This is a genomic window from Streptomyces aculeolatus (genome assembly GCF_020400605.1).
Classification (GTDB): Bacteria; Actinomycetota; Actinomycetes; order Streptomycetales; family Streptomycetaceae; genus Streptomyces; species Streptomyces aculeolatus.
The window spans coordinates 1-57,671 of record NZ_JAINRD010000023.1; the positions used below are offsets into that span (position 1 = coordinate 1).

Genomic DNA, 57,671 nt, shown 5'->3' on the forward strand with positions numbered 1-57,671 from the left:
TCAGGTCGGTGTCGGGGTCGGCCTCGAAGGCTTCGAGCGCGTCGATGTGGGTGGTGCCGATCACCGGGTCGCCGCCGATGCCGACGCAGGTGGAGAAGCCGATGTCCCGCAGCTCGTACATCATCTGGTACGTCAGCGTGCCGGACTTCGACACCAGGCCGATCCGGCCGGGCTTGGTGATGTCCGCGGGGATGATGCCGGCGTTGGACTGCCCGGGGGTGATCAGACCGGGGCAGTTGGGGCCGATGATGCGCGTCTTGTTGCCCTTCGCGCCCGCGTACGCCCAGAACGCGGCGGTGTCGTGGACCGCGATGCCCTCGGTGATGACGACCGCGAGCGGGATCTCGGCGTCGATGGCCTCGATCACGGCGGACTTGGTGAACTTCTCCGGCACGAAGATGACGGTGACGTCGGCGCCGGTGGTGTCGATGGCCTCCTGGACGGAGCCGAAGACCGGGATCTCGACTGTGCTCGATTCGCGCGTCTCCGACACGACGTCGAAGTCGACCTTCTGGCCTGCCTTGCGGGGGTTGACCCCGCCGACGACGTTGGCGCCGGACGCGAGCATCCGCCGCGTGTGCTTCTGGCCCTCCGAGCCGGTCATGCCCTGGACGATGACCTTGGAGTCCTTGGTGAGGAAGATAGCCATGGTTTTCTTCTGTCCTCTGTCCTTACTTGGCGGCCAGCTCGGCGGCGCGGTCGGCGGCGCCGTCCATCGTGTCGACCTGCTCGACGAGCGGGTGGTTGGCGTCGCTGAGGATCTTCCGGCCCAGCTCGGCGTTGTTGCCGTCGAGCCGCACGACCAGCGGCTTGGTGACGTCCTCGCCCTTGCTCCTGAGCAGTTCGAGGGCCTGCACGATGCCGTTGGCGACCGCGTCGCACGCGGTGATGCCGCCGAAGACGTTGACGAAGACGGACCGGACGTCCGGGTCGCCGAGGATGATCTCCAGGCCGTTGGCCATCACGTCGGCGGAGGCGCCGCCGCCGATGTCGAGGAAGTTGGCGGGCTTGACGCCGCTGTGCTTCTCGCCCGCGTACGCGACGACGTCGAGCGTCGACATGACCAGACCCGCGCCGTTGCCGATGATGCCGACCTGGCCGTCGAGCTTCACGTAGTTGAGGCCCTTGGCCTTGGCCGCGGCCTCCAGCGGGTTGGCGGCGGCCTTGTCCTCGAACGCGACGTGGTCGGGCTGGCGGAACTCGGCGTTCTCGTCCAGCGACACCTTGCCGTCCAGCGCCAGGACCTTGCCGTCGGCGGTCTTGACCAGCGGGTTGACCTCGACGAGGAGGGCGTCCTCCTTGACGAAGACCGTCCACAGCGTCTGCAGGACCTCGACGGCCTGGTCGGCGATCTCGGCGGGGAAGCGCGCGGCTTCGACGATCTCGCGGGCCTTGGCCTCGGTCACGCCCTCGTTGGCGTCGACGGGGATCTTCGCCAGCGCCTCCGGCTTGGTGGCGGCGACCTCCTCGATGTCCATGCCGCCCTCGACGGACGCCATGGCGAGGAAGGTGCGGTTGGCGCGGTCGAGGAGGTACGACACGTAGTACTCGTCGGCGATGTCCGCGGTCTGGGCGAGCATCACCTTGTGGACCGTGTGGCCCTTGATGTCCATGCCCAGGATCTGGCCGGCCTTCTCGACGGCGTCGTCGGGGTCGGACGCGAGCTTCACGCCGCCCGCCTTGCCCCGGCCGCCGGTCTTGACCTGGGCCTTGACGACGGCGCGACCGCCGAGCTCCGCGGTCACCTGGCGCGCCGCCTCGGGCGTGTCGATGACTTCGCCGGCCAGCACCGGTACACCATGCTTGGCGAAGAGATCCCTCGCCTGGTACTCGAACAGATCCACGCGCGTCCGTCCCTTGTGATTCAGTCGTGTCGCGTTGTAATGGCAGGGTCGTCTTGCAGGTTAGCCCTGCCTGACAGCGCGGCATAAATCCGGGGTCACACCGGCGCGGTGAGAACGGTCACAAGTGCGGTTCCCGCGTGCACGGGGTACGGATGGGCCACGGGGGACTGCTCTCGGCCGGGTCCGCGCCGCGCATGTGGCGCGGCTCACGTCGCGCGCACGGCGCGGCTCCCGTTCCCTCTCACGTCGCCGCCGGGACGGGCAGCGGGCGGCCTTCGAGCGCCGCCGCCATCACCTCCGGGAACAGCTCCGGTGTACAGGCGAACGCGGGCGCGCCGAGCGCGGCGAGCGCGGCCGCGTGCTCACGGTCGTACGCCGGCGCCCCCTCGTCGGAGAGCGCCAGCAGCGCGACGAACTGCACACCGGACGCCTTCATCGCGGCGACCCGCTTCAGCATCTCCTGGCGTATGCCGCCCTCGTACAGGTCGCTGATGAGCACCACCACGGTGTCCGCGGGACGCGTGATGCGCTGCTGGCAGTACGCGAGCGCCCTGTTGATGTCCGTACCGCCGCCGAGTTGGGTGCCGAAGAGCACGTCGACGGGGTCGCTGAGCTGGTCGGTGAGGTCGACGACGGCGGTGTCGAAGGCGACGAGGCGGGTGGCGAGGGAGCGCATGGAGGCGAGGACCGCGCCGAAGACGGAGGCGTAGACGACGGACGCGGCCATGGAGCCGGACTGGTCGATGGCCAGGACGACTTCCTTGCGGACGGAGCGCGCGGCGCGCGCGTAGCCGACGAGGCGCTCGGGGACGACGGTGCGGTGCTCGGGGACGTAGTGCTTGAGGTTGGCGCGGATCGTGCGGTCCCAGTCGATGTCGCGGTGCCGGGGCCGCTGCACGCGGGCGGCCCGGTCGAGGGCGCCGGTGAGGGTGGCGCGGGTGCGGGCGGCGAGCTTGCGCTCGAGGTCGTCGGTGACCTGGCGGACGACCGTGCGGGCGGTCTCGCGGGCCTCGTCGGGCATGGCCTTGGCGAGGGAGAGCAGCGTGCCGACGAGATGCACGTCGGGCTCGACGGCGGCGAGCATCTCGGGCTCGAGGAGGAGGGAGGCGATGCCGAGGCGGTCGATGGCGTCGCGCTGCATGACCTGGACGACGGTGGTGGGGAAGTACGTCCGCACGTCTCCGAGCCACCGGGCCACCTGCGGTGCGGACCCGCCGAGCCCGGCCTTCCGCCGGGTGCCGCGGCCGGGTTCCTCGGACCGCCCGTAGAGCGCGGCGAGCGCCCGGTCCATCCCGGCGTCGTCCCCGCCGAGCGCCTGCCCGGTCCCGTCCCCGCCGCCTTCGCCCCCGAGCACGAGCCGCCACCGCCGAAGCCGCTCCCCTCCGGGGGAGGCGGGATCGGTGCCGGGATCGGGGGCGCCGGGGCGGGGGGCGGGAGTCGGGGCCGGGGAGGCGGACCGCGTGGGGGCGCCGATGCGCGGGCCCTCCGCGGTGGCTGCGGGGCCTTGCTTGTCCGGGGTTGGCCCGGGGGCGGGGTGGGGTTCGGGCATCGGGGGCTCCTCGTGTGGCGTGCGGGGGTGCGGTCGACTGGGCGCGGGGTTCCCTCCGTCGGGGTCGCCCGGGGCGGGGTGCCTGGTCACTGCCGTCCCTCCTCGGTCCCGAGCAGCGCGCGGAGCGTCGGCAGGACGGCCGCCGCGCGGGCGGCGTCGACCTCGTCCGCGAAGCCGGGCAGGCCGTCCGGCTCCGCCGGGCCCGCGGCGGCGGCGCCGCGGCGCACCAACTCGCCGATGGCGCGCCGGGCTCCCGGCTCGTACTCCGCGAACGTCCGCCGCAGCAGCGGCAGCACGTCCGTGAAGGCATCGCCGGACAGCCCTGTCAGCCAGCCGTCGACGAGCGCGAGGAGCCGGTCGTCGTGCACGAGGAGCATGCCGCCGTCGCCGCCGAGGAAGCCCTCGACCCACGCCGCGGCGTCCGCGGGCGGCACGGCGTGCGACAGGGCGAGGCCCATGACCCGCTCCGCCTCGGCGGCCGGCATCCGGCCCCCGTCGAGGAGCAGCCGCACGGCCCGGCCCCGGATGAGCCCCGGCACCGCGTCCCGGCTGCCCAGCACCCGCAACGCAGCGGCCCACCGCCCCCGCAGCCCACCGGCCCCCGGCTTCGCACCGCCACCGGCACCGGCACCTTCCGCCGCGGGCCCCGGGTCCAGCAGTGCCACCGCCGCGTGCACCGCGTCGACGTGCGTGCGCATCTCCTGGGCGCCGTCCGCGTCGAGCCCCGCGCACGCGGCCGGGAGGCCGACGCAGATGCGGTCGGCCAGGCCCGTGGCGACCTCCGCGAGCGCCGCGGTCTCCGTGCCGCGGACGTCGCCGTAGCGGACGGAGCGGGCCAGCGCCGGGAGCGCCTGCGCCAGGTGGCCGACGTCCGTGTCGAGCGCGGCGCGGTCGGCGAGCGCCTGCATGGCGACCGGCAGCGCGTCGGTCAGCTCGGCGAGCAGGCACTGCTCGGCCAGCGCCGTCACCTGCGCCAGCGAACCGGCCTGCGCCGCCTCGTACTCGGCCTTCGCCGTGGCCGCCGCGAGCACCGTCGTGCCCCAGAGCGCCGCCTCCACGACCCGCACGGACAGGTCCGGCTCCCACCGCAGGCTCCACGTCTCGCGGAACGTGCCGGTGCTCGCCCGTGAGGCCGCGGGCACGCCCCAGTCGACGCCGAGGAGCCGCAGCCGGTGCAGCAGACGGCTGCGTCCCGCGTCGGTCTCCTTGCGCAGGTCGAGCTGCAACTCGCGCTCCTCGGCCGCCGGCTTCAGCCGCAACGCCCGCTGCGTACGCGCCAGATCCCGCTGGAGCGGCACCGCGGGGGCCGACTCCGGCACCTCCCCGAGCGCGTCGCCCACGACGAGCCGGTCGGCGACGAGCGCGAGCGGCACCTCGGAGCCGTCGCACATCACGGCCCGTACGGCGTCCAGCGTCTCGGCGAGCCCGGCGAGCGGGCGGCCCCGCATCGTCGCCAGCGCGGTGGCGAGCCGCACGGCCTCGATGACGTGCGCCGACGACACCGTCCTGCCCTCGCCGCGCAGCAGGTCGGCGACCTTGATGAGCCAGCGCTCGATGGGCCGGTCCGGGGCCTCGAAGAGGTGCGCGTACCAGCCCGGGGAGTCGATACCCGCCCCGTAGCCGCTCTGCCGCGCGAGCCGCCGGTGGGTCCACGGCACCCACGCCACCTCGGTCTTGACCTTGGGCAGGCCCTTGAGCAGGCGGCGGTCCGCGGTGACGGCGGCACGGGCCCGCAGCGCGGGCACGTGCCAGGCACCGCAGACGACGGCGACCTGCCCGTCGAACTCGCGCCGCGCCTCGCGCAACCGCAGCCGCATGTGCGCTTCGCGCACGAGGTCCCGGTCGTGTCCGCCGTCGCCGTACCGCTCGCGCAGCGCGCCCATCGCCTCGCCCAGCGCAGCGAACGGCGCTGCCGCGTCGCCGCCGTCGGGGACTTCCCCGGCGGCGGGGCGGCGCGGCATGCGGTGCTCTATCGCGTCCTCCCACCACCTCTCGGGGTCGTCGTAGCCGGCGGCGTCCGCGAGGACCGCGAGCGGATCGATGCGCAGCGCCTCGGGGTCGGGAGCCGCCCGCCCCGCTCCCTCCGGCCCGTCCCCGCCGCCGGGACCGGCCGCCTCCTCGCCCGGCGCCGCCGAGCCCGGGTCCGGATCGCCGTCCGCCCCCGGCCCGCCCGGAGCGGGCAGTTCGGCGCCCGCCATCGCGAGGGTGTGGGCGGCGGGGAGGTCGATGAAGCGGACCGGGACGCCGTGGCTCAGCGCCCAGCGGATCGCGACCCACTCGGGCGAGAAGTGCGCCAGCGGCCAGAACCCCGCCCGCGCCGGCTCGTCCACGGCGTGGGCCAGCAGCGCGACGGGGGGCCGCATGTCCTCGTCGCCGGCCAGCCCGACGATGGCGTCCGCCTCCGGCGGCCCCTCGATGAGCACGACCCGCGGCCGGTACGCGGCCAGCGCCGCCGCGACCCCGCGGGCGGACCCCGGGCCGTGGTGCCGCACGCCGAGCAGCAGCGGCTCGACGGCCGCAGCCGCCTGGGCACCGCCCGGCCCGCGCTCCTCCGCCGCACCGACCACAGCCCGCTCCCCCTCCACGACGCCGGCTCTCCCGCCCACGTGCTCCGCCCCTCTTCCCGCGGCACCCCCCGCGGCTCCCCCGGCCCCGTGCCCCGCCGCCTCCTGCTCCACGCCCGCGGCCCCCTCGCCCGCGAACCCCTCGCTCGCGTACGCCTCTTCCGTCACCCTCACCCCCGCTCCTCCTCCCTCTCCCGCCGCTCCCCTATTCCTCTTTTCTTTACGGTCCGCACCCCTCACCCGCCCCTCCGGCCACCCGCGCCACCGTCACGCCGAGATCTCGCGGCACGCGCGGTAGAGGTCCTTCCAGCCGTCGCGCTCGCGTACGACCGTTTCCAGGTACTCCTGCCACACCACGCCGTCGGCCGCCGGGTCGCGGACCACCGCGCTCTGGATGCCCGCCGCCACGTCGCTCGCGCGCAGCACCCCGTCGCCGAAGTGCGCCGCCAGCGCGAGGCCGCCGGTGACGACGGATATCGCCTCGGCCGTCGACAGCGTCCCGGACGGGGACTTGACCTTCGTCCGGCCGTCGGCCGTCTGCCCGTCGCGCAGTTCGCGGAAGACCGTGACGACCCGGCGGATCTCGTCCACCGCCTCCGGGACCGGCGGCAGCCGGAGGGAGGCGCCGATCTGCGCGACGCGCTGCGTGACGATCCCGACCTCGTCCTCGGGGGACGCCGGCAGCGGCAGCACCACCGTGTTGAAGCGGCGGCGCAGCGCGCTGGACAGCTCGTTGACCCCGCGGTCGCGGTCGTTGGCCGTCGCGATGACGTTGAACCCGCGGACCGCCTGGACCTCTTCGCCCAGCTCCGCGATCGGCAGGGTCTTCTCCGACAGGACCGTGATGAGCGAGTCCTGCACGTCGGCCGGGATACGGGTCAGCTCCTCGACCCGCGCCGTCATGCCCTCCGCCATCGCCCGCATCACCGGGCTGGGCACCAGGGCCTTCCGGCTGGGGCCCGCCGCGAGCAGCTGCGCGTAGTTCCACCCGTAGCGGATCGCCTCCTCCGGCGTGCCCGCCGTGCCCTGGACGAGCAGCGTGGAGTCGCCGCTGACGGCGGCGGCCAGGTGCTCCGAGACCCAGGTCTTCGCGGTGCCGGGCACGCCGAGGAGCAGCAGGGCCCGGTCCGTCGCCAGCGTGGCGACCGCCACCTCCACGATCCGGCGCGGGCCGACGTACTTGGGCGTGATGGCCGTGCCGTCCGGGAGCGTGCCGCCCAGCAGATACGTGGACACCGCCCACGGCGAGAGCCGCCAGCGCTCCGGCCGGGGCCGGTCGTCCGCGGCGGCGAGGGCCGCCAGTTCATGCGCGAAGGCGTCCTCGGCGTGCGGCCGCAGCGCGGCGTCCGCGGCCTCGGCCCCCTCGGCGCCCGCCGGCCCTCCGGCCCCTCCGGCACCCGCGGACAGGCCCGCCGAAGCGGTGCCCCCGATGGCCGCGTCCGCCCCTGTCGTGGTCGTCATCGTCCCCTCCTCGCCGACTCGGTCGCAGCCGCCGCCCGCTACCGCCGCGGCGCCTGCGGAAACCACCATGCCGCACGGCACTGACACCGCTCCCACGCCTGTGGACAACGCAGGTCAGGACCGTTGTCAGTGGCGGGCCGTAGCGTCGTGGGCATGGACGGGCTGAGCGAACGGTGGAGCGTGGATCAGGTGTGGGGGCTGGCTCCTGACGCCTCGTCACGCACGGCGGCCGGCAAGCTCGCCGCGGCCGGGCCGTGGGTGGAGTCCGGTGCGGCGGGCGGGGCGGTCTGGGGGCTGTGCCGCGGGAGCGGGAGCAGGCCGTATCAGGCGGTGGTGGATCTGCGGGGCCCGGCGTACAAGTGCAGTTGTCCCAGCCGGAAGTTCCCGTGCAAGCACGCGCTGGGGCTGCTGCTGCGCTGGGCGCAGGGCGAGGTGGCCGACGCCCCGGCGGAAGCCGCAGTTCCGCAGTGGGCGGCCGAGTGGCTGGCCGGGAGGCGGGAGAAGGCGGAGCAGAAGGCGGCGGCCCGGCCCGCGGCGGAGCGGGCCCCGGATCCCGCCGCGGCGGCCGAGGCCGAGCGGCGGGCGGAGCAGCGGCGGCAGCGGATCGCCGCGGGGGCCGCGGAGTTGGAGCAGCGGCTGACGGACCTGCTGCGCGACGGGCTGGCGGCGGCGCCGCGGGGCGCGGTGTGGGAGGAGACGGCGGCGCGCATGGTCGACGCGCAGGCGCCCGGGCTCGCGGCGCGGGTGCGCGAGTTGGGGGCGCTGCCGGCCTCGGGACCGGGGTGGCCGGCGCGGCTGCTCGCCGAGTGCAGCTTGACGCACCTGCTGGACCAGGGCTTCCTACGGCTGGACGAGCTGCCCGAGCCGCTGGCCGCGACGGTGCGCTCGCGGGTGGGTCTCACGGTCGACGCAGCGGGGCTGCTGCGCGGGAGCACGCTGCGGGACGAGTGGCTGGTGCTGGCCCAGGAGGACGCCGACGACGGCAAGTTGGTCACGCGCCGCATCTGGCTGCACGGCGCGGGCACGGAGCGCATGGCGCTGCTGCTGGCGTACGGGGCGGCCGGCCGGGCGCCGGAGCAGTCGCTGCCGACGGGTCTGGTGCTGGACGCGGAGTTGGCGTACTACCCGGGCGCGTACCCGCTGCGCGCGGCGCTGGGCACGGTCCACGCGGGCCCGCGGACCCCGGCGGGTGAGGGCGGCCGGCAGCGGACCGTGCCGCCGGGGGCCGGGATCGCGGAGGCGGCCGCGGCGTACGGGGCCGCGTTGGCGGCCGACCCGTGGCTGGAGGGGATACCGGTGGTCCTCACGGACGTGGTCCCGGTCCCGGAAGAGGGCGACGAGGGCTGGCAGTTGGCAGAGCGCACGGGCGGGCGCGCGCTGCCGCTCCACCCGGCCGCGGGACGCGGCGCGGGCGTGTGGCAGCTCCTCGCGGTGTCGGGGGGCGGCCCGGTGACGGTCTTCGGCGAGTTCGGCCACGCGGGCTTCCGCCCGCTGACGACGTTCTCCGCGGGCACGACCGTCCCGCTGACGGGCACGGCGGCGGGCGCGGGGGCGGGCGCGCCGATCGCGGCCCCGAAGGGAGGGGGCGCGTGGCGCTGACGACGAGCGGTGTACGCGTGCGAAGGCGGCCTGCGGGGGCGGCGCCCGAAGCAGCGCGCACCCGCGGGGAACGGCCGGTGCAGGACAGGCACCCGACGTCCCACCGTGCGGTGCTACGTACCCGTACGGGCGCGCCCGGGCCGGATGGCGGCTGGGGCGCGGAAGCCGGTGGCGTGGTGGAGCGGGGCACGGAGGCGATGAGCGCGGAGGGGGCGGAATGACTGCCGGCACGCAGGATCTCGCGGGGAGTCCGGCCGGGGGCTGGGGGGAGTTGGTCGCGGCTGCCGTCGTCGGGGCCGGGCGGCGCGGTGTCGACGAGGGGGCGCTGCTCGACGCCGCCGCCGCGGCGACCGTGCGGCGGCGGGCCGGGCTCGTGCCGGGCCCGGCACGGCGGCTGCCCGAGCCCGCGGCGCACGATCCGCGGCCCCGGCTGCCCGCCGCCGCGCGGCGGCGGCTCGCCGCGCTGCTCGCGGACCGCTCCGGCGCGGGCGGCGGAGGCCGCCGCGGGCCCACCCCCGACCTCGCCGAACTGATCCCGGAGTGGCTGCGCCACGCCGTCGAGTGCGGCTATCAGGCGCCGCCCGAGTTGCTGCCCCCGCTGCTCGACGCCGCCCGGGCCCGTATCGACCTGCGGCCCCACGCGCTGGCCCTCGCCGGGCCGCGCGGGCTGTGGCTGGCCGAGCGGGCGCCGCAGTGGGCGCCGTTGCTGCGCGACGGCGCTGCCGGGCCCGCGCTGCCCGACCCCCGCGACGCGGCGGCCGTCCGCGCCCTGTGGGAGGAGGGCCCACGGGCCGGCGGGCCCGGGACCAGCCAGGTGCGCAGCGCGCTCTTCGCCGAGGTGCGCCGGGCCGACCCCGCGGGCGCCGTCGAACTGCTCGCCTCGACATGGCCGGCGGAGAAGGCCGAGGACCGGCTCGCGTTCGTGGAGCTGCTGCGCACGGGGCTGTCCCTCGCCGACGAGCCGTTCCTCGAAGGCGCCCTCGGCGATCGCAGCCGCGGCGTCCGGACGGCGGCGGCCGAACTCCTCGCCGGGCTCCCCGGATCCGCGCTCGCCGGGCGGATGGCCGCGCGGGTCCGGTCGCTGGTGGTGCTCGACCGCAGCGAGGAGCCGCCGGTGATCGCGGTGGAGGCGCCGTACGAGTGCGACGCCGCCATGGAGCGGGACGGCCTGGTGGCCACGCCGCCGGCGGGCATGGGCGAGCGGTCCTGGTGGTTCGGGCAGTTGGTCGCGGCCGCGCCGCTGGCCGTGTGGCAGGAGGTCTTCGACGGCCGTACGGCGGAGGAGGTCGTCGCGCTGCCCGTCGCCGACGGCTGGCGGCCCGACCTGCTCGCCGCCTGGAGCCGCGCCGCCGCCCGGCAGCACGACTCCGCCTGGGCCCGTGCCCTCCTCGGCACCGCCCCGACCTCGCCGCCCGGCGAGCCGCCCGCGTTCACCGCCGGCGGGCCGGGGGCCTCGCGCCCGCCCGCGCCCTCGGGCCCCGGCCGCACGGCCGGCGGCGGCGAGAACGTACCCGGCAGGGACCCCGCCCGGCTGCTCACCGCGCTGCCCGAGGCGGAACGGGCCGCGTGGGTCGCGGAGTTCATCTCGGCGCACGGGCTGTCGGAGGCGTTCCGCCTCCTCGGCGCCTGTGCCGTGCCATGGCCGGAGGAGCTGGGCCGGGCCGTGGTCGACGCCCTGGAGATCGCGCGCGACGGCGGCAGTTACCCGTGGAGCTTCAGCGGCGTGATGGGCCTCGCGGAGCGCTGCCTCGACCCCTCGTACGCCGTCCGCCTCGAACCGCTCGCCGCGACGCACGAGGAGGCGGAGGAGAGTTCGCCGGGCGCCGCCGGCTACTGGTCGGAGGCGTTCCAGCGGCTGGTGGCCACGCTGCGGATACGCGCCGCGATGCGCGACGAGCTGACCACGCCCGCCGCCCTGCGGCCCTGAGGGCCACGGGGGGCGTAAGGGGTACGGGACGGGGCCGTTCCCGGTGGCGCCGCGCGCCACCGGGAGCGCGCCACCGGGAGCGCGCCTCAGGCGTACGCCCTCACGCGCCCGCCGGCTCGCGGACGTTCGTCCGCACCCACTCCACCACTTCGGTCGTCGCCGCGCCCGGGGTGAAGATCTCCGCGACACCCAGCCCCTTCAACTGCGGGATGTCGTCGTCCGGGATGATGCCGCCGCCGAACAGCTTGATGTCCAGCGCGTCACGCTCCCGCAGCAGCTCCACGACCTTGCCGAAGAGCGTCATGTGCGCGCCGGAGAGGATGGAGAGGCCGATCGCCTCGGCGTCCTCCTGGATCGCGGTGTCGACGATCTGCTCCGGCGTCTGGTGCAGGCCCGTGTAGATGACCTCCATGCCGGCGTCGCGCAGCGCCCGCGCGATGACCTTGGCCCCGCGGTCGTGGCCGTCGAGTCCCGGCTTGGCCACCACCACGCGGATCGGACCGGTGCCACTCATCGCTGCCTCCATCGCGCGGTGCCGCGCGTTCGTGAATCCTTCGAGGGTGTGAACGAACGTTATCCCCAGCATCGCGCACCCCGGTCGACCGCAACATCCCGGGAGGGGGAAATCACACGGCCGGCCACCGGCAAATCGGACAGCCGTGGCCCCGGTCTTACCCTCGGGTACTCGAAAAATCGGGCAAGTGCCCCGAACGCGCCCCGGCGAAACCAAGGAAAGATTGTCGAGCCGTGGGACGCCCGGTACAGTCGCGGCAGTCTCCTGCTCCCGAGGCGAAAGAGAAGTGGTGAACGACCGTCCCCCGTCGGGCTTCCCCACCCCGACCTCTCCCGCCGACGACGCATCCGCGTTCGGAAGCCTCGACGGCTACGGGTACGGCTACGACACCTCCGGCCACGGCGGCGGTTCCGGTGAAGAGCCTCTCCATCACGGCTATCAGGGCTACGACCAGAGCTACGACGGCTACGACGTGAGCCACACGGGCGCGTACGCCACCACCGGCTACGAGGCCGGCGGCTATCTGACGCCCGACCTCGCCCCCTCGTGGGACGCCGGCACGCAGTCCGCCGACTTCGGCGCGTACGGCGCCAACGGCCTGTACGGCACGGCCGATCCCTACGCCGCCGACCCGCAGGCCTCCGGCGGCTACGACGTCTCCGCGCTCTGGTCCGAAGGCGCCGCCGACACCCCGGCCGCCGGCGTTCCGACCGGCGGCATCCCGCGGCAGGCGGGCCCGGCCGACGACTACGACTACGGCTACCCCTCGGCGAGCGCCCCGACCGCGCAGTGGAACACCACCGGCGAATGGTCCGGCTGGGACACCGGCACGCAGTACGAGGCAGCGCAGTACGAGACCGCGCAGCACGAGACGGCGCTGCACGACGGCACGCAGTACGAGGCCGTGCAGCACGAGGCCGCCCAGCACGCCGCCGCGCAGTACGACTCGGCCGGCGGCTGGGACACCGGCCACTACGACCCCGCGGTGTACGCGGAGGCGGTCGCGGACACCACCGGGTACCCGGACGCCACGGCATACGCCGAAGCCGCCGCGTACCCCGAGTCGTTCGCCGAGACGTTCGCCGAGACGGCCGCCGCCACCGCCGCGTACGACGAGCACGCGGCCTACGCCACGGCCGCCGGGCACGCCGACCCCGACGCGACCGCCGCCTGGGACTTCACCGCCCTCGCCGAGCACGACGGCCCCGACGCACCCGGCGGGCTCGACGGACTCGACGGGCTCGACCACCCCGGCGGCATCGACGCGCCCGACACTCCCGCGGCCCTCGACGCCGACCCCGCCCCCGGCGGTGGCGGCGCGCGCAAGCCGGTCGGCGTCCCCGTCGGCCGCGCCGTACGCAGCAGCCGGCGCCGCTGTCCCAAGCGCTCCGCGCTGCTCACCGTGGCCGTGCCGTCCATCGCCGTCGTCGGCGTGGCCGGCGTCGCCGCCGCGAGCGTCACCGGCACGGGCTCCGGCAGCGGCGAGGACGACGGCAAGACGACGCAGGCGGCCCCGGACACGGCTTCTGCCAAGACCTCGAAGGCCAACGCCGCGCTCGACACGCAGCTTCGCGGCGTCACCGAGGACGCCGAGGGCTTCGCCGACCGCGCCAGCCGCACCCAGGAGCGCATCGACCTCAAGGAGAAGCAGGAGGCCGAGCGGAAGCGGGAGGCGGAGGAGGCCGCGCGCAAGGAGGCGCTGCGCCCGAAGTTCGCGGTCCCCGTCGACAACCCGGGACTCAGCGCGTACTACGGCCAGGCCGGCGTCAACTGGATGTCCGTGCACACCGGCATCGACTTCCCCGTGTCGTACGGCAGCGAGGTCAAGGCCGCCACCGACGGCACGGTCACCACCCGCTACGACTACTCGTACGGGAACATGCTCGTCCTCACCGCCCCGGACGGCACCGAGACGTGGTACGCCCACCTCGACAGCTACGCCGTCACCACCGGCCCCGTACAGGCAGGCGACGTCGTCGCGTACTCGGGCAACTCCGGCAACTCCACCGGCCCGCACCTGCACTTCGAGGTGCACCCCTACGGCGGCTCCGCCATCGACCCGCTCGCCTGGCTCCAGGACAAGGGCCTCGACCCGCAGTAGGCCCCGCGCGGCAGGCCCCTCAGGACACGGCAGGACAACGCCGGCCGGGCTCCGACCCGGCCGGCCACGGCCCGCCCCGAACCGGCGCTAGAGCCGCTCCACCGGCGCGTACCGCAGGAGGAGCTTCTTCGCCCGACCGCCGTCGCCGAAGTCGATCGTCGCCTGCGCGTTCGCGCCCGAGCCGGACACCTCGACCACCGTGCCCATCCCGAACTGGTCGTGCGTCACCCGGTCCCCCACCGACAGCGCGATCACCGGCCGCTCCGTCGCCCGCCCGGTGGCGAAGCCCGAAGGGCCCTGCCGCGTACGGGCCGACGTGGAAGACGACGCGAGCGCCGCCGCCGCGGACTCCATCGGCGACCGCCCCCCGCCGCCGCCCCGGGTCGCCGAGGCGCCCGTGCGCCGCCAGTCCAGATACGCCGGCGGGATCTCGTCCAGGAAGCGCGAGGGCGGGTTGTACGACGGCTGGCCCCACGAGCTGCGCATCACCGAGCGCGTCAGATAGAGCCGCTCCTGCGCGCGCGTGATGCCGACGTACGCCAGCCGGCGCTCCTCCTCCAGCTCCTTGACGTCGCCGAGGGCGCGCATGTGGGGGAAGACGCCGTCCTCCATGCCGGTGAGGAACACCACCGGGAACTCCAGCCCCTTGGCGGTGTGCAGGGTCATCAGCGTTATGACACCGGAGCCGTCCGTCTCCTCCTCCGGGATCTCGTCGCTGTCGGCGACCAGCGCGACGCGCTCCAGGAAGTCGGCGAGCGTCCCCGGGCCCTCCTCGCCGCGGTCCTGCTCGAACTCCAGCGCCACGGCGGCCAGCTCCTGGAGGTTCTCGATCCGGGTCTCGTCCTGCGGGTCGGTCGACGCCTGCAACTCGGCGAGGTAGCCCGTCCGCTCCAGCACCGCCTCCAGCACCGTGGCCGGCCCGGCGCCGGACTCCACGACCGTGCGCAGCTCCTCCATCAGCGTGTTGAACCGCTTGACCGCGTTGACCGAACGGGACGCCATCCCGTACGCCTCGTCCACGCGGACCAGCGCCTGCGGGAAGGAGATCCGCTCGCGCTGCGCCAGCGCCTCGATCATCGCCTCGGCGCGGTCGCCGATGCCGCGCTTGGGCACGTTCATGATGCGGCGCAGCGGCACGGAGTCCTCGGGGTTGGCGAGCACGCGCAGGTACGCGAGGACGTCGCGGACCTCCCGGCGCTCGTAGAAGCGGACGCCGCCGACGACCTTGTACGGCAGGCCGACGCGGATGAAGACTTCCTCGAAGACACGGGACTGCGCGTTCGTCCGGTAGAAGACGGCGACGTCGCCGGCGCGGGCGTCGCCGGCGTCCGAGAGCCGGTCGATCTCGTCGGCGACGAACTGCGCCTCGTCGTGCTCGGTGTCCGCGACGTAGCCGACGATGCGGGCGCCGGCGCCGGCGTCGGTCCACAGGTTCTTGGGGCGGCGGGAGGCGTTGCGCTCGATGACGGCGTTCGCGGCGTTGAGGATCGTCTGCGTGGAGCGGTAGTTCTGCTCCAGCAGGATCGTGCGCGCGTCGGGGTAGTCCTCTTCGAACTGCAGGATGTTGCGGATGGTGGCGCCGCGGAAGGCGTAGATCGACTGGTCGGCGTCGCCGACGACGCACAGCTCCGCGGGGCCCTCCGGCCCCGGCGTACGCTCCGCGCCCCCGTCCTCCGGCCCGCCCCCGTCCTCCGCCGCGGTCCCGTGCTCCGCGGCGGCCGCGGAGCCGCCCTCCTCCGCCGGCGGGCCGACCAGCTCGCGCACCAGCATGTACTGCGCCTTGTTCGTGTCCTGGTACTCGTCGACCAGCACGTGCCGGAACCGGCGGCGGTAGTGCTCGGCGACGTCCGGGAAGGCCTGCAGCAGGTTCACGGTCGTCATGATCAGGTCGTCGAAGTCCAGCGCGTTGGCCTCGCGCAGCCGCGACTGGTACAGCGCGTACGCCTCGGCGAGCGTCTTCTCGTACCCGTCGGTGGCCTGGGCGGCCCAGCTCTCCTCGTCGATCAGCTCGTTCTTCAGGCTGGAGACCTTGGCGCTGAGCGCCTTGGGCGGGTAGCGCTTGGGGTCGAGGTCAAGGTCCCGGCAGACCAGGCCCATCAGCCGGCGCGAGTCGGCCGCGTCGTAGATCGAGAACGAGGACGTGAAGCCCAGCTTCTTCGACTCGCGGCGCAGGATGCGCACGCAGGCGCTGTGGAACGTGGAGACCCACATGGCGTTCGCGCGCGCGCCGACCAGCTCCTCGACGCGCTCCTTCATCTCCCCGGCCGCCTTGTTCGTGAACGTGATGGCGAGGATCTGGCCGGGGTGGGCGCGGCGCCTGGCGAGCAGGTACGCGATGCGGTGGGTCAGCACGCGGGTCTTGCCGGAGCCGGCGCCGGCGACGATCAGCAGGGGCGAGCCGGCGTGCTCCACGGCGGCCCGCTGCTGCTCGTTCAACCCGGTGAGCAGCGCTTCCGGGTCCGTGACGGGCCGGGGCGCGCCATCGCGGTAGTACGGCTCCGGGGTGCTCGCGGCGAGGGCGAGATGACTGTCGTCGAAGAGGCTGCTCATCGTCTCCAGAGTCTAGGCCGCCCCACCGACAACCCACGCGGGATGTCCGAATTGGCCGCAACGGCGCCTCGGATCACGAAACGGTTTCGGGCAAATCGAACATCAGACTTCACAGCAGTCCCACCGAGTGGCTACCGTGCTCGGCACTGCCCGGACGGAAGGAGTGGCCTGCCTTGGCTTCCCACCGAAAGCCGCGGACCCGGATCCTGGAGTCGCCGGCGGGGCGTCGTACCGCCGTCGGCGTCGGCTCCGCGGCCCTGGCCTCCGCGACGCTTCTCACCCAGGAAGCCGGCGCGACCCCGGCCGAGCGGTCGATCGAGGACGTGCAGAAGGAAGTCGACCACCTCTACCACGAGGCGGAGCGGGCCACCGAGCGCTACAACGGCGCCAAGGAGCAGACCTCGCAGCAGCGCGGCCGCGTCGAGCAGCAGCTCGACGAGGTGGCCAAGGAGACCGCGCGGCTCAACGAGTCGCGGCGCGAGCTGGGCCGCCTCGCCGCCGCCCAGTACCGCACCGGCGGCATCACGCCCACCGCGACCTTCATGCTCGCGCCGGACCCGCAGACCTACTTCGACCAGGCGCACCTCATGGAGCGGCTGACGAACCGCGAGCAGGCCGCGGTCGACCAGTTCCAGGTGCGCCAGGCCAAGGCCAACACGAAGCGCGCGGCGGCGCAGGAGAGCCTGAAGGACCTCACCGAGTCGCAGGAGCAGCTCCGGGACTCCAAGAAGGAGGTCCAGACGAAGCTGTCCGACGCGCGCAAGGTGCTGGACCGGCTCACCGAGGAGGAGAAGCAGCGCCTCGCCGAGCTGGAGCGCAAGCGCGAGGAGGAGGCGCGGCGCAAGGCCGAGGAGGCCGCGCGCCAGGCGGAGTTGGAGCGGCAGCAGCAGGCGGAGCAGGAGCGCCGCGAGCAGGAGCAGCGCGAGCAGGAGCAGGCCCAGGAGGAAGAGCAGCAGGAGGAGCCGCCGCCCGCGGACACCGGCGCCACGAAGTCGGAGAAGGTGCTGGCGTTCGCCGAGGCGCAGCTGGGCAAGCCGTACGTGTGGGGGGCCACCGGCCCGGACTCGTACGACTGCTCGGGCCTGACCCAGGCCGCCTGGCGCGAGGCGGGCATCTCCCTGCCGCGGACGACCTACGACCAGGTCAACGCGGGCACGCAGGTGGCCAAGGCGGATCTGCAGCCCGGCGACCTGGTCTTCTTCTACGACGACATCAGCCACGTCGGGATCTACGTGGGCAACGGGCAGATGATCCACGCCTCCAAGCCGGGCGACGACGTGAAGTACGAGTCGATCGACTACATGCCGTTCCACAGCGGCGTGCGCCCGGCCTGACGGCAGGGCGCACGGGGGGACAGAGGGCCGGAGTGCCGGGCCGGCCTCAGGTCCAGGTGGTGGCGATGAAGATGTTGGCCATGGTCAGGAGCCCGATCGCGAGGAAGTAGCCCTTCGCGACGCGCTCTTCCGCCCGCTTGAGGTAGACCATGACGAGGATCGCGATCAGGACCACGCTCTTGACGGTGAGCTTCGTGTGGTTCAGTTCCACGTCATCGGCCTCGTTGAGGCCGGTGAGGATGAATCCGGTGACCAGCATGACCAGCGCGCCGTGCACCATCGCGGGCACGATGCGCACGTCACCCGTCTTCAACGACTTCAACTGGGTGAGCCAGCCGCCCAGCAGCGCGGCGACACCGATGACGTGCGTGGCGACGAAGACGTTAATGAGTACATCCATGGGCGCGAGCGTAGCGGTCCGTAACAGACAGCCGTCATGGGGGTGACCGCTTCCGGCACATCGGTCACAGATCCCAACCCGCAGCCCAGCCGGTCGTGTTCATGCGATCACAACCTGTCACCATCGGGCAGGTCCGGTAAGTCTCTTTCATCCCCTCCTCTTGCGCCGCGCCCTCGGCTTAGCGTCTCCGCTCAGGTGGTCGGCTCCTCACCGCCGCCCGTGTCACCGGCGCGGCAGCCGGCCACCTCCGCCGAGAGCCGGCGGCGGCCCGCTCCCCCGTGCGGGCCGCCGCCGGACCGCAAGAAAGGGGTGAACGCCCGCGTGGCGTCTCACAGCAAGGCCGCGGCCGGCAGGGCCACGGCCCGTACCGCCGGGGTGATCGCCCTCGTCGGCGCCGCCACCGTCAGCGCACTCGGCGGCTTCGCCCGAGCCGACCCGCAGCCGACCCGGGCGGAGGTCGAGGCGAAGGTCGACCGGCTCCACCACGAGGCCGAGGAGGCCGTCGAGGAGTACAACGGCGTCGCGGAGAAGGCGGACCGTACGGAACGGGCCCTGGACGACCTCCGCGACGAGGCCGCCCGCAAGACCGCGCGGCTCAACGACGCGCGCGACGCGCTCGGCTCCTTCGCCACCGCCCAGTACCGCAGCGGCACCGCCGACCCCACCGTGCAGCTCGCCCTCTCCGCCGAGCCGGAGGACTACCTGAGCCGCGCCGCGCTGCTCGAACGGGTCGGCAACCGGCAGGCCGCCGCGCTCGAAGGCGTCGGACGGCAGCTCCAGGAGGTGGAGCAGGTGCGGACGAAGGCCGACGACCGGCTGGCGGAGCTCACGGACGCGCGGGCGGAGCTGAAGCGGCGCAAGAGCGCGATCGAGGGCAAGCTCGCCGAGGCCCGCCGGCTGCTCGACACCCTCACCGCCGAGCAGCGCGACGCCGTCCTCGGCACCGACGGGCACGGCGGCGCGGGCGGCGCGGCGGGCGACCGGGCGGCGCGCGACGCCGCGCGCGGGCCGGTGCAGGCGCCCAACGCCCGCGCCGCGCGCGCCGTGTCGTACGCCCAGGGCGCGGTCGGCAGCCCGTACATCTGGGGCGCCGTAGGACCCGGCTCCTTCGACTGCTCGGGCCTCACGCAGGCCGCCTGGGGCGCCGCCGGCGTCTCCCTGCCCCGTACGACCTACACCCAGGCCGCCGCGGGCACCACCGTCCCGCGCTCCGCACTCGCGCCCGGGGACCTGGTCTTCTACTACTCCGGCCTCACCCACGTCGGCATCTACGCGGGCGGCGGCCAGATCATCCACGCGCCCCGCCCGGGCGCGACCGTGCGCTACGCCCCGGTGGACTCGATGCCGTTCGTGACAGCGGTACGCCCCGCCTGACCGTGCGGGGACGCGGGGGGGCGGGAGCGGTCCGCCGGTCGGTCAGACCAGCCGGCGGGCCGTCGCCCAGCGCGTCAGCTCGTGCCGGTTCGACAGCTGGAGCTTGCGCAGCACCGCCGAGACATGCGATTCGACGGTCTTGACGGAGATGTAGAGCTGCTTCGCGACCTCCTTGTACGCGTACCCGCGTGCGATCAGCCGCAGCACCTCCCGCTCCCGCTGCGTCAGCCGGTCCAGGTCCTCGTCCACCGGCGGCGCGTCCGTCGACGCGAAGGCGTCGAGGACGAAGCCGGCGAGCCGCGGCGAGAAGACCGCGTCGCCCTCGGACACCCGGAAGATCGCGTCGACGAGGTCGGTACCGGTGATGGTCTTCGTCACGTACCCGCGGGCGCCGCCGCGGATGACGCCGATGACGTCCTCCGCCGCGTCCGACACCGACAGCGCCAGGAAGCGCACCGGCGCCTCGCCGCTCGGCGACTCCCCCATCATCCCGGAGCAGCGGCGCAGCACCTCGACGCCGCCGCCGCCCGGCAGGTGCACGTCGAGCAGCACGACCTCGGGGCGGGTGGCGGTGATGACCGTCACGGCCTGCTCCACGTCCGCCGCCTCGCCGACGACCTCGACGCCGGTCTCGTCCGTCACCCCGATCTCCGCCTGCACCCCGGCCCGGAACATGCGGTGGTCGTCGACGAGGACGACCCGCACCCGGCGGCCCTCCTCCCGGCCCGCGCCGCCCGTCCCGGTCCCGGGCGCCGGGGTCCCGGCCGCCCGGCTCCCCGCCGCCGGCGTCCCGCCCGCTGCGTCGTCCGTCATCGTCCGCTCCTCACTGCGCCCACCGTGTCCGCGTACGCCTCACTCGGCGCGCTCCATCTCCAGCTCCACCTCGGTGCCCCCGCCCGCCGGCGTGCGCAGCCGGGCGGTGCCGCCGTTGCGCTCCATCCTGCCGATGATGGACTCGCGTACGCCCATTCTGTCGGCCGGGACCGCGTCCGGGTCGAAGCCGGGACCGCGGTCCTTCACCGAGATGAAGACCTGCCGCCCCTCGACCTCCGCGAAGACCTGCACCGGCCCCGCCCCGCCACCGTACTTGGCCGCGTTGACCATCGCCTCACGCGCGGCCTGCAACTGCGCACCCAGCTTGTCGTCCAGCGGGCAGTCGCCGACGCACACCACCTCCACCGGCACCCCGTGGTGGTCCTCCACCTCCGCCGCCGTTCTGCGCACCCCTTCGGCGAGCGTCCCGGGACCCGCCCCCTCGTCCTCGTCCTTGCCGGTCCCCTCCGGCTTGTACAGCCAGGTGCGCAGCTCCCGCTCCTGCGCGCGGGCCAGCTTGCGCACCTCGCCGGCGTTGTCGGCGTTGCGCTGGATCAGCGTGAGGGTGTGCAGCACGGAGTCGTGCACGTGGGCGGCGACCTCGGCGCGCTCCTGCGCCCGGATGCGCATCAGCCGCTCCTCGGAGAGGTCCTGCACCATCCGTACGAGCCAGGGCCCCGCCAGCAGCGCCACGCCCACCAGCACCGCGAGCGACGCCTGCACGACGGCGCCGATGTGCCGCGTGGAGCCCTGCATGATGAAGATCGCACTGACGCCCGCGCCGACCAGCAGCACCCCGGCGGCGCCGCGGGCGAGCGGCAGGAACTTCGTCCGCTTCGTGACCGCCGCCCACTTCGCCCGCCGCGCGTTGTCCGCCTGCCGCCACACCAGGGCCACACCGGCGCCGATGAGCAGCAGCGGCCACACGAAGGCGTTGGAGCGGCCCAGGTCGAGGCTGCCGGCGAAGATGGCGGCGCCGATGAGCAGGGCGAGGAGGGCGAGCAGCTGCCCCTTGTCGGGCTTGCGGAGCCGCTTGCGCCCGTCGGCGTCGACGTCCACGAGCGGCTTCTCCGCCCGGCCGCCCTGGCCGAGCGGGACGACGAACCAGAAGACCGCGTACACCAGCACGCCCAGGCCGTTGGCCATGAGCAGGCCGAGGAAGACGATGCGCACCCACGACACCGGCAGGCCGAGGTGCCCGGCGAGCCCGCGCGCGACGCCGCCGAGCCAGCGCCCGTCGGCGCTGCGGTACAGCCGCCGGATGGGCCGCTCGTACGGGTCGTACGGGCCGCCGGGCGGAGCGGTGCCCTCGGGAGCGGGCGCGGCGGTCGGGGCGGTCATGCCATGCATCGTCACACGGGCGGGGCGGCCCTGGCATCAGGGTTGGCCCCCCATCGGTCCCCGGAGGATTTCAGGGTGGGCTCGGGGTAGTCCCGCCTCCCGCGCCGCGGCGGCGTCCGCCACCATGGACCCATGACGGACACGAGCCCCGGCGCACACCCGGGTGACGACCCGGGTGCGCGGGACGCGGAGCCCGGCTCCGCGGCCGGACCGGCGCCCGGCCCTCCCGAGGGCGCCCCCGCCCGGCCGCGGCTGCGGCGCAGCCGCCGCTACAAGGTCGTCGGCGGCGTCTGCGGCGGCCTCGGCCAGTACTTCGGCATGGACCCCGTCATCTTCCGCGTCGTCCTCGGCGTGCTCACCGCCACCGGCGGCCTCGGCCTCGTCGCGTACGGCTTCGCCTGGCTGCTGATGCCGCTGGACGGCGAGGACGACAGCGAGGGCCGCCGGCTGCTCTCCGGCCGGGTCGAGGGCTCGGCGCTGACGGCGCTGCTCTTCGCCATCGTCGGCTGCGGCCTGTTCCTGTCCGTGCTGAACTCCACGGACACCCACTTCTTCGCCGCGCTGCTGATCCTCTGCCTCGGCGGCGCCGCCTACTGGTCGCACCACCGCCGCGCGGCCGAGGAACTGGCCGCCGACGGCGTCCCCGTGGACGACGCCACCGCCCACGCGGTGGCCGACGCCCCGCCGGAGACGGCGCCGCCGCCCGTGCCGTACTCCCCGTCCTGGTGGCGCGACCCGCTCACCAAGGACGGCGACTTCCCGCCCTACCTCTGGGGCCCCGACGACGGCGAGGACGCCGACGACGCGGCCGCGGGCAGCCCGCCCGGGGCCGGCTTCCGGGCGCAGAAGGCGCCGCCCGGCGACGGCCGGGGCGAGCAGGAGGCGGCCGGCATCGGCGGCTGGACGTTCCTCGCCGCCGCCGGGACCTGCGCCGTCGTCATCAGCGCCACCTGGGGCGCGGAGCCGCTGGGCACCACGCTGGCGTTCGGCCTCGGCAGCGCGCTGGCCGTCTTCGGCGCGGGCTTCACGGTCAGCGCCTGGCTCGGCCGCACCGGCGGCGGCACCGCCTTCTGGGCGCTGCTGACGACCGTCCTGCTGGCCGTCGCGCTGTGGCTGCCGGACACCATCACGGCCGACTGGGGCGAGCGGAACTGGCGCCCGGCGGCGGCCGCGGACGTACGCGACCGGTACGAGCTGGGCAGCGGCGAGGCCGTGCTCGACCTCACCCGGCTCGATCTCGGCAGGGGCGACCGGGTCGAGACCGCGGCCCAGGTGGGCCTGGGCCAGCTGTCGGTGCGGGTCCCCGACGACGTACGGGTGGAGCTGCGCTCCCAGGTCGACATCGGCGACATGCAGCTGCCGCCCACCACGCGCACCGAGGACCCGGGCGACGGCGGCGACATCGACGTCTCGCCGGGGCAGGAGCGGGCCACGGTGCTGGAGCCCGTGAGCGGCGGGTCCGGGGGCCCGAAGGGGACGCTGGTGCTGGACCTGACGGTCTCGATCGGCCAGCTGGAGGTCCAGCGTGCGGCGTCATAGGTTCGAGCCCGCGAAGCTCGTCGCGGGCCTGGTGCTGCTCTGCGGCGCCGTGTTCGCCCTGCTCGACGCGGCCGACGCGCTGCGGCAGCCGGACTGGGTGCCGCTGGCCGTGGTGCCGCCGGGGCTGGCGCTGGCCGGCCTGGTCGCCGCCGTCGGCTACGGCGCGCGCCGCGCCCGCCGGCGGGCGCGGGAGGCGCGCGCGGCGGCGCAGGCGCGGGATGCGGAGGCGGCGGCGGGCGCGGACCTGGGCGGGCTGCCGATGGACGAGCTGCGCGGGACGTACGACGCGCGGTTCGGTGCCCGGGACGGGAACGCCCCGGGCGCGCACGAGTGGGACGCGGACGGGTCGGACGCGGACAGGTCGGGTGCGGACGGAGCGGGTGCGGACGGGTCGCGTGCGGACGGGTCGGGCGGTGGCTCCGGAGGCCGGCGGGCCCGCTGACGACGGGGCGGTACGCGCGCTAGGCGAAGAGCTGCTGGCCCTTGCGGCGGCGGCGCACCGAGAGCACCGCGTCCAGCGACCAGTAGGGCGCTCCCGCCATGATCAGCGGAATCCACGCCACCATGTACGGCAGGTCCTGGCCGTAGTAGTACGGGTCCGCCGACCAGCTCATCGTGAACCACAGCGTCATCGAGAGCAGCGCCCCGCCGGCCGCGGCGAGCCGCGCCCACAGCCCGGCGAGCGTGCCGAGCCCCACCGCGATCTCACCGAGCGAGATCGCGATCCCGAACCCCGTCGGCGCCTGCTGCGCCAGGTCCACCAGCGCCGGGATGGCCACGTCGGGCAGCGTGTCCAGGGTGTCGTGCAGCGAGCCGGGGCCGCTGGAGTCGAGGAACACGTCATCGGTGAGCTTGTCGAACCCCGCGTAGACGAACGTGAAGCCGAGGAAGATCCGCAGCGGCAGGAGCGCGAACCGCGCCGCGGCGGCCCGCAGCCCGCCGGGCGGCTCCCCCTGGGGCACCCTCCCGAGAACGCCGGTGCCGGACGCTTGGTCCTGTGCCATGTGTAGTCCGCCTCTCCTGCCGTGGACCGTGCCGGTGATCGCCCCGGCGCCGATACTTCATGTGTGGGAGGGGATACGTAAAGCGGTTCGTGAACGCTCAACCGGATCGGGTCGTTCGCGTCCGCTCAGTCGACGATGTCGAGCAGGTACGGGGCGGACTCCGCACCCCCCGCGGTGACGACCCGCAACTCCGTGCGGCCCGGCTCCACGTCCACCGGCACCGGGACGGTCAGCCGGGTGGCGGCGGGGTTGGCGAAGCCGCCGGGCACGGGGACCAGCGGTACGTGCACGTGGACGGCGCCGATCCGCACGACCACGCGCGCCAGCAGCTCCGGCGACTCGGCGCCGGGCGGCACGAAGCCGGTGCCCCGAACCTCGATGTCGTCGCCGGTACGGATCGCGGTGTGCAGGTCGCCGGGCTCGCGGACCCGGACGACGGAGAGCACCGCGGGCCGCCCGCCGTCGACGAGCCGGGCCGCCAGGTGCACCGCCGCGCTCACCGCGACCAGCGCGGCGACGCCCCACGGCAGCCCCGGCAACTCCTCGGGGCGGCGGCCGAGTTGCACCAGGGCGAAGAGCAGGGCGGCGGCGGAGACGACGACGTACTGGACGTCGACCGCGGCGGCGCGGCCCGCGTCGTCGGTGAGCAGGTCCGCGGCGCGGGGGCGGCCGGCGCGGGTCTTGGTCAGGCCGCCGCTGCGCAGCCGGTACGCCACGACGGCGCGGGCGCCGAGGGCGGCGGCCCACGCGGCGGCGACGGTGACGACGAGCCCGGCGGCGCCGCCCGTGCCGGCGCCGGTCGCGGACCAGCCGAGTCCGTCGAGGAGCCGGTCGCGGGCGGCGGAGCCGTCGGCCAGGGCCAGCGCGAGGGCGAGGTGCAGCAGGGCGTACCCGGCGAGCAGCGTCCAGGCGCCGGCCACCGCGCGGCCGGTCGACAGCCGGCCGTCCTCGCCGACGACGGGGGCGAGGAGCCCACCGCGGGCCCGGTTCAGCCACGCGGCACCGGCCAGCAGGCCGGCGGTGAGCACGGCGGCGAGCAGCGCCGCGGTACGGGCCCGGGTCCAGCCGGGTCCGAGGGCGGTGAGCCCGACGACGAGCAGGAGGCCGAGCAGGCCGGCGCCGATGACGTACAGGCTGCGCCGCCACAGCGACGCCAGCCACGTCTCGCCGGCGGCGGCGTCGCGCTCGGCGAGGGTGTCGGCGGAGCGGGCCAGTTCGTCGGAGACCCACTGGCGGGAGGCGCCGGGCGAGTAGGCGACGCCGGCGGGCACGCCTTCGCCGGCGGCGAAGCCGTCGCGGCGCCGGGCGAACTCGACGGCGGGGTCGGGGGTTTCGGGGGCGGGTTCGGACCCGGTGGCGGAGGCGGCGGTCGCGGCACCGGACGCGGGCGTCGCAGCCGCGGACGCAGCAGACGGGGGCGTCGCGGCACCGGACCCGGCAGAGGCGTCACCGGACCCGGCCGTTTCGCTGCCGGAGGGGTGCGGGACGCGGGCACCCACCGGTGACCCGGGGGCAACCCCGGACGGCTGGTCACCGGGCGTATCGCTCTCCCCGCCCGACCGCGTACCGCCGGATTCCCCCGATCCGCCACCGGGCCGGGTACCCGTGGCACCGGACCCCGTACCGCCCGCGGCGCCCGCCGCAGGCGGCCCCGTGTGGTCTCCCCCCGCTTCCACCGCCACCTGGTGCCCCCTTGACCGCAAGCCGTACATGTGATGAGAGCGAATTCTGCCCTACCGGCGGCCCGCCGGAGCCGTCGGGCCGCTCACTCCCACTCGATCGTCCCCGGCGGCTTCGAAGTGACGTCGAGAACCACGCGGTTGACGTCCGGCACCTCGTTGGTGATCCGCGTCGAGATCCGCGCCAGCACGTCGTACGGGAGCCGCGACCAGTCCGCCGTCATCGCGTCCTCCGACGACACCGGCCGCAGCACCACCGGGTGCCCGTAGGTGCGCCCGTCGCCCTGCACGCCCACCGACCGCACGTCGGCGAGGAGCACCACCGGGCACTGCCAGATGTCGCGGTCGAGCCCGGCCGCCGTCAGCTCCTCGCGGGCGATGGCGTCGGCCTCGCGCAGCAAGTCGAGCCGGTCCTTCGTGACCTCGCCGACGATGCGGATGCCGAGCCCGGGGCCCGGGAACGGCTGGCGCTGGACCATCGCCTCGGGCAGCCCCAGCTCCTTGCCGACCATCCGGACCTCGTCCTTGAAGAGCCGCCGCAGCGGCTCGACCAGCTCGAAGTCCAGGTCCTCCGGCAGTCCGCCGACGTTGTGGTGGGACTTGATGTTCGCGGTGCCGGTGCCGCCGCCGGACTCCACGACGTCCGGGTAGAGCGTCCCCTGGACGAGGAAGCGCACCGACGCCCCGGACCTCCCGGCCGCGGCCACGATCTCGGCCTGCGCCTGCTCAAAGACCCGGATGAACTCCCGGCCGATGATCTTCCGCTTCTGCTCGGGGTCGGACACTCCGGCCAGCGCGGTGAGGAACCGCTCGGCCGCGTCGACGACCTTGAGCTGCACGCCGGTCGCGGCCACGAAGTCCTTCTCGACCTGCTCGGACTCGCCCTTGCGCATCAGCCCGTGGTCGACGTAGACGCAGGTGAGCCGGTCCCCGATGGCCCGCTGGACGAGCGCGGCGGCCACCGCAGAGTCCACCCCGCCGGACAGCGCGCAGATCGCCTGCGCCTCGCCGACCTGCTCGCGGATGGCGGCGACGGACTCCTCCACGACGTTGGCGGTCGTCCAGGTGGGGGCGAGGCCGGCACCGCGGTAGAGGAAGTGCTCCAGGACGAGCTGGCCGTGGGTGGAGTGCATGACCTCCGGGTGGTGCTGTACGCCGTAGAGCTTCCGCTCGTCGTCCTCGAACGCGGCGACGGGCACGCCCTCGGTCGACGCGGTGACCGTGAAGCCCGCGGGGGCGGCCGAGCAGGCGTCGCCGTGGGACATCCAGACGTTCTGCCGCTCGGGGGTGCCCTCGAAGAGGGTCGAGTCGGGGCGGGAGACGCTCAGCCCCGTACGCCCGTACTCGCGGCTCCCGGTGTTGTCCACCGTGCCGCCGAGGGCCTGGGCCATGAGCTGGAAGCCGTAGCACATGCCGAAGACGGGCACGCCGGCGGTGAAGATCGCCGGGTCGATGCCGGGGGCGTTCTCCGCGTACACCGAGGAGGGGCCGCCGGAGAGGATGATCGCCTGGGGCTTCTTCGCCAGGATCTCCGGCACCGGCATCGTGTGCGGCACGATCTCGCTGTAGATCCGGGCCTCGCGCACGCGGCGCGCGATGAGCTGGGCGTACTGGGCACCGAAGTCCACGACGAGAACGGTGTCGGGGGTCGCTGAGGTCACTGCTGCGGCCTTCCGGCGGTGGGAGAGGAGATACCGCCGAGTCTATCGGCTGCGGCGTCTCACCATGCGGGCCGCCTTTGTCCACCCGGGGTCCGGGGTGAATACTTGCGGCCATGCGCACGCAGAGCTTCCTCTTTACCTATGGCGACCGGCCCGTCCGGCTGCCATGGTCGTGCGCTTGAGCTGACAAGCGACTTCCCAGGCGCCCCGGGCCGGCAGGCCCGGGGCGCGCTGCGTTTGCCGCCGCCGGGCGGCGGGCTCCGGGGCCGTACCCCAGGAGCGACGAATGAACGCGACCCAGTCGACCGACCGCACCCCGGCCCCCGCGGCGGCCGGCACCACGGACCGGACCGGCGCACGCACGGACGAGGCGGCGACGGAGATCACGGACGCCCGCGAGCGGATCGACGACCTGGACACCCGGATCATCGCGCTGGTCGAGGAACGGATGGCGGTCTCGGCCGGCATCCAGAAGGCCCGCATCGCCTCGGGCGGCCGCCGCGTGAACCTCTCCCGCGAAATGGAGATCCTCGCCCGCTACCGCGACCGCCTGGGCCGCCCGGGCACGACCCTGGCGATGACCCTCCTGGAACTCAGCCGCGGCCGGGTGTGACGCCCCTCCACCCAGGTGCTCCGCGCACGACGGCCCCGGAGCACCGGGTGGGGCTCACCGCCACGCGTCACCACCCGAATCGGCGACCACAGCCCACACCGCCTTGCCGACCCGCTCCCGCTCGACCACGCCCCACCGGGACGCCAATGCCTGGACCAGGAGCAACCCGTAGCCCCCGGACTCGTCCGGCACGCGCGGCACCGGCCACACGCCCGAGGCGTCGTGCACCTCGATGCGCACGGCGCCGTCCTGCCGCACGAAGCGGGTCTGGATCTCCCTGCCCGTCGGCACCCGGGCATGCACGACGGCGTTCGTCACCAACTCCGACACCACCAGCACGGCCGACTCCTCGATCCCGGCCATCCCCCACCCGGCCAGGGCCTTACGCAACTGAGCTCGTGCCAGCCCCACGCACCTGGGATGCCGACGCCACTGCCACTTCATCACGTGCATGTCAGGAATGCCCGCCTGATCGGTCGCCCTACTCGGCATCTGCCATCGCCTCAAAGCTGGTACTCGGTCGACTGCTGTGGACATGCCGCACAGTGGCATTACCACTGGTCGCATTTCGATACCGCCCGCGTCCCTCCTTCACTCTTTTCGGTATCTTCATGTATCTTCCGGGTCTCATCCGGAGTATCGTGAGGAGCCCCGAGCGGCCAGGAACGAGGCAGCCCATGGGCGAAGAAGTGCTGACCATCAAGACTCTGATCCAGCAGCGCCACCTCAGCTACGCGGGCTTCTGCCAGGAATGGGAGAAGGTCGCGAAAGGGATTGACAGAAGATTGAGCGGCAGCCACCCTGGACATGCCCAGTTCTACCGGTGGTTAAAGGGAGATCTCCGGAGCGGAAAGCCTCGCACTGACTCTTGCAGGGTCCTTGAGATCATGTTCCCCGGCTGGACGGTCGACGAGCTTTTTGCTCCCTATCGCGAAAAAGCGTCGGACGACCAGCAGCAACCTCCCGGCCAGGGGAATCGACACCTTGACCTGACAGGCGTCTACATGTCCCGATCACAGCTCCTGTCCGAGGTCCCGCTTTACGAAATGATCGAAACCGCCTCCCTCGTCCGGACAAGCGGGCTCTCCCTCAACCTTTTCATCCAGCACTACCCGGACGCGCAGATTCGCCGCTTGATCGAGTCCGGCACACGGTTTCAGTTACTCTTCCTGGATCCGGGCAGCGACGCCATGAAGGTCCGCGAGCGCGAGGAAGGTTACGACATCAGATTCCTGGCCGGCCTCACCGAGATCAACCTGAGGATCGCGCAGGAACGCGTGCGGTCCCTTCTGGAGGCAGATAAACGCGATCGAGTCGAGATCGGCGTCTCGAACGAGACCCTCAGGTTCAACATCACCCTCATCGATGACACGACCGGGGTGATCCAGCCTTATCTTCCGCAAGCCCGCGGGGTGGATTCTCCGACCTTTCTGGTCGAGCGCAGGGCGCACGGCGGTGAGCTTTTCCATACGTACGAGCAGATCTTCACCTCACTCTGGGATCGAGCGACACCCCTATGACCGAGCTTGCCGATCTGCTCGAAATCGCCGACGGCGCCGTCGAGCTCGCCAAGTCCATCATCGTCAGCCGCGACCCCGGCGAGATCACCGCCAAAGGTGACCGCGACATGGCGTCCGAGGTCGACTTCGCCGTCGAGGCGGCGGTGCGTGAGTATCTGGCCGGTCTGACTCCGGAGATCGCCTTCCTGGGCGAGGAGGAAGGGAAGTCTCCGCAGGAAGGGCGGTTCATGTGGGCTCTGGATCCGGTTGACGGGACTGCGAATTTTGTGCGAGGCATTCCACTCTGCTGTGTCTCTCTGGGGCTCTTCGACGGCAAGCGCTGCATACTCGGCGTCGTCGACCTGCCCTTCATGGATTCCCGGTACCACGCAGTCGAAGGCGGCGGCGCATACTGCGGATCGAGAAGGATCCACGCGAGCGGCACCACCGACTTGAGCGCAGCCATCGTGTCCATCGGGGACTACGCCGTCGGCACGGACGCGCGGGTGCGCAACGAGTTGCGGTTGGCGATCACCGGACGGCTTGCGGGGCGGGTTCAGCGGGTCCGTATGTGGGGGACCGCAGCCCTGGATCTGGTCTGGGTTGCGGAAGGGAAGACCGACGCGTGCGTCATCTTGTCCAACAACCCCTGGGACACCTCGGCGGGCGTCGTGATCGCGCGCGAGGCCGGTGCGCGGGTCGTGTCCGCGTCCGGAAGCCCGCACGACATCGACTCGGGCGAGACCATCGCCGTGACGCCGGGGGTGCTTTCCCAGATCGTTCCCCTGGTCCAGGAGCAGTGAGCCGAATCCCTCAGGGTGAAAGGAGATTCGTGGACGTCGAGGAAGGCCGTATCTTTCGCGAGGCGTGGATCGCGGGTGTCAGGAAGCACTACCCCGGCGAGCCGAAGCCCGGGTACGTCACCCCGTGGGAGGAGACCCCGGACTGGGAGCGGGAGGCCGCGGCGGCCGTGTGTCGGCAGGTGCGGGAGTTCGTCAGGGTTTCGGGCGGCAGCACGGTTCGGCTGAGCCGGGAGCAGCGGGGGCGTTTCGTCGCCACCTGCTGGATTGCGCAGATCCATCACCGCATCGAGGACCCGAAGCCGGGTTACGTGGCGGACTGGTCCGAGCTTCCCGCGTGGCAGCGGGAGACGGACGCGGACATCTTCGACGCCGTCGAGAGGGCGACCAGCCCGTAGCCGGACGCTCGGCCGGGGCGCGGTGGCCGGGCTTCCGGATCGGGCGGTGGCCCGGCGTCGGGATGCCGGGGTGGTTCAGCGGGGTGCGGACAATACTGCCGCCAGGCCTTCTTGTAGATCCTTGACGAAAAGCTCGGGGACTTCCAGCGACGGGAAGTGCCCCCCGCTTTCGGGCAGGCTCCATCGGACGATCCGGCGGTATCGCTCCTGCGCCCAGGGGCGCGGGCACTTCTCGACGTCGCGGGGATAGCCGGTAATGGCCGACGGGACGTCGACCCGGAGTTCGGGGTCGAGCGAGTTGTGGCTTTCGTAGTAGATGCGGGCCGCCGATGCGCCGGTCCGGGTCAGCCAGTACAGGGTGACGTCGTCGAGGATGCGGTCCCTGGAAATCGTCTCGAACGGGCTGTCCTCGGTGTCCGACCACTCGGCGAACTTGTCGAGGATCCACGCGAGAAGCCCGACCGGTGAGTCGACCAGCGAGTAGCCGATGGTCTGCGGCCGGGTCGCCTGCTGCTTCGCGTACCCCGCGCGGTGGCGCCAGAAATCGCGGGTTTCCTCGGCCCATGTGCGCTCTTCCGCCGTCAGACCGTCCGTCGTCAGACCGGGCGGTCCCTCCGCGAAGGTCGTGTGGATGCCGAGGACGTGCGCCGGGAACCTGCCGCCGAGGACCGTGGTGATGTTGCCGCCCCAGTCGCCGCCGTGGGCCGCGAACTCGGGGTAGCCCAGCCTTCCCATCAGCTCCACCCAGGCGCCCGCGATCTTTTCTGTTCCCCACCCGGTAGTGGCCGGCCTGTCGCTGTAGCCGAAGCCCGGTAGCGACGGGACCACGACGTGGAAGGCCGGCGTGTCCACGTCTTTCGGATCCGCCAGCTCGTCCACCACGTCGATGAACCGCACGATGCTGTCCGGCCAGCCGTGCGTCAGGATCAGGGGAACGGCATCCGCGCGCGCGGATCGCCGGTGCAGGAAGTGGATTCCCAGGTCGTCGATGGTCGTACGGAACTGGCCGATCCGGTCGAGGCGTTCTTCGAACGACCGCCAGTCGTACCCGGTGCGCCAGTAGTTCACGACGTCGACGAGGTCGGCGAGCGGAACGCCCTGTGCCCACCGGCCAGGGCCGGGTGCGGCCCCACGGACCGTCTCGGCCTCCGGCAGCCTCGCCGCGGCCAGTCGCGCACGCAGATCGTCGAGGTCGGCGTCGGCCGCACGGGCTTGGAATGCTTGCACGTCGTGACGTGGACGAGGCATGAGACCTCCTGGCCATCGGAACCGGCTGTGGGGGAACCGTAACCCCGGACCTGGTGGATGCGGGAAGGGAGGACCGACGCGGGCGTCAGCCGGGACAGCCCTCCTCCGGCTGGACCACGATGCCGCCGAAGCGGGCTTCGTCGGCCCTCGGCCCGCCCCGGCCGCGGCCCCCGCCGGCCGGGGCGACGAGGGCCGGGCAGCGTTCGCTACTTCGTGCCGGCTACGCCGATCACGTGGCCCTCGGGGTCGGTGAAACGGCCGACCACCAGGGTTCCGGGGGTTCCTTCGGGGCCCATGACGCGTCTGCCGCCGAGGCTTTCGGCCTTCTGGAGGGCCGCTTCCACGTCGGGGACCCCTACGTAGAACAGGACGCGCCCTTCGTAGCCCTCGCCGCCGCCGACGCCGCCGTTGATCCCGCCGTCCGTCGTGCTGCCGTCCACGAAGCCGTAGTTGCCGGGCTGGGAGACGGCCTCGGTGGCGGCGTCGCCGACCCCGAACTCCCACCCGAACAGTTCTCCGTAGTAGGTCCGGAGCCTCGCCGGGTCGCGTCCGATGACCTCGAAGTGCACCACGGGGTTTCCCATGGGGTGTCCTTTCTGTGCTGATTGCCGGGTCGTCAATCATCGACCCGGGTCAGCGGCGAAAGTCATCGGTCAGGCGTTGTCCAGCAGTGCGGCTATCTCCGTGAAGCCGCGGTTGTTCGCGTGCTGGAGCGGGGTCACGCCGTCCTTGTCGGCGATGTCCGGGTCCGCGTCGGCGGCCAGGAGGAGGGCGACGATCTCCTGGTGGTCCTTGCCGCCGTCGCCGAGGATCACCGCTTCGAGGAGCGCGGTCCAGCCGAGGTCGTTGACGTGGTTCACGTCCATGTCCGTGTGCTCAGTGATCCAGCGGACGTACGCGACGTGGCCGCGTTCCGAGGCCGGGATCAGCGACGTGCCGCCGAAGCGGTTGGTGAGGGTCAGGTCCGGGGCGCGGTCGCCGGACCTGAGGAGCCGGCCCATCTCCGCGCTGCCGGTGACGCCGGTGACGAGCCAGGCGCTGTCGCTGCGGTCGTCCTGGGCGTCGGGGTCGGCGCCGGCGGCGACGAGGGGGCGGGCGGCGTCGACGTGGTCGCCGAGGGCGGCGAGGAGGAGCGGGGTGCGGCGGTTGTCGTCGCGGGCCTCCACGCGGGCGCCGGCGTCGAGCGCGGCGCGTACGGCGTCGGCGTCGCCGCGCTCGGCGGCGTCGAGCAGGTCGCGGTCCCGGGCGGGGTCCCGGGGGGTGTCGCGGGGTGCAGGGCTGTCGGACACGGGGCCTCCCGGGGTGGCGGAGTCGGCGGGGGTCGAGCGGGCGGGGGCCGGGGCGGCGGAGGACGTGCCGGAGTCCGGTTCGCCGTCCGAAGCGCAGCCGGCCACGGCGACGAGCGCCACCAGCACGGCGCCGGCCGCCGCCCCGCCGCCGCGCATGCCGCGGCGGCGGGCGGACGGGGCGTAGGGGCGCCGGGGCATCAGTGGTCCAGTGCGGCGACGCCGGCTTCCGCGTACGCCTCGTCCTGGGCGCCACTCGGCGCGCCGGCCACGCCGATGCCCGCGATCGGGGCGTCGTTCGCCTGCACCGGGGCGCCCCCGGCCAGGAACAGGGTGCCCGGGATGTCCTTCAGCGTCGGGGCGTCGTCCAGCCGCTCGACGAGGTCGGAGGTGGGCGCGTTCCAGGAGACGGCGGTGTACGCCTTGCGCTCCGCCGATTCGTACGACTGCGGGCCCGCGCCGTCGCCGCGGAGCGTGACGACGGTGTTGCCGTTGCGGTCGACGACCGCGACCGACACCCGCTGGCCGTCCTTCTCGGCCGCCTTCAGCGCGGCCTGCGCGGCCTCCAGCGCGGCGTCGTCGGTCAGGTGGCGGGTGGTGGTCAGGTCCTTGCCGCCGACTCCGGCCTTCGCCGGGGCCGCCGCGGCCGGGGCCGCCGCCGATGCCGCCGCCGGCTCCGCCGTCGCGGTCGTGGCGACGCCGAGGACGCTGCCGCCGACGACCGCGGTCGCGGCGGCGCCGGTCAGGACACGGGCGCGGATCGAGAGCTTCTTCATGGTGGGCGTTCCTCCGGTACGTACGGTACGTGGGCTTCGGCCGGGTCCGGCGGCCCGCGCCCTCCGGCCCGTACCGCCTGCTCCGTACCTCCACCCTCGCCCCGCCCTCCGCCCCCGCGGGTCGGCGGTGCGGCTGCCGTCGGGCGGCAGGTCGGAGGACACGGGGGTCAGCCGAACGGCTGATGCGTCGGGGTGCCCCCGCGCGGTACGAAGCAGGGATGAACGTGCCCACCGACCCCCTCGGCCCGCCCCGGGCCGACCCGGACGCGGGCCGGCTGCGCGCGGTGCTCCACGCCGCCTTCTTCCTGCTGCTCGCCGCCTCCCTCGCCCGCTACCTGCTGCGCCACCCCGGCAGCGGGCTCATCCCGTGGGTCGTGGGGCTGACGGCGGCGCTGATCGCGGTGTACGTGGCCGGGCGCGGCGGACTCGGCAGGCTCGCGGGGCGGGTGTGGCTGGCCGTGCTCGTGGGGGTGTGGGTGGTGCTGGTGGTGTTCGCGCCCAGCTTCGCCTGGAGCGGGGTGCCGCTCTTCTACGCCGCCCTGCGGATCCTGCCCACCCGCGCCGCACTGTGGCTGATCGGCGCGCTCACGGTCCTGGTGGTCGCCGCCCAGTTGCGTATCGCCAAGAACAGCGGCGACCTGCCGATCCTCATCCTCGGCCCGCCCGCGGTCGCCGCCCTGGCCGCGGCCGTGTTCGTCTCCATGCAGCGGCAGTCCGTGCGGCAGCGCGCGCTCATCGACGACCTGGTACGCACCCGCCGCGAGCTGGCCGCCATCGAACGCCGCGAAGGCACCCTCGCCGAGCGGCAGCGGCTCGCCGCCGAGATCCACGACACCCTGGCGCAGGGGCTGTCCAGCCAGCGGATGCTGCTCCAGGCCGCGGAGCGTACGTGGCGGACGGATCCCGGCGCGGCGATGCGGCACGTCGAGGTCGCCGCCGCCGTCACCGACCGCAACCTCGCCGAGGCCCGCCGCTTCGTCCACGACCTGGCGCCTGCGGACCTGGCCGGGGGCGGCGGGCTCGCGGAGGCGCTGGCGCGGCTGGCGGAGCGGGAGAGCGGGGCGGGGGGCGGTCCGGAGGTGGTGTTCCGGCAGGACGGTACGCCGCCGGAGCTGCCGGGGCGTACGCAGGCGGCGCTGCTGCGCGTCGCGCAGGGGGCGGTCGCCAACGCCCGCGAGCACGCGGGCGCCGCGCACGTGGCGCTCACCCTCAGCGACCTGGGCGACCAGGTGGTGCTGGACGTCGCCGACGACGGCCGCGGCTTCGCCCCGGAGGCTCTCCCGGGCCCGGGGGCGGCGCGGGGGCACGGGCTGCCCGCGATGCGGGCGCGGCTGCGGCAGTTGGGCGGGACGCTGACGGTGGAGTCGGCGCCGGGCGAGGGCACGGTGCTGTCGGCGGCGGTGCCGGCGGGGGGCGCGGGGTCCGGTTCCGGGTCCGGTTCCGGTTCCCGCTCCGGGCAGGAGCCTGCGCAGGGATCCGGGTCCGGCACCGGGCCCGGCGGAGAAGGGACTTCCTCATGACCGTCCGCGTACTGCTCTGCGACGACCACGCCGTCGTCCGCGCCGGTCTGCTCGCGCTGCTGTCCAGCGCCCCGGACATCGACGTCGTCGGCGAGGCGGGCACCGGCGAGGAGGCCCTCGCCGCGGCGGCGAAGCTGAAGCCGGACATCGTGCTGATGGACCTCCAACTCGGGCCCGGCATGGACGGCGTGACGGCCACGCGCCGCATCGTCGCCGAACTCCCCGGGACGCGGGTGCTGGTGCTCACCACGTACGACACGGACGCGGACATCACCCGCGCCGTCGGCGCCGGCGCGACGGGCTACCTGCTGAAGGCGGAGCGGCCGGAGGAGCTGTTCTCGGCGATCCACGCGGCGGCGGAGGGCCGCACGGTGCTGTCGCCGCCGGTCGCGGACCGCGTCATGGCCCAGCTCCGCACGCCGCGGCCGGCGCTGACGGACCGCGAGCGCGACATCCTGGCGCAGCTCGCCCGGGGCAGCTCGAACAGGGAGATCGCGCGGGCGCTGTTCATCAGCGAGGCGACGGTGAAGACGCACCTGGGCCGGATCTACGACAAGTTGGGCGTCGACTCGCGGGCCGCCGCCGTGGCGGTGGCGAACGAGCAGCGGCTGCTGGGGTGACCGGACGAGCCCGCCTCAGGGCACGGGGTCCGGGCCCGCCTGCGGGGTCGTCGGGCGGCTCGGCGGGTCGGCGGGGGCCGAGTCGAAGACGGCGGCCAACTCCGCCAGGCCCAGGGCCTGCAGCGCCTCCGCCAGCGTGCTGCGGGGGCGGCGCGTGCCCGCCGTGCGCAGGACGCCGGTCAGCGGCCTGGCGTCCGCGACGGCCAGCGCCGCGGCGATGGCCTCCGCCGCGTCCCGTACCTCGGCGAACTGCGCCACCTGCCCGGTGCCGCCCCGCGGCGCCCACTCCTGCCCGCCCGGCGCCGGGCCGCCGCCGCCCGGCGGCGCGCTCTGCGCCACGTCCCGCACCGTCGCCGTCACCGACGCGGCGCCGGTCGCCCGCCACGTGAACTCGGCCGTCCGCTCCCCGCCCCGGTACACCGCGATGCCCGCCGCGCCGTCCGCCGCGTAGAGCGCCACCGCCGGCCAGCCCTCGCCCCGCGTCATCGCCGCCGCGGCGGTGAGGAGCGCGCCGGGCGACGGCGGTTCCGCCGACACCGTACGGCCCCGCGGCCACCGGCCCGGCGCCCGCCCCGGTGCGCGTACGGGGGTGTGGCCGGGCTCCGTGCGCTGGCGCGCGCGCAGTTGGGCGCAGGTGCGGGCGCTGCCCGTGGCGGTCAGCCGCAGCCGCAGGTCCGCCGCGTGCGCCGCCTTGGCGACGGCCGGCGGCGGCGCGGTGCAGACGACGATCCCGGCGTACGGGGCCGGGGCGGGCGCGGCGCCGGTCCCGGCGGGCCCGAAGCCGCCCGCGGTGCCCGGGGCGTTGTCCGGCCGGGGGCCGAAGAGCGGGACGCGCCGGGCGAGTTGGGCGCGTACCTCCTGGCGGGCGAGGAGGAAGCGGCGCCGGACGGCCTCGGCGTCGTCCCCGGGCCGCGCCCAGGCCATGCCGCGGGCGTCCGAGCCGACGGCGCGGAACGCCTCCAGCGCCTCGTCCCAGCGCCGGGCACGGACGAGGGCGGCGGCGAGGCAGTTGCGGAAGCCCGCGGCCTCGGGGTCGCCGGGCTCGTAGTGCGCGGACAGTTCGAGCGCGTGCTCGACGGCCCAGGTGGTGGACGAGTCGGGGGCGTCGCCGGCATCGGGTCCGCCGGACAGTCCCAGGCAGTCCCGGTGCGCGCCCACCACCGCGGCCTCCAGCGGCAGCGCGTGCAGCAGCGAGCCCGGCAGCGCCTCCTCCGCCGACTCCTCCGCGAAGACCATCAACTCCTCGACGTCCGCCTCCCCGACGATCGCGAGGTAGCGCAGCGCAGAGAGGTGCGCGCCGTGGTGGCCGGGCGCGCGGACGACCGCCTCGGCGAACCGGGAGACGAACGCCTCCCGCGGCGCGCGTACGGCGGTGGCGTGGTCGAGGGCGATGCGCCACGGTACGGGGTCGCCGGGCGCCTGCGCCGCCGCCAGCCGGACGAGGGGCAGGACGTCGCGCAGCGCGGACCGGGCGTCGGTGGCGGGGAGGCCGCTGGCGCCGTACGGGCCGCGGGAGCGTCCGCCGCCGCCGTCACCGCCGTCGCCGTCGGCACCGTTGTCCGCGGCGCCTGCGTCCGCGCCGGCCGCTCCGGTACGGGGATCCCCGCCGGCCTCCGGCGCCGGGCCCCCCGGTCCCGCGCCCGGGGCCGCCCCCGCACCGATGCCCGGCCGGCCGGAGCCGGCACCCGGCCCCGTACCCTGCGCCGGGCCCTGCCCCGTTCCGGGCCGTCCGTACCCGGGGCCCGCGCCCGGCACCCCGTACCCCGGCCACGACTCCGCGTCGGCCACCCCGGCCCCCGGGGCGGCACCGTCGCCGGGCCGTTCGGGACCCCCGTCCCCCGGACCCGGCGCCGCCGGCCCCGGCCCGCCCCGCCGCCGTACGCCCCAGCCCTCGAACCGCCGCCGCCGCGGCCCGTCCTCCTCCGCCTGCCGCGCCCGCAGCAGCCGCTCCGCCTCGACCACCGCCGCGTTCCCGCACTCCGGGTCCCACTCCCGCCAGCGCCGCAGCCACCCGTCGTCGTCGAGGGCGGCGGTCGCCAGCTCCGCGACGTACGTGTCCCGCCGCTCCCACTCCGCCGCCTGCCCGGCGCCGGCGAGGAGTTCGCGGGCGGGGCGGAAGTCGCCCGCGCCCGCGGCCAGGAGAACGGCCCGTACGCGGTGGTCGGGGGCGTCCAGCAGGACGTCCTCGTCTAAGGGCAAGTCGGCGCCGACCCAGGAGTAGTGGCGCACCACGCGCGGGAACGTCACAAGGGGCCGGAGGAAGTGCATGACACTGCATTCAAGGCCATACGGACCTCCGCCTTCCAGACTCCTACGGTGACGATCCGATATCCGAGGCGGAGTCCGGTCCCAGCGGTCACAGAATGGTTTCAGCAGGAGGGCCGGAAGGGGGCAAGTCCGTTCTGATCGGTCACCCGGTCGCCCCCGGGTTACGTGACCGCCGCCGCACCCGGTTCGTTGCACCGGATGCGGCGACCGGATGCAGGGGACAGCAGTCCGGTCCCGACAGGGATGCGGCCGGTTCCGGGGACGCCCGGACCGGCCGTCCCCTCACCCGCGTACGGCACGGGCCGCCTCGCGCACGGGCCCCTGCCCGCGCCCCGCCCTACCGGAACCGCAGCGCCTTCAGAGCCCGCAGCCCCCGGCTCATGAACGCCACGTAGCTCTTGTCGTCGTCGTACCGCAGCGGGCCCACGGCGAACGGCGCCAGCGGCACCACCCGCTGCTGCGCCACCGTCTGCGACTCCGTGTACTTCAGGATCCCCTCCGAGCCGTGCCGACGGCCGACCCCGGAGTCCTTCATCCCGCCCATGGGCGCCTGCACGCTGCCGTACGCGGCCCCGTAGCCCTCGTTGACGTTCACCGTCCCGGTCTGCAGCCGCGCCGCGACCCGGTGGCCGCGGCGGCCGTCCTTCGTCCACACGCTGGCGTTCAGCCCGTACGGCGTCGCGTTGGCGCGGGCGACCGCGTCGTCCTCGTCGCGGAAGCGGTAGACGGAGACGACGGGCCCGAAGGTCTCCTCGTCGCAGACGGTCATGCCGGGCTCGACGCCGTCGAGGATCGTCGGCTCGTAGAAGTACGGGCCCACATCCGGCCGTGCGCGTCCGCCGGCCAGCACCTCGGCGCCCTTTCCGACCGCCTCGTCCACGTGCCGCGTGACGGTCTCGAGCTGCTGCTCGCTGACGAGCGAGCCCATGTCGGCGCCGTAGCCGAGGGTGTTGCCCAGGCGCATGGCCTTCGTCCGTGCGACGAAGCGGGCGAGGAAGGCGTCGGCGATCGACTCGTGCACGTACAGCCGCTCGACGGAGATGCACAGCTGCCCCGCCGACGCGAACGCCGCGCGCACCGCGCCCTCCGCCGCCTTCTCCACGTCGGCGTCGGCGAGCACCAGCATGGCGTTCTTGCCGCCCAGCTCCAGCGAGGCGCCGACGAGCCGGGCCGCGGCACCCTGGGCGACCTCGCGGCCGGTGCGGGTGGAGCCGGTGAAGGAGACGTAGTCGGCGTGCCGGACGATCTCGGGGCCGACGACCGGCCCCGGGCCGATGACGACCTGCCACACCTCCTCCGGCAGCCCCGCCTCGATCAGCTTCCGGCGCGCCCACAGGGCGGTCAGCGGGGTCTTGGAGTCGGGCTTCATGACGAGCGCGTTGCCCGCGGCGAAGGCGGGCAGGGCGTCGCCGACGGAGAGTTCGAGCGGGTAGTTCCACGGCGCGATCTGGCCGACGACGCCGCGCGGGTGGCGCAGCTCGGTGACCTTCGTCAGCGTCGGCAGGGCGCCGGTGTGGCGCTTGGGGCCGAGGTAGGCGGGGGCGCGGCGGCCGTAGTGGCGGGCGGCCAGCGCGACGGCCTGCACCTCCTCGTGCGCGTGCAGCCGGGCCTTGCCGGTCTCCAGCTGCACGAGGTCGAGGACCTCGTCCTGGTCGCGCAGCAGGATGTCGTGGAAGCGGAGCAGCACGGCGGCCCGCTGGCGTACGGGCCGGGCCGCCCAGGCCCGCTGCGCGGCGCGGGCGCGCGCGAACGCGTCCTCCACGTCCGCGGGCACCGCCTCCGGCACGTCGGCCAGCGCCTCGCCGGTCAGCGGCGACCGGACGGCGACGGTGCCGGAGCCGGCGACGCCGCGGGTCAGGCGCTCGACGAGCGCGGGCGTGACGAACTCGGCGGCGACGGCGCCGGCGGTGCGGGCGCCGTCGGGAGCGGGAGCGGTGGGGTTGCCTACGGCGGTCTCCGTCATACGGCCGAGGGTAGGACGCCCGCCGCCTCTTTGGATACCTGCCGGTAACCGAATTCCGCCAGCGATCACTGGCTCATACGTTCGGCCCGCCCCTCCCGCTCGCGGCCCCCTCCGTCACATGTCCTGGATGTCCAGGGACTCGACGACCTGCTCGTAGATCCGCTCGCCGTCCCGCTTGCCCTCGCCCGCCGCCGCCATCTCCACCGTCAGGTGCCAGCCGATGCCGTCGTCGTTGACGAAGAAGAACTCCCGGCTGCGCGCCTCGGTCTCCTCCTCGTAGCCCTCGTCGCGGGTCCACGTCACGATCATCTCGGCCGCGTCCTGGCCCTTGTAGTCGTACTCCTCGACCGTGCCCTCGACGTCGGAGCTCAGCTCGGTGCACTCCAGGTTGTCGCCCTTGTCGCAGTCGAGCGTCGCGTTGGCCTCGCTCAGCGCGCTGTCCTCCACGTCGTTCGAGCGCGTGATCCACAGGCTCGGCGTGCCGCCGGGGTCCCGGAACGTGACCGTGCCCTCGTCGACGCTGCGCTTGTAGTCCTCCGGCACCGCCAGCGACGCCTTCAGCTGTTCCGTCTCGTCGTACGTCTTCCAGCCCTCCGGCGCGTCGTCGCCACCGAACGGGTTCACCAGCGCCAGCAGCAGCGCCGCCACCACCGCGACCGCCCCGCCCAGCACGCCGAGCCGCGCGCCGCGGCCCTTCGGCAGCGCCGCCGCGAGCTTCCCCGCGCCGCGTCCCGCACCCGCGCCGCCCGCCACCGGCGCGATCATCGTCGGCGCCGGCACCGGCCGGGCGATCGCCTCCAGCTGCCGGCGCACCTCGTCCGGCGCCGGCCGCGCCGCCGGGTCCTTGCGCAGCAGCTGCATCACGACCGTGCCCAGCGCCCCGGCGCCCCGGGCCGGCGCCGCCGGCTCGGCCGAGAGCACGGCCTGGAGCGTCGCCGGTGCGGTCTGCCTGCGGTACGGGGACATGCCCTCGGCCGCCGCGTACATCACCACGCCCAGCGACCACAGGTCCGACTCCGGCCCCGGCCGCTGGCCGAGCACCCGCTCCGGCGCGATGTACTCCGGCGACCCGACGAACGCGCCGGTCTCCGTCAGCCCTTGCTCGCCCTCGATCTGCGCGATCCCGAAGTCGGTGAGCACGACGCGGTCGTACCGGCCCAGCAGCACGTTGTCCGGCTTGACGTCGCGGTGCAGGATCCCCGCCTCGTGCGCGGCGGTCAGCGCGCCGAGCACGGCGCCGCCGATGCGCGCCACCTCGCGCGGGTCGAGGGTGCCCTCGGTGAGCTGGTCGCCGAGGGAGCGCCCCCGGACCAGCTCCATCACGATCCAGGGCTTGCCGTCCTCCATCACCACGTCGTGCACGGTGACGACGGAGGGGTGGTCGATCCGGGCGGCGGCGCGGGCCTCGCGCTGCATCCGCTCGTACGCCGTCTGCCGCGTCCGCTCGTCGAGGTCGGCGGGCAGCCGGGGCTCCTTCACGGCGACGTCGCGGTCCACGACCTCGTCGTGGGCCCGCCACACCGTGCCCATGCCGCCGGCGCCGAGCCGGGCGGCGAGGCGGTAGCGCCCGCCGATCAGCCGGCCGGTCGCCGGATCGGCGACGACCTGAGTGGCGCCGGCGGCCCCCGGCACGGCGCCCCCTGCGTTCTGCTGCGGTGGCTGTGGTGGCCGCAGGCCGTAGCTCGTGGGCTCGTCCCCCACCTTGTCCCCCTCGTCCGTCATGGCACCATCAATAGCGCACTACCGCGCGGTCGCTCCCCCGGATATCAACTCTGTGGGAAACGTGCGACATCGGCGGCTTCCGCCGTGACATCCGCCGCGACCCGGTCGGGGCCCTCGGCGAACATGCGGACCTGCACGTTTCCCCGCCGCGGGCGGGTCCATGTACCGGCCGCGCGGCCATTCACGGTAACAGCGGCGCGAATCTGCCCGCCCCCGGGGCGTACGGCGCGGACGGACTCGGGGGGAATGGCGGCGTCCCGGTCGCGCCAGCCCAGCCAGTAGTTGTCGTACGCGGGCAGCAGCCGGACGTCGGGAGCGGTGGGGTCCGCCGCGGGGCCTGCGGTGGGGTCCGCCGCGGTCTCCGCATCCTGCGGCCATACCCGGCGCGCCGTGCCCGGCGGCAGGCCGGACCAGGCCGCGAAGTCGTCGGGCCCCGCGGGCCCGTAGCCGCGGAGGTAGCGGCGTACCAGCTCGCGCACCACGTCGTCACCGGCCGGCTGCGGCCCGGCCGGGGGCGGCAGCCAGTCGTGCAGCGCGACGTACGTGGGCTCACCGGCGCGCAGCGGCCCGTGGCAGACCAGCCCGGCGAGCGCCGTCCTGCGGATGACGTGGATCGGCGCCTGCCCGGCCGGTTCGACGCCGACGCGCGCGAGCCGCTCGGCCAACTCGGCGCGGGTCAGCGGCCCGTGCGCGGCGACCGCGTCGGCGACGACGCGCTCCGCGCGCTCGCACAGGTCCTCGTCGAGGCCGAGGTCGCGGTAGCGCCGGCCGGTGCGGGAGGCCAGGCGGGGGCCGTAGAGCGCGAGCAGCCAGTGCACGTCGGCAGCGGGTACGAGGTGCAGCGTGCCGCGCATGAACCAGCCGCGGAACAGGGTCCGCCGCTCCTCCAGCGCCTCGCGTACGGCGGTGCGGGTCAGCCCGTACGCGCGCGCCCGCAGCCCGAGCGCCGCGGCCTCCACGTCCTGCGCCTGCACGGCGAAGACGCGCTCCACCACCTCCTCGGCACCGGCGCACCGCACGCCCCCGGCGACGCACTGCGCCCGCGCCCGCGCGAGGAGAACGCCACCGCCCGCCGCCGGTCCGCCGCCCGCGACCGGTCCGCCGTCCGTCACCGGCCCGCCCACCGTCCCCGTACCGCGAACGCCACCACGCCCGCCGCCAGCACCCCCGCGCCCGCCGCCACCGACGCCGGCGGCAGCGAGAACGCCAGCACCACGCACCCCGCGAGCCCCACCGCCGGCACCGCGCGCGGCGGGCGGCCCTCCTGCGGAGTGAGCGTCCACGCCGAGGCGTTGGCGATGGCGTAGTACAGCAGCACCCCGAACGACGAGAACCCGATCGCCCCGCGCACATCCGCCGTCGCGGCCACCACCGCCACCACCGCGCCGACCGCCAGCTCCGCCCGGTGCGGCACCCGGAACTTCTCGTGCACCGCCGCGAGACCGTGCGGCAGGTGGCGGTCCCGGGCCATCGCCAGAGTGGTGCGGGAGATTCCGAGGATCAGCCCCAGCAGCGCCCCCAGCGCCGCCACCGCCGCCCCGACCCGCACCACCGGCTCCAGCCACGCCGCGCCCGCCGCCGACGCCGCGTCCGACAGCGGCGCCGTCGCGTGGGCGAGCCCGCCGGGGCCGAGGACCGCGAGGACGGCCACCGACACCGCCGCGTACGCGACGAGCGTGATGCCCAGCGCCACCGGCACCGCGCGCGGAATGGTCCGCTCCGGGTCGCGTACCTCCTCGCCGAGCGTCGTGATGCGCGCGTACCCGGCGAACGCGAAGAACAGCAGCCCCGCCGCCTCCAGCACCCCCGAGACCGAGGCGTCGCCGCCCGGCCGCAGCCGGTCCGCCTCGGCGGCGCCGCTGGTCAGCGCCGCCACGACGACGGCGGCCAGCACCGCGAGCACGACCGCGACGACGACGCGGGTGAGCAGCGCGGACTTCTGCACGCCGCGGTAGTTGACGGCCGTCAGCGCGACGACGGCGGCCACCGCGACGACGTGCTTGTACTCCGGCCAGGCGTACGCGCCGACCGTCAGCGCCATCGCCGCGCACGACGCGGTCTTGCCGACGACGAACGCCCACCCGGCGAGGTAGCCCCAGAACGGGCCGAGGCGCTCGCGGCCGTAGACGTAGGTGCCGCCGGACGCCGGGTAGCGAGCGGCGAGGCGGGCGGACGAGGTGGCGTTGCAGTACGCGACGACGGCGGCGGCGGCGAGGCCGATCAGCAGCCCGGAGCCGGCGGCGCGGGCGGCGGGGGCGAGGGCGGCGAAGATCCCGGCGCCGAGCATGGCGCCGAGGCCGACGAGCACGGCGTCGCCGACGCCGAGGCGGCGGGCGAGAGGGGTGGCCTGGTCCGACATGGGCGGGAGGGTAGCGGAGGAAGGTGACGGGGAGGGGGCGCGCGGGCCGTACGCGACGCGGGAGGCCGGGCCGGCACCGCCTGCTCCCGCTACGGCACCCGCCGCCTCACCCCGTCGGCCGGTAGCTCTCCGCCGCGATCCGGTGGAACCGCTCCACTTCCTCGCCCTTGCCGTCCGGCCCGATGAGCATCACCACGTGGTAGCTGTCGTCCCAGATCATCGCCAGGTTGCGCGCGTGCACCTGCCGCCCGCCGCCGTCCGTCCAGTCGAACTCGCCCTCCGCCATCACCCGCTGCCCGACCTCGATCCGCCGCAGCCCGTCGGCCTCGGCCCACGCGGAGTCGCGGTACTCGTCCAGCTCCGGCTCGCTCTGCTGCTGGTACGCCATCGGGTCGCTGCCGAACTCCCCGACGCCGTCCCGGCCGGGCACGACCACGAGTTCGTAGTCCCCGCCGGTGTAGCGGATCTGTCCTTCGCTCCCGGCGACGCGCTGCCAGTCCTCGCGGACGGCGACCTCGAAGCCGGCCGGGTCCTCGCGGAGCACGAAGCCGTCGGGCAGTTCGGAACCGGCGGCTTCGCCCTGCCCGCCTTCCTGCCCGCCGTCCTTCGGCTTGTCGGGCGCGTCCCCGGGCTCCTCGGGTTCGTCCCGCTCGCCGGAGTCCGCGGGCGGTGCCGCCGACTCCCCCGGCTCGTCGTCGCGGCCGGCGCCGACGACGCTGCGCTGTTCGCGGTTGCCCGCCTCGTCTGCCTGCGGCATGAACATCGCCGCGTACGCGATGGCGCCGGCCATGGCGACGAAGACCAGGGCGATGAGCGTACGGCCGAGGCTGCGGGGCCCGCGCGGGCCGCGGCGCGCCCGGCGCTTGTGCCGCGCGTGCACCGGCACCGGCGACTTGTTCGCCCGCCGCCGGCGCATCAGCTCACCGCGCCGCCGCAGTATCGGCAGCCGCCGCGGATCGCCGCCGCGGCCGGTGCCGTGCTGCGGCACGGTGACCGTACGGCTGCCGATGCCGGGCTCCGGCGCGGTCCGGATCAGGGACCGCAGCCAGCCGCGCAACTCCTCGAAGTCCGGCCGCTCCGTGGGGTCCTGGCGCAGCAGCGACTCCACGACGGGACGCAGGGCCCCGCACTCCTCGGCGAGCGCCGCGGGCTCCGAGCAGACGAGCTGCACCAGCTCGCTCACGTCCTCCTCGGGGTACGCGGAGTGCCCCTGGACGGCGCGGAACAGCAGCGCGCCGAGCGCCCACAGGTCGGCGGCGGGGCCGACGGGGGGCGCGAGCTGCCAGTGCTCGTGGACGGGCCCGGCCTGCTCGGGCGCCCACCGCTCGGTGACGGCGCCGACGACCTGCATCCTCGTCTGCCGCGCCCGCTCGGCGGCGAGCCGGGTACTGGGCCCGGGATACCGCCCGGCGCCGCCGGCCTCGGGCCCGGGCGACTCGTCGCGCGGCACGGGCACGGGCTGCGCGCCTACGGGCACGGCGATGGAGGCCCCGGGCCGTACGCCGGGCAGGCTGCCGCCGTAGGAGGCGCCGCCGGGGAGGGAGTCGGGCAGGGACCGCCCGGGCTCGGGCTCGGCAACGTCGGCGGGCCGCCCGCCGGGGCCGCCGTAGGCACCGGGGTGCGGACCGGCCGCCCGGCCGGGGCCGGGATTGCCGTACCCGGCGGGGCCCCGGGGGGTGTGGGAGGCGCCGGGGGCAGGGGAGTTGCCGGGCAGAGAACCGCCGGCCGCGTTCGCACCGTACGGTGCGGGTCCACCGGGTCCACCGGGTCCACCGGGTCCACCGGCCCTGCCGGGACCACCGTGGGCGGCACCGGAGCGGTCGTAGGTACCGGAACCGGGCGCGCCGCCGGGCCCGTCGGCCGCCTGGCCGCCCGGGCCCCGGTGGGCGCCACCGGACGGGTACGCGGAAGCGGGACCACGGGCCCCGCCCGGACCGCCGTGGGCGGGGCCGGAGCGGTCGTAGGAACCGGAACCGGGCGGGTGCGCAGAAGCGGGACCGCGCGATGGACCGGGGCCGCCCGGAGCGCCGTAGGCGGCACCGGGGCGGCCGTAGGAACCGGGACCCGGCGCAGACCCGGGACCACCGCCGGGGCCGGGCGGGCCGCCGGGAGCGGTGCCGCCGGCGCGGGGTGCCGGGCTGCCCGGCACGCCTGCGCCGTACGCGCCGGGCCCACCGGCCGCGGCCGCGCCGCCGCCCGGACCGGGTGCACCGGGGCCGCCGCGCGGAGCCGCACCGCGGGGCGAACCCGCGCCGTACGGCCCCGGTCCGCCGCCCGCCCCGGGCGCCCCGCCGGGTGCTGCGCCGGGCGGGACGTGGCCGCCCGGGTGGGGCGCCTGGCCCGTGCCGCGGTACGGGCCGCCGGGGGCGGCCGTCTGCGTGCCGTAGGGGTCCGCGGTGCCGTACTCGTCGTAGCCGTCGTCGCGAGTGTCGTGCGGGAGGTCGTCCCAGGGCGCGCCGGCATCCGGTGAACCGGCGGCCCGCGGCGCCGGGTCGGCGCCGCCCCGGGCCGGGCGGTCGCCGCCGATCTCGATGTGGTCGCTGTACGTCGGGCCCGTCGCCCCGCCGCGCTGAGGCCGGCCGGCCTCCGGCGTACGCGCCGCCTGCCCCGGCACCACCGGACGCCCGGGTGCCTGCGCACCCGGCACCCCGGCAGCACCGGAACCGGCACCGGCGGCGAGCCGCGCCTCCGCGGCCCGCGTACCGGCCTGGTACGCCGCCATCACCCCGGCCCGCGCCGCGGGCACCTCGTCCCCGCGCCGCGGCCCTCCGGGCACCGCTCCACCGGAAGCCCCGCCGGGGGCCCCACTCGGCCCGACGGGCTGACCGCCCGGCGCCGCACCTCCGTAAGGCTGTTGGGCCCGGCCACCGCCGGACGCACCGGGGCCGTTCCCTGCCGGACCGTGCATCGGGCCGCCCTGCGGGCCGCCCCCGTAAGGCTGTTGAGCCGTGCCGCCGCCCGGTGTCCCGGGGGCCCGTCCGTGGTCTCCGCCCTGCTGCCACGCGCCGAACGGCCAGCCCTCCGCCGCGCCGCCCTGCGTGCCGCCCCGCGACTCGCCCTCCGCCGGGTCCGGTCCGGCCTGACCGCCGCCCCCTGCCCCGTACGGGGCCGAGCGCCATACTTCGTCGTCCTCGTCGTACGGCGGCGTGCCGTACGGTCCCGCGCCGCCGCGGGCCTCCGCGCCGTCGCCGGGGCCGGCGTACGGGCCGGGGCCGGTGTCCCACTCCGGCGGTAAGACGCCGCCGTCCGGCCGGCCGCCCCGCGGAGCGCCCTGCGCCGGCAGGAACCCCGTCGCCGGGTCCGGGAGTTGCGGCAGTCCCTGGCCCTCGCCCGGCTCCGGCCCGGGCCCCGGTCCCGGGCCCACGCCCGGACCCGGGTCCGCCGCGGTCACGCCGGGGCGCGGCCCCGGGCTGCCCGAGGGGCGCGGTGGTTCGCCGCGGCCGGGCGGCGGGGGCAGCGGGTCGTAGCCGCAGAGCGCCTCCTCCGCCGCGCCCGACGCCAGCCCGGTGAGGACCACGCGGCCGTCGTCGCAGACGAGCACCGTGCGGGTGGTGATGTTCCGGTGGGTCCAGCCGTGCGCGTGCAGCGCACGCAGCGCCGTGAGGATGTCCGCCGCGACCTCCGCCCCGCGGTACGGGCTCAACGGCCGCTCCTGGAGCAGCCCTTCGAGTGTCCGCGCGGGCACCAGCTCGCTGACGATCCAGAGGCTGCCGCCCTCCTCGAAGACGTCGAAGACCTGCGCCAGCCTGGGGTGGTCGGGTATCGCCGCCGCCGCGCGGGCGGCATCCATCGCGCGCTGCACCACGGAACTCGCCGCGCTCCGGCCCGCCCCGTCGCCGTAGCCGGAGGGGTCCGCGGCGCCGCCGTCCTCCATCAACTCGGCCTCGACGACCTCCGGCAGCGGCACCTGCCCGATGAGGACGTCCTGCCCGCTGTACGTGTCGAAGGCGCGCGTGTGGATGGGTTCGGCGTCGACGGCAGCCGGTAGCCGGTAACGGTCGGCGAGCACCCGGCCCGCGTAGTCGTCCACGAACGCCTCCCCACAACCGCGCAATGAGCCTGAGACCGGGCCAAATGCGGTCGGTAGTCAGCCTGGTCCGGATGCGTACGGTCCGCGAGACATCACGATACGTGCTCGAGGGGTGGTCTGTGCCCCGCTCGCGCGGGTTAGTCGGCGGGCTTGAAGGATTCGAACGCCGTGTCGCGCAGCCCGCGGCACTCCGCGCTGTTCCACTCGCTCTCCGGGCAACTGATCATTATCGCGTAGCCGTGGGTGTCGTCCACGGCGAATCCGCGGTCCAGGACCCTGATGCGCTGACCGTCCTGCACCCGGCTGAACTGCCAGTCCGCGACGGTGGGGTACCCGCGCCACTCGACCTCCTTCATCGAGATCTTGCGGTAGCCGGAGCTGGACGAGCTGACGGCGCCCTCTATGTCCTGCCAGTTCGACAGCGCGCCGCCCGGGGAGTTGTTCGGCTGGGAGGTGAAGTCGATCTGCACGCGCGGGAAGGACGACGATCCGCTGTAGATCGCGCCGCCGCCGCCCGGGGAGGTCGCGGTGCGCTTCCAGCCGTCGGGGAGTGCCACGGAGTGCTTGAACTCCGCCTCGGTGAGCGTCGCGTAGCCGTCCGGTACGCCGGTGGAGCCCTTCCCGGAGCCGGAGCCGGAGCCGTCGTCGCCCTCGCCCTTGCCGTCGCCGGATCCCGGGCCGGAGGAGTCGTCGTCCTTGTCTCCCGCGGCGTCCTCGTCGTCCTGCTTGCGCTCGTCTTCCTGGGTGTCGTCCTTGCCGGAGCCGGCCTGGTCCTTGTCCTGCTTCCCGCTCTTGCCGTCCTGCGCGCCCGCGTCGGCGCTCTGCCCGCCGTCGCTGCCGGACGAGCCCGAGTCCGAGTCGCCGCCGCCCAGCGCCACGGCGAGCACCGTGCCGAGGACCGCCAGCGCCACCACCGCGGCGATGACGGCGAGCGTCCGCCGGGGCAGCGCCGCCACCCGTGCCGAGAGCGCACCCGCGCCGGCCCGCGCCCGGGCCGCCGGCGGCGCACCGCCGGTCACCGTCGTACGGGCTGAAGGGCTCTCGGCGGCGTCCGCACCGGACTCCCGCGGCGGCGTCGCCGGCCGGGCGGGCGTCGCGGACCCGGACTCGGGACGCGGCGGCAACGGCGGCGGCGTCCACGGCGGGGCCGGCGCGTCGGCCGGAGCCGCCGCCTCCGCCGCAGCGGCGGAGCCGGCACCGGCAGCCGCGGCACCGGCGCCACCGGCGGCCCCGGCCCGCCCCGCCGTACGGCGCTTGCCCTGGGGCTGCGCGTCCGTCCCCGAACCGTCCCCGCGCTCCGCCTTCTTCCGCCCCGTCTTCTTCCGCCGCACCGGCGCATCCGACGGCGCCGACGCCGCCGCACCCCGCCCCGCGCCGGACCCGGCGCCCGCGTCCGGCACCACCGGCAGCGGCACCATCTTCGTCGGCGCCGTCGCCGCCGAGGGCTCGCCCGGCACGTCCTCCGGCGCGTCGACGACCGCGCGCAGCAGCGCTCGCGCGCCCGCGTCGTCGAGCCGCTCGTCGGGGTCCTTGCGCAGCAGCCCGTAGATGCTGTCTTCCAGCGGACCGGCGTTCTTGGGCGGGTCGATGGGCTTGGTCATCACGGCGGTCAGCGTGGCGATGGCCGACCCCAGGTCGTACGGCGGGTGGCCCTCCACGGCCGCGTACAGCAGCCCGCCGAGCGACCACAGGTCGGACGCGGGGCCGGGCTTCTGGCCGCGGGCGCGCTCGGGCGAGATGTACGAGGGGGCGCCGACGAGCATGCCCGTCGTCGTGATGGACGGGTCGCCCTCGACCTGCGCGATGCCGAAGTCGGTGAGCACGACGCGGCCGTCGTCGGAGATGAGCACGTTCGACGGCTTCACGTCGCGGTGCAGGATGCCCTCGCGGTGCGCAGAGCGCAGCACGTCGAGCACGGCGAGGCCGACCTCGGCGGCGCGCCGCGGGGTCAGCGGGCCGTCGTCACGGGTGACGTCGGAGAGCGAGCGGCCCTCGATCAGCTCCATGACGATCCACGGGCGGTCGTCCTCGTCCACGACGTCGTAGACCGTGACCGCACCGGTGTTCCTGATCCGGGCGATCGCCTTGGCCTCGCGGAGCGTTCGCGTGATGAGGCGGCGCTTCTCGTCCTCGTCCACACTGGTGGGAAGGCGCAGCTCCTTGACCGCCACCGCGCGGCCCAGTACCTCGTCCGTGGCACGCCAGACGGTGCCCATGCCACCGCGGCCGAGCACCTCCCCGAGCCGATAGCGGCCGGCCACCAGCCGACCCGTCGCGCCGTCCCCTTCGCGCCCCATCGATCCCCTCAGCGATTCACCCCGGCAGGACCTCCATTGTGTCTTATCGCACGGACACCCCCGGCCGCCGGGCGAGGTTTCCCGTGATCGATCTTCCGCGGTGACCGGCCCGATCTGCGGCGTTCACGTTCCCCAAGACCCCTGACGCGCATGCTCACATGCACCTGCGAGGGACTCCCCGGCGCCTGCGGGCACCGGTAACCACTGCCGGCTACAGCGGCACGATCTCCGGCGCCCCGAGCCGCGCCGCGTCCGCGGTCTGGTCGTCCGGCTGCCGCTGCGACTCGCGCTCCGCCTCGACCCGCTTCTCGTAGTGCGCCACCTCGCGCTCGATCTGGTCCGCGTCCCAGCCCAGCACCGGCGCCATCAGCTCGGCGGCCTCGGCGGCGCACTGCGTGCCGCGGTCGAAGGTCTCGATGGAGATGCGGGTGCGCCGCGTCATCACGTCGTCGAGATGGCGGGCGCCCTCGTGGGAGGCCGCATACACGACCTCCGCGCGCAGGTAGTCGTCCGCGCCCGTGAGCGGCTGGCCCAGCGACGGGTCCCGCTCGATCAGCTCCAGCACCTCTTCCGCCAGTGACCCGTACCGGTTCAGCAGGTGCTCCACCCGTACGACGTGCACGCCCGTGCGCGCCGCCGTCCGCGCCCGCGCGTTCCACAGCGCCTGGTACCCCTCCGCGCCGAGCAGCCGCACCTCCTCGGTGACGCACGGCCCGACGCGCTGGTCGAGCCCGTGCACGGCCTCGTCGACGGCGTCCTTGGCCATCACGCGGTACGTCGTGTACTTGCCGCCGGCGACCACGACGAGCCCGGGCACCGGGTGCGCCACGGTGTGCTCGCGCGACAGTTTGCTGGTCGCGTCCGACTCGCCGGCGAGCAGCGGCCGCAGGCCCGCGTACACGCCCTCGACGTCATCTCTTGTCAGCGGCACCGCGAGCACGGAGTTGACGTGCTCCAGCAGGTAGTCGATGTCGGCGGAGGAGGCCGCCGGGTGGGCCTTGTCGAGGTCCCAGTCGGTGTCCGTGGTGCCGATGATCCAGTGCCGGCCCCAGGGGATGACGAACAGGACGCTCTTCTCGGTGCGCAGGATGAGACCGGTGGCGGAGTGGATGCGGTCCTTCGGTACGACGAGGTGGATGCCCTTCGACGCCCGTACGTGGAACTGCCCGCGCTCGCCGACCATCGCCTGCGTCTCGTCCGTCCACACGCCGGTGGCGTTGACGACCTGCCGCGCCCGCACCTCGAACTCCCCGCCCTGCTCCAGGTCGTGCACCCGGGCGCCGACGACCCGCTCGCCCTCGCGCAGGAAGCCCACGACCCGCGCGCGGTTGGCGACCTGCGCCCCGTACTGCGCGGCGGTGCGCACGAGCGTGGCGACGTAGCGCGCGTCGTCGACCTGCGCGTCGTAGTACTGCAGCGCGCCCACGAGCGCGTCCTTGCGCAGGCACGGCGCGACGCGCAGCGCGTGCGAGCGGGAGAGGTGGCGGTGCGCGGGCATGCCGCGGCCGTGTTCGCGGGAGACGGACATGGCGTCGTACAGCAGCACGCCGGAGCCCGCGTACGCCCGCTCCCAGGCCCGGTGCTTGAGGGGGTAGAGGAACGGCACCGGCTTGACCAGGTGCGGCGCCAGGCGCTCGGTGAGCAGCCCGCGCTCCTTCAGCGCCTCGCGGACGAGGGCGAAGTCCAGCATCTCCAGATAGCGCAGCCCGCCGTGGATGAGCTTGCTCGACCTGCTCGACGTGCCCGACGCCCAGTCCCGCGCCTCGACCAGCCCGGTGGCCAGCCCGCGGGTCGCCGCGTCCAGCGCCGTGCCCGCGCCGACCACGCCGGCGCCGACGACCAGCACGTCCAGCTCGCGTTCGGCCATCTGTGCGAGGGCTGCGCCGCGCTCGGCCGGCCCCAGTACCGCTGTCTTCACGGATGCCTCCTGTCCTGTCGCCCCGTTGCGGCAGTCCACGTGCCCACGTCCGATTCTGTCCGGACCCGCGCCGTACAGCCACTGTGCGGCACCACGGCAGCCGCGGGCAGCCCCGCACGGCCGCCGCGCCACAGGCATCACAAAGCGCCCAATACTGAATAACAGTCATATATGCCCGTAGCCTGACAAGAGCCTCCACCCCTCCCGGGCCCGGCGCCCCGGGACCGTCGGGAAGGACCCCCCGCAGACATGCCCGCAGACGTCGCCGTCATCGGACTCGGCCACCACGGCCTGCCGCTCGCCCAGGCCGCGGCGGCAGCCGGCTTCTCCGTCGTCGGATACGACCCCGACCCGCGCGCCGTCGACGCCCTCGCCGCCGGCCGCCCGCCGGTCGGCGGCTCGCTGACGGCCGCCGAGGTACGCAGGCTCCTGACCACCGGCTTCCGCCCCTCCGCGGACCCCGCCGACCTCGGCGGCGCCCGCACCGCCGTCATCTGCGTGCCCACCCCCCTCGCCGACGACGGCGCGCTCGACCTCGGCCCGGTCGCCGACGCGGCACGCGAGCTGGCGCGGCACCTCAAGCCGCGCACCACCGTGCTGCTGGAGTCCGCCGCGTACCCCGGGAGCACCGAGGACCTCCTGCGCCCCCTCCTGCAACAGGGCTCCGGGCTGCGCGCGGGACGCGACTTCCACCTCGCGTACTCCCCGGGCCCTCTCGACCCGGCCGACACCGCCCCCGCGCCGAAGGTCGTCGGCGGGCTGACCCCGGGGTGCACGGAGGCGGCGGTCGCGTTCTACGGACGCTTCGCGGAGCGGGTCGTACGGGCCCGGGGGCCGCGCGAGGCGGAGACGGTGCGGCTGCTGGAAGGCAACGTGCGGCACGTGAACTTCGCGCTCGTCAACGAGCTGGCCTGGTTCTGCCACGACCGGGGCATCGACCTGTGGGACGTCGTCCGCTGCGCCGAGACCCGCCCCTTCGGCACCGCCCACAGCTTCCGCCCCGGACCGGGCGTCGGCGGCCACGGGGTGCCCGTCGACCCGGGCCGCGTCCCCGTCCGCGTACCGCACCCGGGCGGCAGGGCCGCTCCCGGCTTCGACCACCCGCTGCGCATGGTGGACCTCGCCAGGGAGGTCAACGGCCGGATGCCCCGGTACGTCGTCCAGCGCTGCGCCCAGCTCCTCAACGAGCACGGCAAGTCCGCCCGCGGCGCCCGCGTGCTGCTCCTCGGCGTCACGTACGAACCGGACGTCGCCGACCTGGAGCGCACCCCGGCGGGCGACGTCGCGGCCCGGCTGACGGAGCTGGGGGCGCGGGTGGGGTTCCACGACCCGTACGTCACGACGTGGCAGGTGCTGGGGCGGCCGGTGCCGCGGGCGGCGGCACCGTACGACGCGGCGGCGGACGCGGACCTGACGGTGCTGCTCCAGCCGCACCGGACGTACGACCTCCAGGCGCTGGCGGTCAAGGCGCAGCTCCTCCTCGACACCCGGGGCGCGACTCCGCCGGGAGCGGCGCACCGGCTGTGACGGCGGGGCGCCCCGCGGTCCCCGGTGCGGGGCGGCGGGGGGCGTGAACACCGCGCGGATCACCCGGTCTCCGGGGTGCCGGAACCGGAGGTCCGCCGCCGGAACTGCTACCGTTCGGCCGTATGGGTGATGCGGTGATGACGACGGCCGACAGCCGCCCCCGGCTGCTGCAGGCGCTCGCCGTCGGCGCCGCCGCCACCGTGGCGGGAGCGCTGGTCCTGGGCCTGACACAGGGCCTGGTGGGCGAACGCGGCCTGGAGCTCGGCTACTGGGCGCTGGCCCTCGGCCTCCTCGTCGGCGCCGCCGTGGGCCGCGCGGGCGAGCCGACCCGCACCTCGTCCCTCCTGGCGGTCCCCGTGGCGCTCGCCGGCGTCCTCCTCACCCAGCTCACGGCCGCCGCCGTGCACCTCTCCACCGCCGACGTGGGGGCGGCCTACGACTTCTGGCGCACCGAGGTGCTGGGGAAGAACGACATGACGTTCTACCTGGTGGCCGCGGCCGAAGCGTTCCTGGTCAGCCAGCGGGTGTCCGAAGTTCGAAACAACATGTCGCAGTCGCGTCACGACTCCCCATAAGGGCTTGTTGTCGGGCACCGCTCAACTGCTAGCGTGCCGCGGGTTGTCCCACTGACCGCGCCCACCACACCAACTGTCCCCGGGCACGGCAGACCCAAACATCCGGGGGGAATTACCCATGTCCCAGCCGTATCAGCAGCAGCCAGGTCCCGGCGTTCCCGGCCAGCAGCCGTATGGCGCTCCGCCGCCCTACGCGCAGCAGCCGCCCGCCAGTTCCGGCAACCCCGGCCTCGCCATCGGGGTCGGCATCGTCGCGATGATCGTCGGCGCGGTCATCTACGGCGGCATCATGCTGGCCACCTCGGGGGACGCTGGCGAGTACACGCTGTACGCCTACCCCGCCGCCGCGGCCGGCATCCTCGTCGGCCTTGCGTTCGGCAAGCTCGGCGGGCAGAACCCGGCGCTGCCCTTCGTCGCCATCGCCCTCGGGATCATCGGCGCGATCATGGGCCAGTTCCTCGGCTACGCCCTCCTGATCAACGACTGGACGGAAGGCCAGATCGGCGTCGCGACGGCGTTCACCGACGAGTTCGACACGCTGAAGGAGGCCTTCAAGGAGGACTTCGACGCGCTGGTGGCCGCGATGTACGCGATCGGCGGCGCAGCGGGCTTCGGCATCACGAAGCGCCTCGGCAACAGCTGAGGCAGCCGCACCGCAAGGCAACGGCGCAGGGCCGGTAACCGCAAAGGATGCGGCCCCGGCCCTGCGCCGTTTTGCAGCCCTACGCCGTTGCAGCCCGGCGCCGTTCCCAGCCCCGCCGCCCTGCGGCCCACCGTCAGGCCCGAGGCAGCGCGGCACCCAGCCGCCCGTGCAGCAGCAGGTAGAAGACGTACAGCGACTCACGGCCGCCCTTCCCGCGGTCGTAGCGCCGCTGGGCGCGTCCGAGGGGGTTCCACACCCGCCCGTCCGGCATCCGTACGCCGACGGGCTGCTCGAAGTAGTCGCGTTGCAGGTCGTCGAGGTCGACCCAACTCCCGCCCCCGGACCGGACCATGACCTCCCCCACGTACGCCCCGACCCCCCGCAGCGCCCGCGCCACGGCCTGCTCGTCGGCCCCCCGGCCGGCCCGGATCCCGGCCACGATCCGGTCCGCCAGCCGCAGGCTCTCCACGGAGTAGTCCAACGGCAGCCGCCGCGGCCCCCGCATCCACTCGGCCACCACCCCCTCCACGTACCGGCTCATCCCAGCCGCTTCGGGTAACACATCGCTCGCATGCCCCATGGGAATCCCCTCCACGCTCGTCGGCTGTGACCTTCACATGAACAGCGCCGGGATCATGATTAAACGTCACACCTGCAAGGCGTGACTCTTCCCACACGAGGTGTCACCACAAAGGTCTGGACAAACCCCCGACATGCCGGATCCGGCAACCTCTTCCACACGCAGTTCAGCGATCAATGACGTCACTGCTCGCCCCTCAAGAAGGCGCCGCAGCACGCCGATCAGGAGCCCCGCAACGGGGAGTGGCGCTCGCCCTCCAGCGCCGACTCCGCCCCCCGCAGCCTTGACCACCCCTCGGTCTGCCGAGAGGACGATGCCCATTGGCCAAGCCACTCCCGGCAGACCGACTCTGCGGTCAGATTCTTAACACCGTCAGCCACCTGCATGCTTGTTCACGAACTCTTCCAACCACTCCGGCTTACTGCGTGGCGGGTTCAGAGCGTAATCAAGTACAGTCGCACCCACCGTCACTACGGGTTTGGCGACTTTGCTCAAGGATATGGCAACATTCCCCAGAGTCCCGCCCATGCCAAACTTCTCCGCATAGTACCCTGCCTTATCCGCCACATACGTTTGCTGGCTCGCATCTCGCGTGGCCCAGGCGGTCTCGAACCTATCGCTCGCCGGTTCATCCGAGTCTATGCCGTCCATAAAACCACGCACGCTGAAGAAGGAAACCAGCCCGTACAGATCGCCTCCACCCCAGTCCACCCGGACTTCGAGGTCGTCCCACCCGACGTCCTGCGGAGCACCGGATCCCGCGGACTCGACCATCTCACAGATGTATTTTCCGTGACCTATCGGCGTATTACAGCGCTCCACCATCCCTGAATCGCGCTTCATGTCTTGATTATTCCTGACGTTGAGGAACTTCTCAGCCGTCTGAGTGTGGACGCCTTCCCTGTCCACTCGATGATGGGTGACCTTTGTGTGCGTAAAGTCCCGCCCTGCATAAAGGTCCTCTACTTCACTCCACATGTACCCACCACCAGTAGAGTGATTGACGCCGCTTTCATCGGTGTAGGAGAGGCTGCCGTCGGCTCGCGTCATGTTGCCGTCGCCGCAACTGACATCGTCGCCTTCGCCACCGCAGGCGAGGCCGTGGCCGTCGAGTTCGATTCCTGTGGTCGGGTTGCCACCCGCGAAGGCGTAGCGGTTTCCGGTTATGCGGTCTGCGCCGAGGCTCATGTCGGCAAGTGCGCCGTTGTACATGTCACGGGTGAGGAAGCGGTTCAGGGAGGGGTCGTAGTCGCGGAAACCCATGTCGTAGGTTTGTGATGGCTCGTCCCAGCGCTTGGAGTTGAAGCGGTAGGGATTGTACGGCTCCGCGTCGGGAGTACTGGCACCGGGTTTGTCGATACCGGTGAAGTCCGACTCATCGTTACTGCCGTACGAGGTGTAGCCGTAGGTTGCCTTGGTGTTGCCTTCGGCGTCGGTGAGGGTTTCGACATCGGTGTGGCTGTTGTAGCCGTACACGCCGAGTTCCCGGGTGCCGTCGGCGTCGTGCTTGATCTGAGAGAGTCGATCTCCCCACGGACCGTACTGATAAGACTTCGTGACTTCACCCGCCACCCGCTCGTCCAGTACCTCTTCGGACATGCCCAGGTAGCTGTAGTCGGTGGTCTTGCCGCTGTTGTCGGTCTTGGACGTCGTTCGGTCCAGGGGGTCGTAGGTGTACGAGGTCTTCTGGGTGCCGCTATCCTGCACGCGGCTGTGCTCGGTGACGTGGTCGAAGCCGTCATAGGTGCTGCGTTCGATGACTTGATCGGCGGCTG

At 74.4% G+C, this 57,671-nt stretch carries 44 protein-coding genes (1 of these 44 running past the window's edge); 16 read left to right on the forward strand and 28 right to left on the reverse strand.

Translation table 11 applies throughout. The annotated features are described in order from the left end of the window. From LG396_RS29980 to LG396_RS30000, 5 genes are all read right to left on the reverse strand, one after another. Nucleotides 1-649 (reverse strand): succinate--CoA ligase subunit alpha (locus LG396_RS29980; RefSeq protein WP_225797181.1); only part of this gene is annotated, 649 nt, incomplete at its 3' end. A 22-nt stretch (nucleotides 650-671) separates the two neighbouring features. Next, complete coding sequence (gene sucC, locus LG396_RS29985; protein WP_225797182.1) at nucleotides 672-1,844, reverse strand: ADP-forming succinate--CoA ligase subunit beta; 1,173 nt, start codon at nucleotides 1,842-1,844, stop codon at nucleotides 672-674. Between the two features lie 241 nt (nucleotides 1,845-2,085). Continuing rightward, complete coding sequence (locus tag LG396_RS29990; RefSeq protein ID WP_225797183.1) at nucleotides 2,086-3,393, reverse strand: VWA domain-containing protein; 1,308 nt, start codon at nucleotides 3,391-3,393, stop codon at nucleotides 2,086-2,088. An 86-nt stretch (nucleotides 3,394-3,479) separates the two neighbouring features. Beyond that, a complete protein-coding gene (locus tag LG396_RS29995) occupies nucleotides 3,480-6,125 on the reverse strand; it encodes a DUF5682 family protein (protein ID WP_225797255.1) in 2,646 nt (881 codons plus the stop codon). Nucleotides 6,126-6,224: 99 nt separating this feature from the next. Beyond that, entirely contained in the window at nucleotides 6,225-7,418 is a 1,194-nt protein-coding gene (locus LG396_RS30000; RefSeq protein WP_225797184.1) for an ATP-binding protein, read from the reverse strand. Nucleotides 7,419-7,571: 153 nt separating this feature from the next. On the opposite strand from LG396_RS30000, the gene LG396_RS30005 reads away from it, so the two are divergent. Both LG396_RS30005 and LG396_RS30010 read left to right on the forward strand, forming a co-directional pair. Beyond that, on the forward strand, nucleotides 7,572-9,017 hold the full coding sequence (locus LG396_RS30005; RefSeq protein ID WP_263979772.1) for an SWIM zinc finger family protein: 1,446 nt from the start codon (nucleotides 7,572-7,574) through the stop codon (nucleotides 9,015-9,017). A gap of 217 nt (nucleotides 9,018-9,234) precedes the next feature. Beyond that, nucleotides 9,235-10,944 (forward strand): DUF5691 domain-containing protein, encoded by a 1,710-nt coding sequence (locus LG396_RS30010; RefSeq protein ID WP_225797185.1) that lies wholly within the window; start codon nucleotides 9,235-9,237, stop codon nucleotides 10,942-10,944. Nucleotides 10,945-11,044: 100 nt separating this feature from the next. Here LG396_RS30010 and icmB read toward each other — a convergent pair whose 3' ends face one another. After that, a complete protein-coding gene (gene icmB / locus LG396_RS30015) occupies nucleotides 11,045-11,458 on the reverse strand; it encodes a coenzyme B12-dependent isobutyryl CoA mutase small subunit (RefSeq protein WP_018834742.1) in 414 nt (137 codons plus the stop codon). A 289-nt stretch (nucleotides 11,459-11,747) separates the two neighbouring features. Between icmB and LG396_RS30020 the strand changes: the two genes are divergently transcribed. Next, nucleotides 11,748-13,559 (forward strand): M23 family metallopeptidase, encoded by a 1,812-nt coding sequence (locus tag LG396_RS30020; RefSeq protein WP_225797186.1) that lies wholly within the window; start codon nucleotides 11,748-11,750, stop codon nucleotides 13,557-13,559. Nucleotides 13,560-13,646: 87 nt separating this feature from the next. Here LG396_RS30020 and pcrA read toward each other — a convergent pair whose 3' ends face one another. Next, entirely contained in the window at nucleotides 13,647-16,109 is a 2,463-nt protein-coding gene (pcrA, locus tag LG396_RS30025; protein ID WP_225797187.1) for a DNA helicase PcrA, read from the reverse strand. A 173-nt stretch (nucleotides 16,110-16,282) separates the two neighbouring features. Between pcrA and LG396_RS30030 the strand changes: the two genes are divergently transcribed. Further along, nucleotides 16,283-17,443 carry a C40 family peptidase gene (locus tag LG396_RS30030; RefSeq protein WP_018834745.1) on the forward strand — a complete coding sequence of 387 codons (1,161 nt, stop codon included), beginning with the start codon at nucleotides 16,283-16,285 and terminating at the stop codon, nucleotides 17,441-17,443. A 46-nt stretch (nucleotides 17,444-17,489) separates the two neighbouring features. Here the strand turns inward: LG396_RS30030 and LG396_RS30035 are convergent, their stop codons facing one another. Next, the gene (locus LG396_RS30035) at nucleotides 17,490-17,843 is read right to left on the reverse strand and encodes a hypothetical protein (RefSeq protein ID WP_018834746.1); all 354 of its coding nucleotides are present in this window, start codon (nucleotides 17,841-17,843) and stop codon (nucleotides 17,490-17,492) included. 309 nt (nucleotides 17,844-18,152) lie between these two features. On the opposite strand from LG396_RS30035, the gene LG396_RS30040 reads away from it, so the two are divergent. Beyond that, nucleotides 18,153-19,217: a C40 family peptidase gene (locus LG396_RS30040; RefSeq protein ID WP_225797188.1), complete on the forward strand. Its 1,065-nt coding sequence runs from the start codon at nucleotides 18,153-18,155 to the stop codon at nucleotides 19,215-19,217. A gap of 42 nt (nucleotides 19,218-19,259) precedes the next feature. Here the strand turns inward: LG396_RS30040 and LG396_RS30045 are convergent, their stop codons facing one another. Next, nucleotides 19,260-20,030, reverse strand: a complete 771-nt coding sequence (locus LG396_RS30045; RefSeq protein WP_037740182.1) for a LuxR C-terminal-related transcriptional regulator — start codon at nucleotides 20,028-20,030, stop codon at nucleotides 19,260-19,262. Between the two features lie 39 nt (nucleotides 20,031-20,069). Beyond that, entirely contained in the window at nucleotides 20,070-21,371 is a 1,302-nt protein-coding gene (locus LG396_RS30050) for an ATP-binding protein (protein ID WP_018834749.1), read from the reverse strand. 132 nt (nucleotides 21,372-21,503) lie between these two features. Between LG396_RS30050 and LG396_RS30055 the strand changes: the two genes are divergently transcribed. Both LG396_RS30055 and LG396_RS30060 read left to right on the forward strand, forming a co-directional pair. After that, nucleotides 21,504-22,910: a PspC domain-containing protein gene (locus LG396_RS30055; RefSeq protein WP_225797189.1), complete on the forward strand. Its 1,407-nt coding sequence runs from the start codon at nucleotides 21,504-21,506 to the stop codon at nucleotides 22,908-22,910. After that, nucleotides 22,897-23,352, forward strand: coding sequence for a hypothetical protein (locus LG396_RS30060; protein ID WP_100299251.1), 456 nt, complete (start codon nucleotides 22,897-22,899; stop codon nucleotides 23,350-23,352). Before LG396_RS30055 ends, LG396_RS30060 begins: the two co-directional genes overlap by 14 nt. Nucleotides 23,353-23,371: 19 nt before the next feature. Here the strand turns inward: LG396_RS30060 and LG396_RS30065 are convergent, their stop codons facing one another. From LG396_RS30065 to guaA, 3 genes are all read right to left on the reverse strand, one after another. Beyond that, nucleotides 23,372-23,914 carry a DoxX family membrane protein gene (locus LG396_RS30065; RefSeq protein ID WP_018842072.1) on the reverse strand — a complete coding sequence of 181 codons (543 nt, stop codon included), beginning with the start codon at nucleotides 23,912-23,914 and terminating at the stop codon, nucleotides 23,372-23,374. 125 nt (nucleotides 23,915-24,039) lie between these two features. Continuing rightward, nucleotides 24,040-25,413, reverse strand: coding sequence for a hypothetical protein (locus tag LG396_RS30070; RefSeq protein ID WP_225797190.1), 1,374 nt, complete (start codon nucleotides 25,411-25,413; stop codon nucleotides 24,040-24,042). A gap of 266 nt (nucleotides 25,414-25,679) precedes the next feature. Continuing rightward, nucleotides 25,680-27,254 carry a glutamine-hydrolyzing GMP synthase gene (gene guaA / locus LG396_RS30075; protein WP_225797191.1) on the reverse strand — a complete coding sequence of 525 codons (1,575 nt, stop codon included), beginning with the start codon at nucleotides 27,252-27,254 and terminating at the stop codon, nucleotides 25,680-25,682. Between the two features lie 286 nt (nucleotides 27,255-27,540). Between guaA and LG396_RS30080 the strand changes: the two genes are divergently transcribed. Then, nucleotides 27,541-27,867, forward strand: a complete 327-nt coding sequence (locus tag LG396_RS30080; protein WP_018834755.1) for a chorismate mutase — start codon at nucleotides 27,541-27,543, stop codon at nucleotides 27,865-27,867. A gap of 54 nt (nucleotides 27,868-27,921) precedes the next feature. On the opposite strand, the gene LG396_RS30085 is transcribed toward LG396_RS30080, so the two are convergent. Then, nucleotides 27,922-28,359, reverse strand: coding sequence for an ATP-binding protein (locus tag LG396_RS30085; RefSeq protein WP_372483585.1), 438 nt, complete (start codon nucleotides 28,357-28,359; stop codon nucleotides 27,922-27,924). 185 nt (nucleotides 28,360-28,544) lie between these two features. Between LG396_RS30085 and LG396_RS30090 the strand changes: the two genes are divergently transcribed. From LG396_RS30090 to LG396_RS30100, 3 genes are read left to right on the forward strand one after another with little or no spacing between them, the layout of a single operon-like run. Then, entirely contained in the window at nucleotides 28,545-29,387 is an 843-nt protein-coding gene (locus tag LG396_RS30090; RefSeq protein WP_225797193.1) for a DUF5919 domain-containing protein, read from the forward strand. Further along, a complete protein-coding gene (locus LG396_RS30095) occupies nucleotides 29,384-30,169 on the forward strand; it encodes an inositol monophosphatase family protein (protein ID WP_225797194.1) in 786 nt (261 codons plus the stop codon). The genes LG396_RS30090 and LG396_RS30095 overlap by 4 nt, the downstream gene beginning before the upstream one ends. Nucleotides 30,170-30,198: 29 nt before the next feature. Then, nucleotides 30,199-30,564 carry a hypothetical protein gene (locus LG396_RS30100; protein ID WP_225797195.1) on the forward strand — a complete coding sequence of 122 codons (366 nt, stop codon included), beginning with the start codon at nucleotides 30,199-30,201 and terminating at the stop codon, nucleotides 30,562-30,564. A gap of 75 nt (nucleotides 30,565-30,639) precedes the next feature. On the opposite strand, the gene LG396_RS30105 is transcribed toward LG396_RS30100, so the two are convergent. From LG396_RS30105 to LG396_RS30120, 4 genes are all read right to left on the reverse strand, one after another. After that, entirely contained in the window at nucleotides 30,640-31,812 is a 1,173-nt protein-coding gene (locus tag LG396_RS30105; RefSeq protein WP_225797196.1) for an epoxide hydrolase family protein, read from the reverse strand. Between the two features lie 206 nt (nucleotides 31,813-32,018). Next, a complete protein-coding gene (locus LG396_RS30110) occupies nucleotides 32,019-32,396 on the reverse strand; it encodes a VOC family protein (RefSeq protein ID WP_018834762.1) in 378 nt (125 codons plus the stop codon). A 69-nt stretch (nucleotides 32,397-32,465) separates the two neighbouring features. Beyond that, entirely contained in the window at nucleotides 32,466-33,101 is a 636-nt protein-coding gene (locus tag LG396_RS30115) for an ankyrin repeat domain-containing protein (RefSeq protein WP_372483590.1), read from the reverse strand. 197 nt (nucleotides 33,102-33,298) lie between these two features. Beyond that, nucleotides 33,299-33,874, reverse strand: coding sequence for a GlcG/HbpS family heme-binding protein (locus LG396_RS30120; RefSeq protein ID WP_225797197.1), 576 nt, complete (start codon nucleotides 33,872-33,874; stop codon nucleotides 33,299-33,301). 218 nt (nucleotides 33,875-34,092) lie between these two features. Between LG396_RS30120 and LG396_RS30125 the strand changes: the two genes are divergently transcribed. Both LG396_RS30125 and LG396_RS30130 read left to right on the forward strand, forming a co-directional pair. Next, nucleotides 34,093-35,394: a sensor histidine kinase gene (locus LG396_RS30125; RefSeq protein WP_225797198.1), complete on the forward strand. Its 1,302-nt coding sequence runs from the start codon at nucleotides 34,093-34,095 to the stop codon at nucleotides 35,392-35,394. Next, entirely contained in the window at nucleotides 35,391-36,014 is a 624-nt protein-coding gene (locus LG396_RS30130) for a response regulator (RefSeq protein ID WP_018834766.1), read from the forward strand. The genes LG396_RS30125 and LG396_RS30130 overlap by 4 nt, the downstream gene beginning before the upstream one ends. 15 nt (nucleotides 36,015-36,029) lie before the next feature. Here the strand turns inward: LG396_RS30130 and LG396_RS30135 are convergent, their stop codons facing one another. From LG396_RS30135 to LG396_RS30170, 8 genes are all read right to left on the reverse strand, one after another. Further along, the gene (locus LG396_RS30135; RefSeq protein ID WP_225797199.1) at nucleotides 36,030-38,282 is read right to left on the reverse strand and encodes a hypothetical protein; all 2,253 of its coding nucleotides are present in this window, start codon (nucleotides 38,280-38,282) and stop codon (nucleotides 36,030-36,032) included. A gap of 337 nt (nucleotides 38,283-38,619) precedes the next feature. Beyond that, nucleotides 38,620-40,245, reverse strand: a complete 1,626-nt coding sequence (locus LG396_RS30140) for a succinic semialdehyde dehydrogenase (protein ID WP_145898376.1) — start codon at nucleotides 40,243-40,245, stop codon at nucleotides 38,620-38,622. 114 nt (nucleotides 40,246-40,359) lie between these two features. Further along, on the reverse strand, nucleotides 40,360-41,877 hold the full coding sequence (locus LG396_RS30145) for a serine/threonine-protein kinase (protein ID WP_225797258.1): 1,518 nt from the start codon (nucleotides 41,875-41,877) through the stop codon (nucleotides 40,360-40,362). Between the two features lie 134 nt (nucleotides 41,878-42,011). After that, on the reverse strand, nucleotides 42,012-43,079 hold the full coding sequence (locus LG396_RS30150; RefSeq protein WP_225797200.1) for a winged helix DNA-binding domain-containing protein: 1,068 nt from the start codon (nucleotides 43,077-43,079) through the stop codon (nucleotides 42,012-42,014). Beyond that, a complete protein-coding gene (locus LG396_RS30155) occupies nucleotides 43,076-44,326 on the reverse strand; it encodes an APC family permease (RefSeq protein WP_018851753.1) in 1,251 nt (416 codons plus the stop codon). The genes LG396_RS30150 and LG396_RS30155 overlap by 4 nt, the downstream gene beginning before the upstream one ends. 106 nt (nucleotides 44,327-44,432) lie before the next feature. After that, complete coding sequence (locus LG396_RS30160) at nucleotides 44,433-48,356, reverse strand: serine/threonine kinase C-terminal domain-containing protein (protein WP_225797201.1); 3,924 nt, start codon at nucleotides 48,354-48,356, stop codon at nucleotides 44,433-44,435. Between the two features lie 137 nt (nucleotides 48,357-48,493). Further along, nucleotides 48,494-50,653 carry a serine/threonine-protein kinase gene (locus LG396_RS30165; protein ID WP_225797202.1) on the reverse strand — a complete coding sequence of 720 codons (2,160 nt, stop codon included), beginning with the start codon at nucleotides 50,651-50,653 and terminating at the stop codon, nucleotides 48,494-48,496. Between the two features lie 211 nt (nucleotides 50,654-50,864). Beyond that, on the reverse strand, nucleotides 50,865-52,571 hold the full coding sequence (locus LG396_RS30170) for a glycerol-3-phosphate dehydrogenase/oxidase (protein ID WP_018834774.1): 1,707 nt from the start codon (nucleotides 52,569-52,571) through the stop codon (nucleotides 50,865-50,867). Nucleotides 52,572-52,820: 249 nt separating this feature from the next. Between LG396_RS30170 and LG396_RS30175 the strand changes: the two genes are divergently transcribed. The 3 genes from LG396_RS30175 to LG396_RS30185 all read left to right on the forward strand — a co-directional run bounded on the left by LG396_RS30175 (nucleotide 52,821) and on the right by LG396_RS30185 (nucleotide 55,316). Next, complete coding sequence (locus LG396_RS30175) at nucleotides 52,821-54,098, forward strand: nucleotide sugar dehydrogenase (protein WP_130456990.1); 1,278 nt, start codon at nucleotides 52,821-52,823, stop codon at nucleotides 54,096-54,098. Nucleotides 54,099-54,220: 122 nt separating this feature from the next. Continuing rightward, nucleotides 54,221-54,673, forward strand: coding sequence for a hypothetical protein (locus tag LG396_RS30180; RefSeq protein ID WP_225797203.1), 453 nt, complete (start codon nucleotides 54,221-54,223; stop codon nucleotides 54,671-54,673). A gap of 118 nt (nucleotides 54,674-54,791) precedes the next feature. Further along, on the forward strand, nucleotides 54,792-55,316 hold the full coding sequence (locus LG396_RS30185; RefSeq protein WP_037740141.1) for a hypothetical protein: 525 nt from the start codon (nucleotides 54,792-54,794) through the stop codon (nucleotides 55,314-55,316). A gap of 133 nt (nucleotides 55,317-55,449) precedes the next feature. On the opposite strand, the gene LG396_RS30190 is transcribed toward LG396_RS30185, so the two are convergent. Together LG396_RS30190 and LG396_RS30195 are read right to left on the reverse strand one after the other, a co-directional pair. Continuing rightward, nucleotides 55,450-55,857, reverse strand: coding sequence for a hypothetical protein (locus tag LG396_RS30190; protein ID WP_225797204.1), 408 nt, complete (start codon nucleotides 55,855-55,857; stop codon nucleotides 55,450-55,452). A gap of 411 nt (nucleotides 55,858-56,268) precedes the next feature. After that, nucleotides 56,269-57,671, reverse strand: the end of a protein-coding gene (locus LG396_RS30195) for a DNRLRE domain-containing protein (RefSeq protein WP_225797205.1). 7,264 nt of this gene lie beyond the right edge of the window; only the last 1,403 of its 8,667 coding nucleotides appear in the window; its start codon lies beyond the right edge, outside the window — the gene reads right to left on this strand; the stop codon is at nucleotides 56,269-56,271.

What these genes read in the sequence shown, in the direction of transcription:
- LG396_RS29990 (WP_225797183.1), bottom strand. Translation starts at nt 3,393, where the DNA reads ATGCCCGAACCCCACCCCGCCCCCGGGCCAACCCCGGACAAGCAAGGC.
- LG396_RS30000 (WP_225797184.1), bottom strand. Translation starts at nt 7,418, where the DNA reads ATGACGACCACGACAGGGGCGGACGCGGCCATCGGGGGCACCGCTTCG.
- LG396_RS30005 (WP_263979772.1), top strand. Translation starts at nt 7,572, where the DNA reads ATGGACGGGCTGAGCGAACGGTGGAGCGTGGATCAGGTGTGGGGGCTG.
- LG396_RS30010 (WP_225797185.1), top strand. Translation starts at nt 9,235, where the DNA reads ATGACTGCCGGCACGCAGGATCTCGCGGGGAGTCCGGCCGGGGGCTGG.
- icmB (WP_018834742.1), bottom strand. Translation starts at nt 11,458, where the DNA reads ATGAGTGGCACCGGTCCGATCCGCGTGGTGGTGGCCAAGCCGGGACTC.
- pcrA (WP_225797187.1), bottom strand. Translation starts at nt 16,109, where the DNA reads ATGAGCAGCCTCTTCGACGACAGTCATCTCGCCCTCGCCGCGAGCACC.
- LG396_RS30035 (WP_018834746.1), bottom strand. Translation starts at nt 17,843, where the DNA reads ATGGATGTACTCATTAACGTCTTCGTCGCCACGCACGTCATCGGTGTC.
- LG396_RS30045 (WP_037740182.1), bottom strand. Translation starts at nt 20,030, where the DNA reads ATGACGGACGACGCAGCGGGCGGGACGCCGGCGGCGGGGAGCCGGGCG.
- LG396_RS30050 (WP_018834749.1), bottom strand. Translation starts at nt 21,371, where the DNA reads ATGACCGCCCCGACCGCCGCGCCCGCTCCCGAGGGCACCGCTCCGCCC.
- LG396_RS30055 (WP_225797189.1), top strand. Translation starts at nt 21,504, where the DNA reads ATGACGGACACGAGCCCCGGCGCACACCCGGGTGACGACCCGGGTGCG.
- LG396_RS30065 (WP_018842072.1), bottom strand. Translation starts at nt 23,914, where the DNA reads ATGGCACAGGACCAAGCGTCCGGCACCGGCGTTCTCGGGAGGGTGCCC.
- LG396_RS30080 (WP_018834755.1), top strand. Translation starts at nt 27,541, where the DNA reads ATGAACGCGACCCAGTCGACCGACCGCACCCCGGCCCCCGCGGCGGCC.
- LG396_RS30085 (WP_372483585.1), bottom strand. Translation starts at nt 28,359, where the DNA reads ATGCCGAGTAGGGCGACCGATCAGGCGGGCATTCCTGACATGCACGTG.
- LG396_RS30090 (WP_225797193.1), top strand. Translation starts at nt 28,545, where the DNA reads ATGGGCGAAGAAGTGCTGACCATCAAGACTCTGATCCAGCAGCGCCAC.
- LG396_RS30095 (WP_225797194.1), top strand. Translation starts at nt 29,384, where the DNA reads ATGACCGAGCTTGCCGATCTGCTCGAAATCGCCGACGGCGCCGTCGAG.
- LG396_RS30105 (WP_225797196.1), bottom strand. Translation starts at nt 31,812, where the DNA reads ATGCCTCGTCCACGTCACGACGTGCAAGCATTCCAAGCCCGTGCGGCC.
- LG396_RS30110 (WP_018834762.1), bottom strand. Translation starts at nt 32,396, where the DNA reads ATGGGAAACCCCGTGGTGCACTTCGAGGTCATCGGACGCGACCCGGCG.
- LG396_RS30120 (WP_225797197.1), bottom strand. Translation starts at nt 33,874, where the DNA reads ATGAAGAAGCTCTCGATCCGCGCCCGTGTCCTGACCGGCGCCGCCGCG.
- LG396_RS30125 (WP_225797198.1), top strand. Translation starts at nt 34,093, where the DNA reads ATGAACGTGCCCACCGACCCCCTCGGCCCGCCCCGGGCCGACCCGGAC.
- LG396_RS30130 (WP_018834766.1), top strand. Translation starts at nt 35,391, where the DNA reads ATGACCGTCCGCGTACTGCTCTGCGACGACCACGCCGTCGTCCGCGCC.
- LG396_RS30135 (WP_225797199.1), bottom strand. Translation starts at nt 38,282, where the DNA reads ATGCACTTCCTCCGGCCCCTTGTGACGTTCCCGCGCGTGGTGCGCCAC.
- LG396_RS30140 (WP_145898376.1), bottom strand. Translation starts at nt 40,245, where the DNA reads ATGACGGAGACCGCCGTAGGCAACCCCACCGCTCCCGCTCCCGACGGC.
- LG396_RS30155 (WP_018851753.1), bottom strand. Translation starts at nt 44,326, where the DNA reads ATGTCGGACCAGGCCACCCCTCTCGCCCGCCGCCTCGGCGTCGGCGAC.
- LG396_RS30165 (WP_225797202.1), bottom strand. Translation starts at nt 50,653, where the DNA reads ATGGGGCGCGAAGGGGACGGCGCGACGGGTCGGCTGGTGGCCGGCCGC.
- LG396_RS30175 (WP_130456990.1), top strand. Translation starts at nt 52,821, where the DNA reads ATGCCCGCAGACGTCGCCGTCATCGGACTCGGCCACCACGGCCTGCCG.
- LG396_RS30180 (WP_225797203.1), top strand. Translation starts at nt 54,221, where the DNA reads ATGGGTGATGCGGTGATGACGACGGCCGACAGCCGCCCCCGGCTGCTG.
- LG396_RS30185 (WP_037740141.1), top strand. Translation starts at nt 54,792, where the DNA reads ATGTCCCAGCCGTATCAGCAGCAGCCAGGTCCCGGCGTTCCCGGCCAG.
- LG396_RS30190 (WP_225797204.1), bottom strand. Translation starts at nt 55,857, where the DNA reads ATGAGCCGGTACGTGGAGGGGGTGGTGGCCGAGTGGATGCGGGGGCCG.